The sequence below is a fragment of the Streptomyces sp. NPDC006368 genome, from assembly GCF_040612535.1.
Classification (GTDB): Bacteria; Actinomycetota; Actinomycetes; order Streptomycetales; family Streptomycetaceae; genus Streptomyces.
Window position 1 is genome coordinate 1 of the sequence record NZ_JBEXQK010000007.1, and the last position, 56,088, is coordinate 56,088.

A 56,088-nucleotide genomic window follows, 5' to 3' on the forward strand; every position below is an offset into this window, starting at 1 on the left:
CCAGCGGCGCAACGTCCCCACCCCCGACTACAAACTCTCCATGGACGCCTGGGACGGCTACCCCGCCTCCCGCCAACGCGTCCTCGACGGCGCACGGGCAGCGGGCGTGGAGAACCTCGTCGTCCTCACCGGCGACGTCCACGTGGCCTACGCCTTCGACCTGAAGGCCGACTTCGACGACCCCGCCTCCCGGACCGTCGGCACCGAGCTCGTCGCCACCTCCGTCAGCAGCGGCAAGGACGGCGCCGAGAAGCCCGCCAACTGGGACAACCTCACCCGCGCCAACCCGCATCTGAGGTTCTACAACGGCCGCCGCGGCTATCTGACCCTCACGCTCACCCCCGAGCGCGCCCGCGCCGACTTCCGCACCGTCTCCGCGGTGACCACCCCCGGCGCCCCGGTCATGACGGCCGCGTCGTTCGTGACCGAGGCGGGCGCCCCCGGACTCACGCCCGCGTGACGCCCCCGGGCACCTCCGACGGATAGCGGACGCCGACCCGGTCCCGGACCGCGTCGAGCGTCCGCATCACCGCCAGCGTGCCGTCCAGCGGGACCAGCGGGGACTCCGTCTCACCCGCCCGGAGGCAGCGCATGACCTCCGCCGCCTCGTGCTGGAGGCTGTCGCGGCGCCCGGGCACCGTGATCTCCTCCGGCTCGCGCCCCTCCCGGCGCAGCACGAACCCCTCCGGGTAGAAGAAGCCGCGCGGGAACTCGATCCGGCCCGCCGTGCCCGACACCGACGCCGTCAGCGGCGTGTCCGACACGATCGAGCACGACAGCAGCGCCGTTGCCCCCGAGTCCCAGCCGAGCAGCACACCCGTGTTCAGGTCGACGCCCTCCGGCGACAGCAGGGCGTCGGCCTGTACGCGGTCGGGCTCACCGAGCAGCAGCTGCGCGAACGACACCGGGTAGACGCCCAGGTCCAGCAGCGCGCCGCCGCCGGCGGCCGGGTCCCGCAGCCGGTGGCCGGCGTCGAACGGCCCGGCGATGCCGAAGTCCGCGTGCACGGACCGGATCTCGCCGATCGCCCCGTCCCGCACCAGGTCCACCATCCGCCGGATGACGGGGCTGCAGTACATCCACATGGCCTCCATCAGGAACAGCCCGCGCTCCCGGGCGATCCCCACGAGCTCCACGGCCTCCCGCGCGTTGAGCGTGAACGCCTTCTCGCACAGCACAGCCCGCCCCGCCTCCAGGCAGAGCCCGGCCGCCGCCCGGTGGGCCGCGTGCGGCGTCGCCACGTACACCACGTCGACGTCCTCGTCGGCGGCGAGGGACGCCCAGTCCCCGTACGCCCTCGGGATGCCGAACCGCTCGGCGAACGCCCGCGCCGACGCGGCGGAGCGCGACCCCACCGCCACCACCTCGGCGTCGGGCATCTGGAGCAGGTCGGTCGTGAACGACGCCGCGATCCCACCCGTCGCCAGCACGCCCCACCGCACGGTGTCACCCATCCCGGCCTCCCCTGGACTTTCCTTTGAGTTTTCAACAACCTTGTTCGAGCTGAGAGCATAGGGCGCGCACCCCCGCCCGGAACAGGAGATGAGATGCCGGAGAGCGGCCCCACCCACATACCCGCCGAAGCACACACCCCCGCCGCCCCCTCGGCGCCGTCCGCCGCCCCGCGCCGCGCGAGTCTGCTCGTCACCCTCGTCCTCGGCGGGCTCACCGCGCTCCCGCCGCTCTCCATGGACATGTACCTCCCGGCCCTCCCGGAGGTCACCCAGGCCCTCGGCGCGCCCGCCGCCACGGTCCAGCTCACCCTCACCGCCTGCCTCGCCGGCCTCGCGCTCGGCCAGCTCGTCGCGGGCCCGATGAGCGACAAGTGGGGCCGCCGCCGCCCGCTGCTCATCGGCATGATCGTGTACGTCGCCGCCACCGCCGTCTGCGCGCTGGCACCGGGCATCGAGCCGCTCATCGCCTTCCGGCTGCTCCAGGGCCTCGCGGGCGCGGCGGCCATCGTGATCGCCCGGGCGGTGGTGCGCGACCTGTACGACGGGGTCGAGATGGCCCGGTTCTTCTCCACGCTCATGCTGATCTCCGGCGCCGCGCCCATCGTCGCGCCGCTCATCGGTGGTCAGGTGCTGCGGATCACCGACTGGCGCGGCGTCTTCCACATCCTGACCGGCGTCGGCGTGCTCCTCACGTTCGTGGTGTGGAAGTGGCTCGGCGAGACGCTGCCCCCGGAGCGGCGGCACAGCGGCGGTGTCGGCGAGGCGCTGCGCACGATGCGCGGTCTGCTCGCCGACCGGGTCTTCACCGGCTACATGCTGGCCGGGTCGCTCGCCTTCGCCGCGCTGTTCGCGTACATCTCGGCCTCGCCGTTCGTGGTCCAGGAGATCTACGGGGCGTCGCCGCAGACCTTCAGCCTGCTGTTCGGGCTCAACTCGGTCGGCCTGGTCGCGGTGGGGCAGATCAACGGAAAGCTCCTGGTGGGCCGGGTCAGCATGGACAAGGTCCTGGGCTTCGGCCTGGCGGTCATCACGCTGGCCTCCGTCGCGCTGCTGCTGATGACGAGCGGGGTGTTCGGCCACGTGGGCCTGCTCCCGGTGTCGGCCGGGCTGTTCGCGCTGATGTCGGCGATGGGCCTGGCGATGCCCAACACCAACGCGCAGGCGCTGATGCGCACCCCGCACGCGGCGGGTTCGGCGTCCGCGCTGCTCGGCACGTCCTCGTTCCTGATCGGCGCGGTGGCCTCGCCGCTCGTCGGCGTCGCGGGGGAGGCGACCGCCGTCCCCATGGCGGTGGTGCAACTGGTGTGCGCGGTCGGCGCGGTGGGCTGCTTCCTGGGGCTGTGCCGCCCGTGGCGCAAGCAACCCGTGACGCCCTGACGGTCCCGGGAAGACAAGGCAGACAGGGCAGACAAGGCGGACAAGGGGAACAAGGACCTAGCCCCGCTTCGCGTACGCGATCAGGTGCAGGCGGTCACGCGGGTCCGTCCAGCGGAACAGCCCGACGCCCGCCGCCTCGGCCTCCGGCAGCCGCACCTGCGGCGCGAGCCTCTCGGGCACCCCGGTGGCCAGGTCCACCACGACCGGGTCACCGCCGCCGTCCAGGGCGTCGGCGGCGCCCCGCGCGCCGCTCGCGCCGTACGCCAGGCCGTCGTCGGTGACCGTGACGAGTGTGAGCCGGTGCGTGCCGTCGGGCTGTTCGAAGCAGCGGCCGGTCCGGGCGCCCAGGTCGAAGGCGAGGTTCCCCGCGATCAGGTACCGGCCGCCGGGGGAGACCACGGCGCGCGGGTACTCGCCCGGCTCGATCGCCGGCTTGCGGCACTCCACCCGCACCAGCGGCGTGCCCGTGCGCACGTCGTGCACCGCCCAGACGTCGTGCGTCGCGGCCCGCCCGGCCCCCTTCCTCTGCTGCCACCGGGCCACGACGTGCCCGGGCGTCAGCGAGGTCGGCACCCCGCCCGCCGGGTCGGCGCCGGACGGGGCGCGGTCGCGGCTCGCCCAGCCGCCGCGCACCCAGAAGCCCCGGGCGCCCCCGACGAGCAGGCCCTTCGGGGTCGCGCCGTGCACCTCGGTGAGCCTGCGGCAGTCGGCGCACCCCCGGGGGTACCCGAGCGCGGCGGGCGGGACGGTGGTCACCGCGCCGGTGTCCGGGGCGACGAGCGCGCTGGTGGCCCTGGAGTCGCTGATGACGACGGCCGGCCCGGTGGCGGTCACGGTCGGCGCGGCCGGCCACGGCACCTCCACCCGCCGCCGGGCGCCGTTGACGGCGTCGTACACGTCGAGGGAGACCAGGCTGCTCGCCGGGGCGGGCGGGTCGCCGGCGAGCGTGCCGTACGACCAGGTGACGAAGTACGGCCGGTCGTCCTTGGCCAGCGTCAGCAGGCGCGGCACGTCGTCGGGGTCGCCCAGCGGTCGCCACTCCCCGCCCGTCCAGCGGGGCGCGCCGGTCGCGGCGTCGACGGTCCGCAGGCGGTAGCGGATGCCGGTGGTGTCACCGGCGCGTTCGAGGTAGGCGATCTGCCCGGTGGCGTGGTCCACGGCGTACCCGGGGGAGATGCCGGTGAGCTCCCAGCCGCGCGCCGGGTCGTACGCGCCGGGGGCGCTGAGCCGGGTGCCCGGGCCGGTGCTCGCGGGGGCGCTCTTCGTGGGCTCGGGAGGCTTGGGCTCCGGGTCGCCGCCGCCCCCGCGGGTGACGAGCAGGATCAGCAGGGCCAGGACGGTCACGCCGGCCGCCAGGGCCATGCGCACGATCCTCTGTCGTCCCATGGTCCCCCCGTGAGCCCGGTCGGCCGCCGCGTCGCGGCCCGCGGATCGACGGCCGTCAGCCTAGCAACGCCGACCCCCTCCGAGGGCCGCCTACGATAGGTCGGTGAACGTCTCCCTCTCCCCCTCGGACTCCGTCTCGGAAGCCCTGCGCGACGCCCTCGCCGGGCTGCTCGACGGGCTGCCGCCGACGAAGGCCGCGCAGGCCGTCGACCGGCTCATCGCCAGCTACCGGGGGACCACCCCGACCGACGCGCCCGTGCTGCGCGACCGGTCGGACGTCGTCGCGTACGCCGCGTACCGGATGCCGGCGACGTTCGAGGCGGTACGGGCCGCGGTGGGCGCGCTGCGGGACGTGGCGCCGGAGTGGGTGCCGGGCACGCACACCGACATCGGCGGCGGGACGGGCGCGGCGAGCTGGGCGGTCGCGGAGGCGTGGGACTCGGCGGCGGCCACCACCGTCCTGGACTGGGCGGAACCGGCGCTGGCGCTGGGACGCGAGCTGGCGGCGGCGTCCGGCGTGCCCGGGCTGACGGGCGCGCGGTGGCAGCGCTCCCGGATCAGTACGGCGCTCCGCGTCGAGAGCAGCGATCTCGTCACCGTCTCGTACGTCCTGAAGGAGCTCACCGAGCAGGACCGCGCGGCCGTCGTCACCGAGGCCGCCCGCGCCGGGCAGGCCGTCGTCGTCGTCGAGCCCGGCACCCCCGACGGCTACGCCCGCGTCATCGCCGCCCGCGACCGGCTCATCGACGCGGGCCTGCGCGTCGCCGCGCCCTGCCCGCACAGCGGCACCTGCCCCATCGCCCCCGGCACCGACTGGTGCCACTTCGCGGCCCGCGTCAGCCGCTCCTCCCTCCACCGCCAGGTGAAGGGCGGCTCACTCGCGTACGAGGACGAGAAGTTCAGCTACGTCGTGGCCACCCGCTTCCCCGTCGCGCCCGCGCCCGCCCGGGTCGTCCGCAGGCCGCAGATCCGCAAGGGCCAGGTGCTGCTGGAGCTGTGCACCGAGGACGAGGGGCTGCGGCGCGACACGGTGACCAAGCGGCACGGCGCGCTGTACAAGGCGGCGCGGGACGCGGCGTGGGGCGACGAGTGGCCGCCCCGCCGATGAGGTGACCGCGCGGGCCCACCGGGTGATCTCCCGCCCCGGCGATTGCCCGCGCGACCGGGCGGAGTTGAGCTGGGCTCGTCCGTTTCCGGGCACCCCTCAGGAGGTCCCATGCTGCGCTCCGTCGCCACGGCCGTGCCCGCCGCCGGCGCTCTCACCCTCACCGGCGTCGCCCCGGCGGCCTCGGCCCCGGTGCCCAAGGGCGAGGCCACGGTGCTCGACTGGCCGGCCGTGAAGCAGTCGGACACCAAGCCGTTCGCCCCGCTGCTGCGGGAGGGCGCCGACTGGAGCGTCTTCTCGCACCCGCAACGGAACGACCGCGGCAAGCCCGGCAGGAAGATCGGCGACGCCACCGCGCGGTGCACCGCCGTCAACGTGACCCGCGCCGGGTACGTGACGCAGTGCGAGCGCGTGCTGCGGACCGACGACGGCACCATCACCCTCGTCGACACCATCGACCGCTATGGTTCCGGCCCGCACGGTGCCGACGCGGCGATCACCGGCGGCAGCGGCGCGTACGAGGACGCCGAGGGCAAGGCGGAGCTCGTGCTGTACGGCGACTACGCCACGTTCAAGCTCACCCTGGAGGACTGACCGGCCGCACGGCCGCACGACGGGCCGACCGCGTGAACCGGTCGGCCCCCGCGTGAACCCCGCGCGCTACGGCCGCAGCTCCTGCGTGCAGCACTTCACGCTGCCGCCGCCCTTGAGCAGCTCGCCCAGGTCCATGCCGATCGGTTCGAAGCCGCGCTCCCGCAGCGGCCGGTACAGCCCCACCGCGGCCTGGGGCAGCAGCACGTGTCTGCCGTCGCTCACCGCGTTCAGCCCGAGCGCCGCGGCGTCGTCCTCCTCGGCGATCAGCGCGTCGGGGAACAGCCGGGCCAGCACGGCGCGGCTGCCCGGGGAGAACGCGCCGGGGTAGTACATGATCTCGTCGGCCGCGTCGTCCAGGACGCACAGCGCCGTGTCGAGGTGGTAGTAGCGCGGGTCCACCAGCTCCAGGCCGATCACCGGGCGCCCGAAGAACTCCTGGGCCTCGTCGTGCGACAGGGGGCTGGAGCGGAAGCCGCGCCCGGCCAGGACGTACGTGGCGGTGACGGCGAAGTCGCCCTCGCCCTCGTTGATGTGGTCCGGTTCGTGGACGTCGGTGAAGCCGTGCGCCCGGAACCACTCCCGGTGCACCGCGGCCTCCGGCACGCGCTCGGCGTGGGCGAACCGGGCGAGGAGCACCCGGCCGTCGATGACGGTGGCGCCGTTGGCGGCGAACACCATGTCGGGCAGGTCGGTCCGGGGCTCCAGCAGCTCGACCGTGTGGCCGAGGGAGAGGTAACGGTCGCGCAGGTCTTCCCATTGGGTGAGGGCGAGCGGCAGGTCGACCGGTTTCGCCGGGTTCATCCACGGGTTGATGGAGTAGGTCACCCTGAAGTGCGCGGGTGGGCACATCAGGTAGCGGCGGGGTGATGCGTCACGAGGCAAGGAAGGCTCCTCACGGACGGCAGGGCGCACGGTGTGTGCGTGCAAGCCATGGTGCGCCGTGGGGAGCCTTCGCGCAGCGGACCGTACGGGTGAGTTCATTCCGGCGTCCGTCAGGCGCCGTGGTCCGTACGCCCCTCCTTCAACTTCCGCAGCAGCTCCCGCTTCTGTGCGGCGGGGTCGACGCCCCGCCCGGCCCGGCCGGCGCCGCTGCCGCGCAGGGCGGAGCGGGGGAGGTTCCTGCGGGTACCGCCGACGCCGAGCATGTTGCCTGCTCCACCACGGGCCATGGTCGAGCTCCCTTCTCCGGTTCCGGTTGACGGACTCCACATTGAACGAGACGTATCGTCTTGTCAAGAGACGATACGTCTCGCCTCGTACGCTGCTAGATTGGCGCCTATGGCAGAGACCACGTCCGGGGCCAAGGCGCCCGACTCCACACGGCGCAGCGAACGCTCCCGCCGCGCCATTTACGCCGCCGCCCTCGCCCTCGTCGGGGAGGCCGGCTACGCCAAGACCACCATCGAAGGCATCGCCGCCCGCGCCGGCGTCGGCAAGCAGACCATCTACCGCTGGTGGCCCTCCAAGGCCGCCGTCCTCCTGGAAGCCTTCGTGGACCTGGGGCGACAGGCCGGCGAAGCCCTCGGCGGCGACGCCGACAGCGGGATCCCGGACACCGGGGACCTGGAGGCCGATCTCAAATTCGTCCTGCGTGCCACGGTCGACGAGATGAACGACCCCACGTTCGAAGCCCCCTCCCGCGCGCTCGCCGCCGAGGGCATCGTCAACCCCGAGCTCGGCGCCCGCTTCGTCGAGCAGCTCCTGGAGCCGCAGCTCCAGCTGTACGTGCGGCGGCTGCGCGCCGCCCAGGACGCCGGCGAGGTCCGCCGGGAGATCGACCCGCGCATCGCGCTGGAGCTCTTCGTCGGCCCGATCGCCCACCGCTGGCTGCTGCGCACCCTGCCGCTCACGCACGAGTACGCGGACCGGCTCGTCGAGTACGCCCTTCACGGCCTCGCCCCGCGCGACACCCGCTGACCCGGGACGAGGGGGAGGCGCCGAGACCGGCGAATCCCCGGCATAACCGCCCATCCCGTACGCCGTTCCGACCCCGGTTGGGGACTCCGGTCACCCGAGGCGCAGGATGGTGGGACCATGGCAGGGACCGCAGGGCTTGCATGATGAGGTGTGAGGGGATAGATGGGCGACGGTATCGGCCGCTACCGCGGCACGGAGAGCAAACTCGCGCACTGGCTGCGACGGCGCCCGAAGAAGACCGCCGCCGACGGGCCGAGCCGCGAAGACCTGCTCCTGGCCACCGCCGCCGCGGGACTGCCCCTCGCCCCCGCCGCGTACCCCGTCGGCTACCGATGTTCCTGTGAGCGCGTCGGCTGCCCCACCCCGGCCCGCCACCCCGTCTCCTTCGCCTGGCAGACCCAGTCCACCACCGACCGCGCGCAGATCGAGCGGTGGGCCCAGGGAGAGCCGCAGGCCAACTTCATCACCGCGACCGGCATGGTCCACGACGTCCTCGACGTTCCGCTGGAGGCCGGTCGCGCCGCGTTGGAGCGGCTGATCGCCGAGGGCGTCGACGTCGGTCCGGTCGCCCAGTCCGGCGAGGACCGCATGCTGTTCTTCACCGCCACCCGCGGCACCCCCGAGGACGAGGACGAGTGGTGGCCGTGCGAGCTGGACTGCCACCCCGAGACGATGGACGAGCACCCGGGGCTGCGCTGGCACTGCCGCGGCTCCTACGTCCTCGTACCGCCCGCGCGGCTGCCCGGTGAGCTCGGCGTCGGCTGGGTACGCGGCCCCGAGCACCCGCTGCCCGACCCGCTGACGCTGCTGGAGGCGCTGACCGACGCCTGCGCCCGCCACGCCGAACAGCTGGACGACGAGCACGACCACCACTCGGTGGCGTGGCCGCTCAGCCGCTGACCACGGACCGCCGGCAGGGCACCCCCTACGACCCGGTCGCCGACGTCACGCCCTGAAGCCGGGCCAGCACCGTCACCTGGTCCGAGGTCGCCCCGGCCGGCTTCACCCGCGCGGACTGGCTGGCCACCCACTCCTTGGTGAGCGTGTTCCTCACCTCGCCGGTCATGAGCGCCTTCACATCCGGGCTGACCTTCGGCCGGTAGCCCTGCGCCGCGGTCTGCCGGTCGTAGAAGCGGATCGCGAAGAAGACGAACGCCCCGCCGTCCTCGGTCATCAGCCCGAGCGGCGCGTGGTCGCCGGTGTCCAGGGCCTGGTCGACGTACTGCGTCGACAGCCCCGGCCGCCGCGCCACGCTCTGGCGCTCCGCCCGCCACACCGAGGTGTGCGGACCCGCCGCGAAGTGCGCCGGCCGGCCGGTCCGCAGATACGAGGCGTACTCCTCGCTCAGGTCCTTGGGCGCGACGGCCAGCGCCGCCGAGTCCGGCGCCACGGGCTCCGCCCAGCCGGCCCCGTCCGTCTTGAACACGGGCACCGCGGACGGGGCGAGGATCGTCAGATACGCGACCTCCCACAGCTGCCGGGCGCTGTTGCGCACGAAGACGAGCAGCCAGCGGTCGTCACCCGGGCCCTGGTCGGTGTCCCGGTTGGAGTCGGTGTTCGCGAGGAACCAGCGCGGCCAGCCCGCCTTCTTCGGGATCGTGAAGGACGCGTCCGTCAGCTCCAGCGGCCGGTGGTTCGGATTGCCGCCCGGGCTGGTGACGCTGCGCGACTTCAGCCCCGCCTGGTTGATGTCTCCGAGCGCGCCGGTGACCCGGCCCGCGTCGAGGGCCGGATCGTACGCCTTGTCGGCGGCGTTGTACGCGGCGGTGAAGTCCTTCAGCGCCCGTGCGGCCTCAGCCTTCGTCGCCGCCGGCACGACCTCCAGCTCGCCGTGCACCGTCACGCACCCGCTCGCCGTCAGCATCGCCAGCACCATCACCGCCGCGAGCCCCGTCGCGGGCCTCGCCACCCGACCCAGCCTTCTCATCGGTTGCCTTCTGCTCCTCGACCCCCACTGACCGTCCGAACCCTACCGGGGCGAGGAACAGCGCGAGGACGGGGACCAGATACAGCGCCCACACCGTGACCTGGAGGACCGTCGGGTTCGGCTGGAAGTTGAAGACGCCCTTCAGCAGCGTCCCGTACCAGCTGTCCGGCGGGATCGTCGCGCCGATGTCGAACGCCTTGTCCGCCAGACCGCCCAGGAACCGCGCCTCCTGCGGATCGTGCACGCCGTACGCCGGCACCCCGGCCGCGACCTGGACCAGCATCCCGCCGTCCAGGTGAAGAACCGGGCCAGATCGATCCGCACCGCGCCCCGGTGGAACAGCCACCCCAGCACCACCGCCGTCCCGATGCCCAGCAGCACGCCGGCCAACGGCTGTGACGAGCCCGCCTCGTCGGCCGCCGCACGCACCGACGCCCACACGAACAGCGCCGTCTCCAGGCCCTCCCGTCCCACCGCCAGGAACGCGGTGGCGACCAGCGCCCCCGTACCCATGCGCAGCGCCGCGTCGAGCCTGCCGCGCAGCTCCGCCCTCAAGTGCCGCGCGGTGCGACGCATCCAGAAGACATCCACGTCACCAGGCCCACGGCCAGGATCGACAGCGAGCCGCCGAGCAGCTCCTGCGCCTCGAACGTCAGCTCCTGCGAGCCGAATTCGAGGACGCAGCCGAAGGCCGGCGCCAGGCCCACCGCGACGCCGATCCCGCACCACACCGGTTTCAGCGCGTCCCGCCGCCCCGTCTTCACCAGGTACGCGACGAGGACGCAGACGACGAGGCTCGCCTCCAGGCCCTCACGCAGGCCGATCAGGTAGTTGCCGAACAACGTCGGTCCCTTCTGCTCACCCGAGGAGCGCTCTGCCCCACCAGTCGTCCTTGTCACGGACACCCGGCGGGACGGCGAAGAGCGCCGAACCCACGTGCTGGATCTACTCGTTGAGCACGTCATGGCGTGCCGGCGCCGTCTGCACGGGGATGAACCCGGTGCGCGGGTCGCGCTGGTGGGCGAGGAAGAACAGCCCCGCGTCCAGCCGTCCCAGGCCGTCCGTCCCGTCCGTGAAGGAGTAGCCGCGGCGCAGCATGCGCGCCCCGCCGTTGGAGTCCGGGTGCGCGAGCCGCACATGCGCGTCCGGCTTCATGGCGGGCAGGAACGGTTCATCGTGCTCCCCGCCCCTGCCCACGGGCGCGCCCTCGCCCTTGTCGCGGCCGAAGATCTCCTCCTGCTCCCGCAGCGGGGTACGGTCCCAGGTCTCGACGTTCATCCGGATACGCCGCGCCACCAGGTACGACCCGCCCGCCAGCCACCCCCGGCCGTCCTTCCGCGCGTCCCACACGTGCCGGTCGAGGGCGGTGGTGTCGGTGCCGGGGATGTTCCGGGTGCCGTCCCTTGAAACCGAACAGGTTGCGCGGAGCGGTCACAGACGGCCCATGGGCGCCCCAGGGCGCAGTCAAGTGCTGGTCAAGCGGCGCACGTTGGCTCACTTATGTCCCCCTTCCTATGAAGTGTCCCCTCACGCCGTTCCCCTGGCCGACCGCGTGCTTGAATGCCGGGATGAACACCGCTCACGACGTCCTGGCCGTCTTCTGCGCCGCCGACGGCCGGCACGGGAACCTCCTCGGCGTCGTACGCGACGGCCGGCTCCGCGCGGACGAGGCGTCCCGCCAGGCGCTCGCCAAAGACCTCGGGTTCAGCGAGACCGTCTTCGTCGACGACCCCGAGCGCGGGGCCGTCGACATCTACACGCCCGGCGTGCGCCTGCCGTTCGCCGGTCACCCCCTCGTCGGGGTCGCCTGGCTGCTGGACCTGGAGGTCGTGAACCCTCCGGCGGGCGAGGTGTGGGTGCGCCAGGACGGCGAGTTCACCTGGATCACCGCCCGTCCGGAGTGGGTACCTCCGAGGACGCTGCGGCAGTACGCGTCGGCCGGGGAGGTCGAGGCGCTGGAGGTGCCACCGGCCGGTGACTGGGTGTACGCGTGGGCGTGGGAGGACGAGGCGGCGGGCCGGGTCCGGGCGCGGGCGTTCCCGGGGCGCGGCGACGGAGTGGTGGAGGACGAGGCGACCGGCGCCGCGGCCCTGCTGCTCTCCGCCCGGCTCGGCCGGGCGCTGAACATCACGCAGGGCCGGGGTTCGCAGCTGCTGACGGCCCCCGGCCCCGACGGCACCATCGAACTCGGCGGGCGCGTCAGGGAGATCAGGCGCTGAGCGGGAACTCCCCGCCGAGCTCGCGGAACACCGCGCTGTTGAAGTCGAAGGCCCGCTTGCACTCGTCGACGATCCGCTGCTTCTCCAGGTCGTCGGCGTTCACCCGGTCCAGCAGCTCGCGGTAATCCCGCTTGAACGCGGCCGGGTTGGGGATCTGCTCGAAGACGTAGAACCGCACGCCGTCACCCTTGCGCGCGAACCCCCAGGTCCGCTCCGCCTTGTCGCGGATGATCTGCCCGCCCGACAGGTCGCCCAGGTAGCGGGTGTAGTGGTGTGCCACGTACCCCGCCGGCCAGGTGCGGGCGCACTCCTCGATCCGGGCGGCGTACGCGACGGTCGCGGGCAGCGCGGTCAGCCCCGCGCGCCAGTCGCCGCCGCGCAGATGGGCGAGATCGCGCTCCAGCGCGGGGGCGCGGAAGAGCTCCGGCCGTATGAAGGGACCCGCCACCGGATCGTCCACGAGCCGCCCGGCGGCGTCCTCCAGCGCCCGGTACACGAACCACAGCTGCTCGGTGTACCGGGCGTAGGCGTCCACGCCCAGCCGGCCGCCGAGCAGGTCGCTCATGAAGCCGGAGGTCTCCGCCTCGGTGTGCTGCTGGTGCGAGGCGGTGCGGATGACCGTCGAGAAGGGAGTGACAGTGGCGCGTGCGTCCAAGGCGGGCCTCCCGGGCCGAGGGGACGGGCAGGGGCGGCCGAAGCCGCCACCACCGCGATCCTCCTGCTGAGGGTCGTCCGAGTCAACAGGTTCCCGACGGCCCGTCGGTAAAAGCGTACCCGCCTCCGGCGTCACGGCAACGTGAGAATCTCGGCCCCCGTGTCCGTCACGACCAGCGTGTGCTCGAACTGCGCGGTCCGCCTGCGGTCCTTCGTCACGACGGTCCAGCCGTCGTCCCACATGTCGTACTCGTGCGTGCCCAGCGTCAGCATCGGCTCGATCGTGAACGTCATCCCCGGCTGCATGACCGTGGTCGCGTGCGGCGAGTCGTAGTGCGGGATGATCAAACCGGAGTGGAACGAGGAGTTGATCCCGTGCCCGGTGAAGTCCCGCACCACGCCGTAGCCGAAGCGCTTGGCGTACGACTCGATGACCCGGCCGATGACGTTGATCTGGCGGCCGGGCTTGACCGCCTTGATGGCCCGGTTCAGCGACTCGCGGGTCCGCTCGACCAGCAGCCGCGAGTCCTCGTCGACGTCACCGCAGAGGTACGTCGCGTTGTTGTCGCCGTGCACACCGTTGATGTACGCCGTGACGTCCAGGTTCACGATGTCGCCGTCGCGCAGGACGGTCGAGTCCGGGATGCCGTGGCAGATGACCTCGTTGACGGACGCGCACAGCGACTTCGGGAAGCCCCGGTACCCGAGCGTCGACGGATAGGCCCCGTGGTCGCACATGTACTCGTGCGCGACCCGGTCCAGCTCGTCGGTGGTCACCCCGGGAGCGATGTGCCGGGCGGCCTCCTCCATCGCCTGCGCCGCGATGCGGCCCGCGATCCGCATCCGCTCGATGGTGTCGGAGTCCTGCACCTCCGGGCCGGTGTACGGCGCCGGCATGGGCTTTCCGACGTATTCGGGGCGGCGGATGGACCCCGGAACGGAACGAGGGGGAGAGAGCTCCCCCGGTACGAGAAGCGACTGGCCAGACATGCAGCGAGTCTAACCAGCACGCCGCGGGGCACGATGGCCACAGAGGAAGGAGCCGAGAATGGCCCTGTTCAAGAAGCGCACGGCCGGAAAACCGGGCGAGTGGTACTACTGCCTCCAGCACAAGAAGGTCGAGGAAGGCCCGGACTGCCCGGCGAAGAACCGGTTCGGCCCGTACCCGACCCGGGAGGAGGCCGCCCACGCGATGGAAACGGCCCGCGAGCGGAACCTCCAGTGGGACACCGACCCCAACTGGCACGACCGGGACGCCCCGGCGCCCCGCGACGACACCCCCTGACGGTCCGGCGCCGCCGTCGCGGGCGGCGGCCCGGGGGCCTGCGGGCGAGCCCGCGCGACGGGCCCCGGCGCGGAACCGGGCGCCGGGCGGGTGGTGCGGCTGCGCGCTGCCCCCGGTGGCCCTGCGGGACCGGGTGTCGGGGCGGGTGGTGCGGCGGCACGCCACGCGTAGCCCTGAGGTGCCCGCAGCGGGAGGGGCGGGCGCGCCGGGGCACGCCGCACCGGGGACCGGGCGCCGAAGGGGGCCCATCCGGCCGCGAGGGTCGTGACCCGGGGCCCGGCGTCACCCCGTGAGCCAGGCCCGGGGGCGCGGGGCCCGTGGGCACGGCGGCGCAAGCATCGCCGCCGCCGGTCAGGCCCACCGACGCCGCGCACGCCGGGCCGCCGCTCCGGAATGCCGCACGGTCGCCGCTCCGGAACGCCGCGCGCGTGCCCGGCCGGCCGCCCATCGCGCCCGGCCGCGCCTACCAGCGCGTCGGCGGCGGTGACGTCAGATGGTCCGCGAGCCGCGAGAGCCGGTCGCGGAAGCGGCGGCCCTCGCGCGGTGACAGCGACGGCAGGGTGTTCTCACCGGCCGCCGCGCTCACCAGGTGCTGCACCGTGTCGAGGTCCACCTCCTCCGCCTCCGCCACCGTCAGCGCCTCATGGGCCAGCCCGCGCATCTCCCGGTCACCGCCGTCCAGCGCCAGCACCGTCGCCCCCGCCCGCCGCGCTCCGTGCACCCGCTCCAGCAGGCCGCCGCCCGGCCGCTCCGGGGCAACCACCAGCAGGGTCGACCCGCGCCCGGCGGCCTCCAGCCGGCCCAGGCCCACCGCCAGGTGCGCCGGATCGGAGGCCCGCACCCGGTGCCGCACCAGCGTCGGCGCGAGCTCCGGCTGCCCCGACCACGCGGCCTCGTCGACCAGATGGGCCGCCAGGTGCCACGGCTCGTACTCCGCCGTACCGACCAGCAGCAGCCCGCCGCCGTGCGGCACCACCGACGACCGCAGCACACCGGCGAACCGGCGGGCCGCCGCGGGCCACTCCGTACCGGCCAGGACCTCACGCAGCAGGGCGACACGTACGGCATCCATGGCGCCGCATCCTGCCCCGCCGCACCGCCCCCGCGCGGGGGTTCGGCCTCACATCACCCGTACGGGGCGGGCCACGTAATGTCGGGGACCATGACTACTGATACGAACGCTCTCCCCGATGTCTCCGGGCTCGTCGTCGGCGTCCTCGGCGGCACCGGCGACCAGGGCCGGGGCCTCGCCCTCCGCCTCGCCCGCGCCGGGCAGAAGGTGATCATCGGGTCCCGGGCCGCCGAGCGCGCCGAGGCCGCCGCCGCCGAGCTCGGCCTGGGCGTCGAGGGCGCCGACAACGCAGAGTGCGCCCGCCGCAGCGACATCGTGATCATCGCGGTGCCGTGGGACGGCCACGCCCGGACGCTGGAGTCGCTCCGCGAGGAGCTGCGCGGCAAGCTGGTCATCGACTGCGTCAACCCCCTCGGGTTCGACAAGAAGGGCGCCTACGCCATCAGGCCGGAGGAGGGCAGCGCCGCCGAGCAGGCCGCCGCCCTGCTGCCGGACTCGCGCGTGACCGCCGCGTTCCACCACCTGTCCGCCGTGCTCCTCCAGGACGAGACGGTCGAGGAGATCGACACGGACGTGATGGTCCTGGGCGAGAGCCGCGCGGACACCGACCTCGTGCAGGCGCTCGCCGCCCGCATCCCCGGTATGCGGGGCGTCTTCGCGGGCCGGCTGCGCAACGCCCACCAGGTCGAGGCGCTGGTCGCCAACCTCATCTCGGTCAACCGCCGCTACAAGGCCCACGCCGGTCTGCGCGTCACCGACATCTGACCGGCGCCCGGTCCGGCGCCCGTCGGCCCGAGGCGGGCGTACGGCCGGCCGACGACCGGCGTCCGGCAGCGGACGGGCATGGGGGACACTGGACAGGCACGTCATGAGTACATACCCGGACAGGAGCCACCCCCATGCCCCGCCTCGCTCTGTACGCCCTCGTCGTCTGCGCCCTCGCCGTCGCCGCGGCCGTGGTGTCCTTCGTCCAGGGCACCTGGCTCGGCGTCATCTGGGTCCTGCTGGCCGGCGTCTCGTCCAACATGGCCTGGTACTACTGGCGCCGCGGGCCGCGCGTCACCAGCTGAGGATCTCCTCGCACACCGGGTCGCGCTCCTCCCAGAAGGTGAAGAGGTCCCGCCCGCAGTACCGCTCCAGCTCCTCGATGCCCAGCCCCCGCAGGACGAAGTCGACCAGCCCGAAGAAGGCGTCGTTCACCTCGGGGATGAAGAGGAACACGAACACCGCGAGCAGCCCGAAGGGCGCGTACGGCTCGACCTTCCGGCGGATCCGGTACGACAGCCACGGCTCGATCACGCCGTAACCGTCCAGACCCGGCACCGGCAGGAAGTTCAGGATCACGGCCGACACCTCCAGCAGCGCCACGAACGCGAGCGCGAAGCGGAACGCCATCGGCACGCCGTCGAGGGCGCCGAGCCAGAAGGGCGCGGTGAGGAGGGCCGCGAAGAGGACGTTCGTCAGCGGGCCCGCCGCCGACACCAGGCTGTGCTTCCAGCGCCCGCGGATCCGGTCCCGCTCGATGAACACCGCGCCGCCCGGCAGGCCGATACCGCCCATGATCACGAAGACGACCGGCAGCACGATGCTGAGCATCGCGTGCGTGTACTTCAGCGGGTTGAGGGTCAGATAGCCCTTAGCGCCGATGGAGATGTCACCGCCGTGCAGGGCGGTCCGGGCGTGCGCGTACTCGTGCAGACAGAGCGACACGATCCATGTGGACGTGACGAACAGGAAGACGGCCAGGCCCGGGTCGGCGGAGAAGCCGGTCCACACCGCCCAGCCGGTGACCGCCATGACGGCGGCGATACCGAGGAAGACGGGACTGACTCTCCGCTCGCTGTGGCGGGACGTGGCGGTGGCCATGGGCGGCGCTCCTGGGCTCGGGGACGGTAGAGACCGTACCGGACCGCCGCCCGGCCACCCGGGTCACGTCCTGCCGCGGAACCTGGCGACCGCGAGCGGCGCCGTCACCAGCGTGATCGCCGCCGCCCAGCCGAGCGTCGTCCACGCCGACTCGGCGACCGGGCCGCCGTTGACCAGGTTGCGCGCGGCGTCGGCCAGGTTCGACAGCGGGTTGTGGTCGGTGAACGTCCGCAGCCAGCCCGGCATCGACGCCGGCGGGGCGAAGATGGACGACCCGAACTGAAGGGGCATCAGCACGATCATCGCCACCCCCTGGACGGCCTGCGCCGTCTGCAACGTGAGACCGAGCAGGATGAAGATCCACATCAGGGACGCGCCGAAGACCACGGACAGGCCGACCGCCGCGAGCAGGTCGAGCACCGACGTCCTGATCTCCATACCGAGCAGGAAGCCCATGCCGAGCAGGATGGCGGAGGCCACCAGCATCCGGCCGATCTCCACGACGATCTTGGCGACGAGGACGGACGACCGGGCGATCGGCATCGTCCTGAACCGGTCCATGACCCCTTTCCTGACGTCGTCGTTGATGCCGGTGCCGACGGCCATGGCGATGTTCAGGCCCATCATCGCCATCAAACCGGGGACCACGTAGTTCACATACGCGTCCCGGTCGCCACCGAGCGCCCGGCCGACCGAGCCGCCGAAGACGAACACGAAGAGCAGGACGAAGACGATGGGCGTCAGCAGCACGTCGAACATCGACTGCGGATCCTGCTTGATCTGGAGTGCGTTGCGCCGCACCAGCGCGCCGATGTGGCGGGCGTTGGCCCGCGGCCCGATCCGGTCCTCGGCCGCGCTCCCGGTCGCCGCCGTCCCGGTCGCCGTCAGGGTCTTTGTCGTCGTACGCACCGCGTTCACGCGGCGACCTCCTCATGGGTCGTGCCGGGCACCGACGACTTCTCGCCGGTGATGGCCAGGAACACCTCGTCCAGGCTGGGCAGATGCGTGCCGATGTGCGCGATGCCGTAGCCCCGCGCGCCCAACAGGCCGATCACGGCCGTCAGTTGCTCGTCGCTGAGGATCGGTACGGACAGCAGTCCCTCGTCCGGGACGACGGTCGGGCCCGCGATACCGGCCAGGCCGTGCTCGGTCAGCGTCCGCGCCATCGCCGGGAGGTGCGCCGGGTCGGCGGGACGGACCCGGAGAGTGCGGCCCCCGACCCTGGCCTTGAGCTCGTCCACCTCGCCGGTGGCGATGACCTTGCCCCGGTCGATGACGGTGAGCTCGTGCGCCAGCCGCTCGGCCTCCTCCATGTACTGGGTGGTGAGCAGGACCGTCACGCCCTCGGCGACCATGCCCTGGACCTCGTCCCACACCTGGTTACGGGTGCGGGGGTCGAGGCCCGTCGTCGGTTCGTCCAGGTAGAGCACGGCGGGGCGGCCGGTCATGGAGGCGGCCAGGTCGAGGCGGCGCCGCATACCACCGGAGTACGTCATCGCGGAACGCCCGGCGGCCTCCGTCAGGGAGAACCGTTCCAGCAGCTCGTCGGCGCGTCGGCGGGCGTCCTTGCGGGACAGGTCGAGCAGCCGCCCGATCATGTACAGGTTCTCCCAGCCGGACAGCCTCTCGTCGACCGAGGCGTACTGGCCGGTGAGCCCGATGGCGCGGCGCAGCGCGCGGGGCCGGCGCACCACGTCGTACCCGGCCACGGTGGCGCGGCCCGCGTCGGGGACGACGAGGGTGGACAGGCAGCGGACGAGCGTGGTCTTGCCGGCGCCGTTGGGGCCGAGCACCCCGAGGACGGTGCCCTCGCGCACGTCGAGGTCCACCCCGTCCAGTGCCTTCGTGTCGCCGTAGTGCTTCACGAGGCCCCGCACCTCGACGGCGTTCGTATCGGATCGTCGTGTCATGCCGCCATGTCACCAGCGGCCACCGACACATCACCGACAGATCACCGACAAGCCGCCGACAGGCCGCTCACCGGCCGGGACCTCGCAGGTCAGGACGTGGATCCCGCGGGCACGGCGTAGTCGCCGAAGCCCACCCAGTCGAGGCAGACGCACGGCTCGTCACCGACCACCCAGGCGTCGTGCCCGGGCTCGACGGTGAAGAAGTCACCGGGCCCCGCCTCCGCGGTCTCGCCGTCGTCCATGACGATCTTCAGCCGGCCGCTGACGATGTAAGCGACGTGCGAGGCCTGGCAGCTGTCGGTGCCCGCGATGGGCTTGACGTGCTTGGTCCACTGCCAGCCCGGCTCGAAGACGGCCCGGCCGACCGGGCCCCTGTCGGTGTTCACCACATCGAGCCTTCCCTTGCCGTCCTCGAACGGCCGGGTCTCGTCTGCGGAGTCGAAGCTCTTGCGCACGATTGCGGGCATGTCCACCGCCTCCGGCGGGATATGGGATGGGCCCCCGAGACCACTTTCCAGGCTACGCCCGGCAGGCCTTCTCATGCCGACAGCCCGCCGATGGGGGAAGTCGGCGGGCTGTCGTCCGTACCGGGAGTGGCCTGGTGGCTCCGGGATCAGTGGAAGGTGTGCTCCTCGAGCGGGAACGTTCCGCCTGCCACGTCCTCGGCGAACGCCTTCGCCGCGTCGCCGAGGGTCTGCCGGAGGTTGGCGTACTGCTTGGTGAAGCGCGGCACCTTGCCGCCGGTCAGCCCCGCCATGTCGGTCCAGACGAGGACCTGGGCGTCCGTGTCGGGGCCGGCGCCGATGCCGATGGTCGGGATGTGCAGGGACCGGGTGACCTCGGCGGCCAGCTCGGCCGGCACCAGCTCCAGGACGACCGCGAAGGCGCCCGCGTCCTGCGCGGCCTTGGCGTCGCGCAGCAGCCGGTGCGCGTCCTCGTCGGCGCGTCCCTGCACCCGGTAGCCCATGGTGTTGACGGACTGCGGGGTCAGGCCGAGGTGGGACATGACGGGGATGCCGGCCTGGACCAGCATCTCGGTCTGCGGCAGGGAGCGCTCCCCGCCCTCCAGCTTGATCGCGCCGACGCCGGCCTCCTTCACCAGGCGGGTGGCCGACCGCAGGGCCTGCACGGTGCCCTCCTGGTACGAGCCGAAGGGCAGGTCGCCGACGACCAGGGCGCGCCTGGTGCCCCGTACGACCGCGGCGGACAGCAGCGTCATCTCGTCCATCGTGACGGGCACGGTGGTGTCGTAGCCGAGGTGACAGTTGCCCATGGAGTCGCCGACGAGGATGACCGGGATGCCGGCCTCGTCGAACACGGACGCGGTCATCGCGTCGTAAGCGGTCAGCATGGGCCACTTCTCGCCCCGCTCCTTGGCGGCGGCGATGTCATGCACGGTGATGCGGCGAGTGCCCTTGCCGCCGTACAGCGCCTTGCTGCTGTCGGCGGGCTGCTTGCGGGCAGCCTGAAGCGTCATGGGGAACGGCTCCTTCGTCATCTCGAGGCGCCCTGACGGCGTCCCCGGACCAGGTCCATGGTGGCACTACGTGCCGCGCGGGGGAAGTGGGCCCGTTCGTAGGGCGCGCCACACCGCGACGCGGACGCGGCCGGCGCCCGCGGGGCACTCCGGTGGCGTAAGCGACCGTGGCCGGGACGGTGAGGTGCGAAAACCACCATTACGGTCGGAACATGCCCGTACCGGAAGCCGTAATGCCCGAGGCCGCCGTGCCCGAAGCCGTCCACCGCCGCCGCTGGGTGATCCTCGGCGTCCTGATGTTCAGCCTGCTCATCGTGGTCCTGGACAACTCGATCCTGAACGTCGCCGTCAAGACGGTCGCCGCACCCGCCCCCATCGGCCTGGGCGCCACCCAGAGCGAGCTGGAGTGGGCGATCAACGCCTACACCCTCGTCTTCGCCGGGCTCCTGTTCACCTCCGGCCTGCTCGGGGACCGGCTCGGCCGCAAGAGGACCCTGCTGTTCGGGCTGGTCGTCTTCGGTGCCGGCTCCGCGCTCGCCGCGCTGTCGGACGGACCCGCCGAACTGATCGCCCACCGCGCCCTGATGGGCTTCGGCGGGGCCTTCGTGATGCCCGCCACGCTCGCCATCCTCATGAACGTCTTCGAGCGCGACGAGCAGCCCAAGGCCATCGGCATCTGGGCGGGCAGCGTCGGCCTCGGCATCGCCATCGGCCCGGTCACCGGCGGACTGCTGCTGGAGCACTTCTGGTGGGGCTCCATCTTCCTCGTCAACGTCCCCGTCGTGATCATCGCCCTGGTGGCGATGGTGCTGCTCGTGCCCGACTCCAGGGACCCGCACCCCGGGCGGCTCGACCCGCCCGGCGTGGTGCTGTCCATCGTCGGGCTGGTGCTGCTGGTGTACGGGATCATCCGGGGCGGCGAGCTCGCCGACTTCACCGACCCCACGTCGCTGCTGCCGCTGCTCGCCGGGCTCGCCGTGCTCGCCGGGTTCGTGGTCCACGAGAAGCGCACCGCCCATCCGGCCATCGACATGGGGCACTTCCGCAAACCGGCGTTCTCCGGCGCCATCGCCGCGATCTCGCTGGTGTTCTTCGCGCTGATGGGCGTGACCTTCATGTCGGCGTTCTACCTCCAGAGCGTGCGCGGCTACAGCGCGCTCCAGGCCGGCCTGCTGGTTCTGCCGCTGGCCGTCGCCCAGATGCTGTTCGCGCCCCGGGCGAGGCTCGTGGTGACGCGCTTCGGCGCCCGGGCGGTGTGCACGGCCGGGATGCTGCTGATCGCCGCGTGCCTCGCCTCGTTCGCCTTCTACGACGCGTCGACGCCGGTGTGGGTGCTGGCACTGGTGCTCTTCGTGCAGGGCGTCGGGATGGCGCACGTCATGCCACCGGTGACCGTCTCGGTCATGCAGTCGCTCCCCCGGGCGCGGGCCGGCTCGGGCTCGGCGATCAGCAACACGTTCCGGCAGGTCGGCGGGGCGCTGGGGGTGGCGGTCCTCGGTTCGGTGCTCTCCACCGCGTACCGGGGCGGGATCGAGGACCGGCTCGGCGCGGTGCCGGACGGTGCCGCGCGGCACGCGGCGGGGGAGTCCATCGAGGGCACCCTGGCCGCCGCCGAGCGGCTCGGCGCGCCGGGGCGGGAGCTGATCCCCGCCGCGTACGACGCCTTCCTCGGCGCCATGCACGTCACCGCCCTGGTGTCGACGGCCATCGCGCTGGCCGGCGCCGCCGTGGTGGCCGCCTTCCTGCCGGCGCGGCGCCCGCACGCGGCACGCGGCGGCGGGCCCGCGCCGCAGGCGCCGCACGGGGACGCGCGGGAGCCGGTACGACGGTGAGGCCCGGGTGAGCGGCCGGAAGTATGCGTGTTCTGTCACAGCTGCCGTCCCACCCGCAACCGGCGGAACCCTTCGTGCCGCCCGCGTCGTCCTCGTGGCAGTACGACCGTCCCCTGATCCCCTAGGGTCGGGGGCCGGGGGACGGTGAGCAGGACACGCAAGGCAGTGAGGACGACGGAATGGCGCAGGTGGACGTGGCGGAGACGGGGAACGGCGGCGCGGAGCGCGAGCGCGCCGGATCCCGGCTCCGATCGGTGGCCGACCGCTTGCGCCGCGATCCGGGGATCTGGCGCCGTGGGGTGCTGCTCGCGGTGTGCGCGGTGCTGCTCGCCCTGCTGATGATCTTCCACGCGGAGATCCCGAACAAGATCGGCAACCTCGGCAGCCTCACGGAGACGTTCCTGCCGTGGCTCGGCGTCTTCCTCCCGGTCCTCCTGGTCGCCGCGCTGCTGCGCCGCTCGGCCACCGCGCTGGTCGCCCTGCTGGTCCCCGCGGTCGTCTGGCTCAACTCCTTCGGCGGCCTGGTCACGGACAAGTCGGGCCCCGGCGGTGACCTCATGGTCGTCACGCACAACGTGAACGCCGACAACCCCGACCCCGAGGGCACCGCCCGCGACGTCGCCGGCTCCGGGGCGGACGTCCTGGCGCTGGAGGAGCTCAAGCCCGGCATGGTGCCGGTGTACGAGCAGGCACTGGCCGCCACGTACCCGTACCACTCCGTCCAGGGCACGGTCGGCCTGTGGAGCAAGTACCCCATGACCGACAGCCGCCCGGTGGACATCCGGCTGGGCTGGACGCGGGCGATGCGCGCCACGGTGTCCGCGCCCCTCGGGGACGTCGCCGTCTACGTCGCGCACCTGCCGTCCGTGCGGGTCAAGCTGAACGCGGGCTTCACCGCCAACCAGCGCGACAAGAGCGCCGACGCGCTCGGCGAGGCGATCGCGCGCGAGCCGCTGGACAAGGTCGTCCTGCTCGGTGACCTCAACGGCACGATGAACGACCGTTCGCTCAACGCGGTCACCTCCCAGATGCGCTCCACCCAGGGAGCCGCGGGTGACGGCATGGGCTTCAGCTGGCCGGCCGCGTTCCCGTTGGCGCGGATCGACCAGATCATGGTGCGGGGCGTGGAGCCCGTGGCGTCGTGGACGCTGCCGGAGACGGACAGCGACCACCTTCCGATCGCGGCGCGCGTCACCCCCTGAACCCGTGACGCGGGAGATCCGGCGGCAATCCTCCGTTCACCGCGGGGAACAATCCGCGTGCGACCCTTTGTTCCGTAAGGGAACTTAAGCGCGTCCACGTCTGGAAAGGCCCTGCCCCTCATGCCCCTGGCCCTGCTCGCCCTGTCCATAGCAGCCTTCGGCATCGGCACGACCGAATTCGTGATGATGGGCCTCCTGCCCAATGTCGCGGACGACCTCCACACCTCCGTCCCCACCGCCGGGTACCTCGTCTCCGCGTACGCGATCGGCGTCGTCATCGGCGCCCCGCTGCTCACCGCCGTCGGCTCCCGCATCCCCCGCAAGCGGATGCTCCTGCTGCTGATGGCGCTGTTCACCGTCGGCAACCTCGCCTCCGCCCTCGCGCCCGGCTTCGGCACGCTCGTCGCCGCCCGTGTGCTCGCCGGCCTGCCGCACGGCGCGTTCTTCGGCGTCGGCGCGGTCGTCGCCGCCCGGCTCGTGGCCGACGGCAGGCAGGCCCGCGCGGTCGCCACGATGTTCCTCGGCCTGACCGTCGCGAACATCGTGGGCGTCCCGGCCGCCACCCTGCTCGGCCAGCACCTCGGCTGGCGCGCCACCTTCCTGGTCGTCACGGCGATCGGCCTGGTCGCCATGGCCGCGCTCGCCCGCCTCGTCCCGTACGTACCCGTCGACGCGCAGCAGGGCCTCGGGCGCGAGCTGCGGGCCCTGGGCGACCGGCAGGTGCTGCTCGGGCTGCTCACCGCCGTCTTCGGCTTCGCGGGCGTCTTCGCCGTGTACTCCTACCTCGCCTCGATGACCACCGAGGTCATGGGCTTCGGCGAGTCGTCCGTCACCCTCGTCCTCGCCCTCTTCGGCATCGGCATGACCCTCGGCGCGCTCGTCGCGGGCCCGCTCACGGACCGGGCGCTGCGGCCGACGCTGTACGGGTCGCTCGGCGCCCTCGCGCTCGTGCTGGTCGCCTTCCGCTTCACCGTGCACGTCCAGTGGGCCGCCCTCGTGACGGTCGTCGTACTCGGCGCGGTCGGCTTCATGACCACCACCCCGCTCCAGATGCTGGTCATGAACAAGGCCAGGCACGCCCCCACCCTGGCCTCCGCCTCCAACCACTCGGCGTTCAACCTCGCCAACGCGGGCGGCGCCTGGCTCGGCGGCGCCGCCATCGCCGCCGGCTGGGGCTGGACCTCCCCGACGCTGGTCGGCGCGGTCCTCGCGGTGGTGGGGCTCGCGATCGCGGCGACGGCGGGGCTCCTGGACCGCACGGGCCGTACGACGAAGGGGACCTCCCGCGTCGTCGCGGGAAGCCCCCTGCCCGAAGAGCGCGTCAGCTCGTCGTCGTCTCGCGCCAGCGGTTCGTGATCGGCAGACGCCGGTCCTTGCCGAAGCCCTTGGCCGAGATCTTCGTACCCGGAGGGTACTGGCGCCGCTTGTACTCGGCCACGTCCACCAGCCGCAGCGTCCTCGTCACCAGCTCCTCGTCGAAGCCCGCCGCGACGATCGAATCCTTGCCCTGGTCCCGGTCCACGTACAGCTCCAGGATCCGGTCCAGGACGTCGTAGTCCGGCAGCGAGTCGGTGTCCACCTGGCCGGGGCGCAGCTCGGCGCTCGGCGGCTTGGTGAGGGACGCCTCCGGGATCGGCGGGGTCTGGCCGCGCTCCTGCGCCGCCCGGTTGCGCCACCGCGCCAGCCGGAAGACCGACGTCTTGTACACGTCCTTGATCGGCCCGTACGCGCCGACCGAGTCGCCGTACAGCGTCGAGTAGCCCACCGCCAGCTCCGACTTGTTGCCGGGGGCGAGCACGATGTGACCCTCCTGGTTGGAGATCGCCATCAGCATCGTGCCGCGCAGCCGCGACTGGAGGTTCTCCTCCGCCAGCCCGGTCAGGCCCAGCGACCCCATGTACGCGTCGAACATCGGCTCGATCGACACCGTACGGAAGTTCAGGCCCGTACGGCGCGCCAGCTCCGCCGCGTCGCCCTTGGAGTGGTCCGAGCTGTACTTCGACGGCATGGACACGCCGTACACGTTGTTCGCGCCCAGCGCGTCGCAGGCGATCGCGGCGACCAGCGCCGAGTCGATGCCGCCGGACAGACCGATCAGCACGGAGCGGAAACCGTTCTTCGCGGCGTACGCGCGCAGGCCCACCACCAGCGCCGTGTACACCTCCTCGTCGTCGTCCAGCCGCTCCGCGTACCCGCCGCTCAACTCCGGTTCGTACGCCGCAAGCGGCTCCTCCGAGAGGACGACCCGCTCGATGGCCAGACCGTCGTCCACCACGCCCGTGGGGGCGTCGGGGGAGGCGGCCGGCAGGTCCAGGTCGAGGATCACGGTGCCCTCGGAGAACTGCGGGGCCCGCGCGATGACCTCGCCGTTCGCGTCCACGACGATCGAGTCGCCGTCGAAGACCAGCTCGTCCTGGCCGCCGATCATCGCCAGGTAGGCGGTGGTGCAGCCCGCCTCCTGGGCGCGCTTGCGCACCAGATCCAGACGCAGGTCGTCCTTGTTCTGCTCGTACGGCGAGGCGTTGATCGACAGCAGCAGACCGGCGCCCGCGCTGCGGGTGGCCGGTACCCGGCCGCCCTCCTGCCACAGGTCCTCGCAGATGGCGAGCGCCACGTCCACGCCGTGGACCCGGACGACCGGCATGGTGTCGCCCGGCACGAAGTAACGGAATTCGTCGAAGACGCCGTAGTTGGGCAGGTGGTGCTTGGCGAACGACAGCACCACCTCGCCGCCGTGCAGCACGGCGGCGGCGTTCCGCGGCGCGCCCGCCGGCTGGCCGTACCGGGGCTGGGCCTTCTCCGAACGATCCAGATACCCGACGACGACCGGGAGGTCCCCGAAGCCCTCCTCGGCGAGCCGCGCGGCGAGCGCGCGCAGCGCGGCGCGGGACGCCTCGACGAACGACGACCGCAGGGCCAGGTCCTCGACGGGGTAACCGGTCAGCATCATCTCGGGGAACGCGACCAGATGCGCCCCCTGCTCGGCGGCGTGCCGGGTCCAGCGCACGACCGCCTCGGCGTTGGCGGTGAGATCGCCGACGGTCGAGTCGATCTGATTCAGGGCGAGGCGTAGTTGAGGCACGCGGCCAGTCTAATCGTCAAAGCGACGCGATGTCCTGGGTGGAGCGGGGCGGGGGTGGTGCGGTGCGGTGCCTTGCCGTCCTCCGGGGTGCGGCCACCGCCGGCGGTGGGGGCCCCGCCGTCCCGCTGCGGGGGCGACCCTGCACGGCCCCACCCCCGCGCCGTCCGCCGGGTGCGGGTGAGCGGTGGTACGGGGCCGCTTGGCGCCACCGGCGGCACAGTGCTGGGCGTCCCGGAGGTTACTCCGCGTAGACCCTTTCGGCCCAGCCTGCGACTTGGGCCTCCGAGAGGTGGCGGGCGAGGTCGGCCTCGCTGATCATGCCGACGAGGCGCTTGTTCTCGATCACCGGGAGCCGGCGGATCTGGTGGCCCTTCATTTCCTGCAGGACGTCGTTGACGTCGGCGTCGGCGTCGATCCAGCGCGGGGTGCCCTTGGCCATCTCGCCCGCCGTCACGCGTGACGGGTCGTGGCCGGCGGCCACGCAACCGACGACGATGTCGCGGTCGGTGAGGATGCCGCAGAGTCGTTCGTTCTCGTCCGCGATGGGCAGGGCGCCCACGTTCTTGTCGCGCATCAGTTGCGCCGCGCGGTCGAGGGTTTCGTGGCGGGGGATCCACTGGGCCCCCGGGTGCATGATGTCCTTGGCGGTGGTCATGGGGTGCGTACCTCCGTAAAACGGTCAAAACGCCCCGAGCGCTCCCCATTCTCGTCCCGTCCACGCCCTGACGCGACCGCTGCCGGCCGGGCCGGCAGCGGTCGGTGCGTCAGCCGCGCGGTTTCGCGCCGCGCTTCTCCAGCAGGTCGGTCATGAGGAGGATCTCCGACTCCTGCGCGTCGACCATGCCCTGCGCCAGCTGCCGTTCGACCCCGGGCGCGCACTTCTCGACGCAGCCCCGCGCCATGTGCACGCCGCCCTTGTGGTGGTCGGTCATCAGCTGGAGGTAGAGGATCTCCGCCTGCTTGCCGCTCGCCGCGCGCAGCCGGTCCAGCTCCGCCTTCGTCGCCATGCCGGGCATGAGCCCGCCGGCCGTGTGGTGGGACGGCATGCCCATCCACGCCATCGGCTCCTGGTCCATGGCGACCTGCGGCAGCCCCCACATGTCCAGCCAGCCCATCATCATGCCGCGCTGGTTGGCCTGGGTGTTGGCGATGTCGTACGCCAGCCTGCGCACCTCGTCGTCCGTCGTGCGGTCCCGCACGATGAACGACATCTCCACCGCCTGCTGGTGGTGTTCCGACATGTCGCGGGCGAACCCGGCGTCCGCCGAGTCCGCCGCCGGGGTACGGGGCCGCCCGTCGCCGGCCGAGGCGACCGTCGCCGCCCCGGCGAAGAGCAGCGCGAGTACCACCGCGGTGATGGCCGCCCCTTGCGTACGGGTCACTGCTCGCCCATTCCGTTGGTGCAGGGCGCGCCGGGCTCGGGAGTCTGCGGGCCCTTCACGTACTTGGTGAAGAACTGGTTCACCCGGGGGTCGTCGGCCCCGTCCACGGTGACCTGCTTGCCCCAGGCGGTGAGCATGATCGCGCCGGCCTGGTCCTTGACCGGGCTCATGAAGGAGTACGAGGTCTTCCCGACCTTCTCCTCCAGCTTCTTCACATCGGCCGCGGGCGCCTTGTCGTTGTACGTCACCCACACCGCGCCGTGCTCCAGCGAGTGGACGGCGTGCACGTCGAGGACCGGCTTCTTGTAGACGTCACGGTCGCAGTTCATCCACACCTGGTGGTGGTCGCCGCCCACCGGGGGCTTCATCGGGTACGAGGCCGGCGGAACGTGGTTGCGGCCCAGCTTCTTCGCGTCCCAGGACTTCTCGTCCTTGATGGGCGACTTCGCCGCGACCTCCTGCTGCTGCTTCTCCTCGTTCTCCTTGGTGAGCACGTACCCGCCGAAGCCGACGAGACCGGCGACCACCACGGTGCTCAGGGTGATGGTGATGATGCGGTTGCGGCGCTCGCGGGACTTCTCGGCGCGGCGCATCTCCTCTATTCGGGCCCTGCGGTCGGCTGTGGAGGCGTTGCGGTTGGCGGCCATGATGTCGATGTCCTTCGTCAGATAAGGGGGTGGGGGACCGGAACGCGGGCGACGGCCGCCTACGTCCGCAGCACCTGAAGGACATGGAGGTCCGGCGCCCGCGGCCGTGCCCCGGAGCGCTCCGGCCGGTCGGTGCCGTGCGCCTCGCCGAGCCGGGCGAGCCCGTCCGCCTGCTGCGGCGGGTCGAGCGGCGGAGCGGTGAGGACGACGGGGGTGAGGTGGGGGAACAGCGCGCAGTCGCCCCGGTCGTACGGGCAGTCGTACGAGGTGCCCGCGACGACGGTCATGCGACGGTCCTCGCGGTCGGGGTGGTGGCGGGTGCCCTCCGTGCCGCCGAGACAGACGAAGAGCGCGGCGAGGAGCGTCACCACGGCGCTCACCGGCACCATGGGACGCGCGTCGCGTATGAGCCCCAGGCCCCCCATGGCCGTGATGGTAATGGCCGCACCGCCCGCTGAGCCATCCGCTCCGGCCCTCAGTCCTCCCCGTCGCCGCCCGGTGCCCTCAGGGCCAGCAGCGCCACGTCGTCGGCGATCACACCCGTGTACGCGGACAGATCACGCCACACCGACCGCACCAGCTCCACCGGTGTCCCCCCGCCCGGCCGGATGCGCTCCGCCAGCGGATAGAACACCCCCGCCGCGTCCCGCGCCTCCGTCACCCCGTCCGTGTGCGCCAGCAGCACCTCCGCGGGCCGCAGCTTCACCGTCACCGCGGGCGGCGGCCGGTACTCCGCGAGCCCGAGCCCCAGCGGCGCGCCCGGCTCCAGCGCCACCTCCCGGGCCCCGTCCCCGTCCACGACCAGCGGCGCCGGGTGGCCGCAGCTGAGCACCCGCACCACCGACGCGCCCTCACCGGGCGGGAACTCCATCAGCACGGCCGTCGCGAACACCTCGCCCGCGTCCCCGTCGCTCCGGCTCGCCGCGTCCACCGTCAGCCGCCGGTCCAGCCGGGCCGCCACCCCGCCCAGCTCGGGCTCGTCCAGCACCGCCTCCCGGAACGCGCCCAGGAGCGCCGCCACCGTCCCGACCGCGGCCAGCCCGTGCCCCTGGACGTCGGCGACGACCGCCCGCACCCCGTAGGGGCCGTCGCGCACGTCGTACAGGTCGCCGCCGACCAGCGTGCCCCGCTCCGCCGCCCGGTACAGCGCCCCGCACCGCACCGGCCCCACCCGCTCCGGCAGCGGCGGCAGCACCGCGAGCTGCGCGGCCTGCGCGACCGTACGCACCGACACCAGCTGGGCGTCCCGGCGCGCCCGCAGCCCCGCCAGCAGCACGCTGACCGCGCCGATCAGCCCGAAGGCGAGCAGGTCGCCGTAGGAGACGTCGTCGGCGCGGACCGTTGGCACCAGGAGCAGCCCGAACATCGTGACCGCCACCAGCGCGGTGCCGAACATCCCGTAAACGAGCGACGTCAGCGGCGGCACCACGGCGAACGCGAAGCCCAGCTGCACGCTCTCCGGCGTGGTGAGCTGGACGACCACCAGCAACACCAGCAGCAGCCACGGCAGCAGGCGCACCCGGCCCGGCAGGCGGGCACCGGGCAGCTCCATCACGCCACGGTCCATACAGCCCAGTCTGCGAGGCCGCCGTTACCTGCGCCACAGAGCGGCAGGCACTATGGGTTCGCAACGTGCACGAAACCGTGTGGTGGCATGCTGGCCTGATCAGCGAGGATGGGTGTTGGAAATGGACAAGCAGCAGGAATTCGTGCTTCGCACGCTCGAGGAGCGCGACATTCGCTTCGTGCGCCTGTGGTTCACGGACGTGCTCGGCTTCCTGAAGTCGGTCGCGGTGGCACCCGCCGAGCTCGAACAGGCCTTCGACGAGGGCATCGGCTTCGACGGCTCGGCGATCGAGGGTTTCGCCCGGGTGTACGAATCCGACATGATCGCCAAGCCCGACCCGGCCACCTTCCAGATCCTGCCGTGGCGCGCCGAGGCACCGGGCACCGCCCGCATGTTCTGCGACATCCTGATGCCCGACGGCTCCCCGTCCTTCGCGGACCCCCGATTCGTCCTGAAGCGCATCCTGGCCAAGACGTCCGACCTCGGGTTCACCTTCTACACCCACCCCGAGATCGAGTTCTTCCTGCTGAAGGACAAGCCGGTCGACGGCACCCGCCCCACCCCCGCCGACAGCTCCGGCTACTTCGACCACACCCCGCAGAACGTCGGCATGGACTTCCGCCGCCAGGCCATCACCATGCTCGAATCCATGGGCATCTCGGTCGAGTTCAGCCACCACGAGGGCGCGCCCGGCCAGCAGGAGATCGACCTGCGCTACGCCGACGCCCTGTCGACCGCCGACAACATCATGACCTTCCGCCTGGTGATGAAGCAGGTCGCGCTGGAGCAGGGCGTGCAGGCCACCTTCATGCCGAAGCCGTTCTCCGAATACCCGGGCTCCGGCATGCACACCCACCTCTCCCTCTTCGAGGGGGACCGCAACGCCTTCTACGAGTCCGGCGCCGAGTACCAGCTGTCCAAGGTGGGACGTTCCTTCATCGCGGGCCTGCTGCGCCACGCGGCGGAGATCTCGGCCGTCACCAACCAGTGGGTCAACTCCTACAAGCGCATCTGGGGCGGCTCCACCCGCACCGCGGGCTCGGGCGGCGAGGCGCCCTCGTACATCTGCTGGGGCCACAACAACCGCTCGGCCCTGATCCGCGTCCCCATGTACAAGCCGGGCAAGACGGGCTCGTCCCGCGTCGAGGTCCGCTCCGTCGACGCGGGCGCCAACCCCTACCTCGCCTACGCCGTCCTCCTCGCCGCGGGCCTCAAGGGCATCGAGGAGGGCTACGAACTCCCGGCCGGCGCCGACGACGACGTCTGGGCCCTCTCGGACGCGGAACGCCGCGCGATGGGCATCGAGCCCCTGCCGCAGAATCTGGGCGAGGCGATCTCCCTGATGGAGCGCAGCGAACTGGTCGCGGAGACGCTCGGCGAGCACGTCTTCGACTTCTTCCTGCGCAACAAGAAGCAGGAGTGGGAGGAGTACCGCTCCGAGGTCACCGCCTTCGAGCTCCGGAAGAACCTTCCGGTGCTGTAAGCGCAGGTCAGCGCGGTTTCGCTGGTGCACGGCCGTCCGGGCCGGCGGTCGTGGACCGCCGGCCCGGAGCCGTGTCCGACGAACCCGCTTCGAAATGCAGGGATGACCCGTTCGGTGCCCGGTTCCGCCGGCCGGACGGAGCTCGAGTGGCGCGCCCGCCAGGGGGGTATCTCGTGTCGTCAGGGCCGGTGCGGCGGCGCTGTGGCGCACGCCAGTACCACGGCGGACCGGTTTCGCACCGTGGCCCGCCGACCGGGCCGGTCTCGGTCCTGTACCAGCCCGACTCCGGCGCAGTGCCTATCCCGACCTCCATCGCACCGCACTGGGGTGCCCGCGCGTATGGCTTTCGCTGCCGTGAAGCAACTGGCGCAGAGCCGTGGTCGCAGGGAGGTCGTGGGAACCGTATCGCTCGGCAGCGGCGAGGTCTTCAGCCAAGACGGCATCCAAATCCTCCATCGTCTTCTGTGTCATCTGCTGAGCATTGTCGGAGGCCACCAGGAGGTGGGTAAGACCGTGCAGCGCGTAAGCCTGCGCGAGAGTCGGATGAGCACTGATCATTTGATCACTGACTTGAATGGCCTCACTCCCCCTCCCGGCTTCCCTGAGTACGTTGATCAGCCCGGAGAAGTATCGGAAGTCGCGTGAGATCGAAAGAGCGATGCGCAAAGATTCGATTGCCGAGTCCGCGTCGCCAAGTCGCTCGTACACCATGGCGGCGTTGGCGTAGCCCACGGAGGCTTGGGGCTCCGCGCGGATCCCCTGAATCGCGTATTCGAGTGCCTTGTGGGTGTCGCCCTTCTTCATGGCCACTTTGCATCTTTCCGCACAATAAGCGGCCACGTTGACGGACGCCGTGCTCTGGTCCATGAACGTGGATGCTCTGTCAAGCTCCAGCTCCGCTGAAAGTGCGTTTCCGGAATCATTGTGGCAGCGTGCCAACAAGGTGTGGATCCAGATCCTGTCATCCGCCTCATCGGTGAGGTCGACGAGCTTCTCCGCCGTCTGTCGGGCCTCAAGGTGCAGACCTAGATTGACGAGCCCCTGCGCCGCCGTCAATCCCCGGTCGAGGGGGACTGGAGTAGCCCTTGGGAATGGCACGCGCACGCCCAAAGCAGCGGCAATGGCGCGAAACTCACCGATTGCTGTTCCCAGGTCGGGTCGCCCTGTGGGGGATTTGTCCAGCATCGCGCAGATGAGCTGAGCCAGGGCGGTTGGGGTGCCGGGCACCAGCCTGTCGAGACTGGTGGGCCGGCGATGAAGGTGCCGCATCATGTAGTCCGCTACTGAGCTCGGCCTCCCGTAGGTCGGTTCGCCACTCACCACCTCGTGCGCTATGCAGCCGATCGCGTATATGTCGCTGGCCGGCAGTGATCGCTCAGTGATCTGCTCCGGGGCCATGTACAGCGGGGTTCCGTTACCAGTGGATCCCGCCGAACTCGCGGAGGCCGGCGCAGAAGTGGTGTCCGCGTCCGTTCCGGGTGTGACGCTCTCCGTCACGATCCGCGCCAGCCCGAGGTCGGTGATCTTGGCTTGGTCCCGCTCATCGATCAGGACGTTTTCCGGCTTGAGGTCACCGTGGACGAACCCCGGAAGGACACCCCGTACGTAAGCCAGGCCCTCCCCGATGTTGATCAGGAGGCGCAGCGCATTCCTCAGGTCGAGGGCGCCGCGCCGGAGCGGATCGCGGAGTGAGGCGGGAAGGTATTCGAGTACGAGCAGCGGAGGTTCATGGGGGGCCTGGTGTGCTGACAGGGCTTGAGTTACGTGAGGGTGCTCCCCCAACTGCAGCCACAAATAGCATTCGTGCAGGAACCGCTCCGGAGCCCCGGAACGCGCGGCGATTTCGTATTTCATTCTCTTGACGGCCACGTCCCGCCCCCATGGGCCGCCGCCCTCGCCGGGCTCACACAAATACACGGAAGACATCCCGCCATGCAGGACCCTTTTCGGGCGGATCCCTGTGAGTCCCATCGGAGGATTGTTCTCGGGCATCTCCTCCGCCGAAAGGTGAGCAGGCGTGACAATGCTCATGGGTCAACTCCTCTGGGGGTGGACGTCCCCGGCGCGCCTCGGTCGGGAGCGGCACTGGTCATCAGGTGATCGAACTGCCACCCGTCGAGCAGCTTTCGCTCGTCCTCCAACTGCTGATGGAGCAGGCGCAAACTGAAGCGCAACTGGCGGGACATGGTCTGCAATTCAGACATGGGGACTTCGGGGTCCTTCGCCCGCTGCACGATGAGATCAGCGGTTTCGGCCCCGGCGAAGGCAGCTGTTGCCGCGTTGCTCAGGCGCTCATCTTGTTGCGCGATCCGTTCCCGCTCTGTTCGCACCAAGCGCCGTTGGGCCCAATGCTCACAGCCGGCGAGGAAGAGAGACAAGATGGCGGTAGCCGAGGTGATAATGATGCCGACATTTTCCATAAGTCCTCCACGGGGCGATGAAGGAACGTCCCTTCCATGCGATGTCGCCGACAGGGGCATCGTGTAAAAGGTGTGAGGTTCAGGAGAATCGGTCCGCAGGCCCCGGCGATGCCCAGGGTGGCCTCTACGGTTCGACTCTATCTCTGCTCGGCTTTCCATTCACTCGGTGGAGCCGGGCGGAGATCGGTACCGAATCGGGGCCGATCCCTATAGCGGTACGCAGCAGAAGGCCGCGGACCTCGGGTCCGCCAATAGGAGCTGCCGGGGCCGACGACGGTGGCCGGGCTCCGGGAGCCACCGAAATCGCGGTGCGGGCGACAGCCCCGGTCGGCTGGCGTGCGCGCACATGACTCTCCCCCGGATACGGCCGCCCTTCGTGGCGGACGAGCGGACCCAGCTGGTCGGGTGGCTCGACATGCAGCGCGCGATCGTCGCGTACAAGTGCGAGGGGCTCTCGGAGGAGGACGCGCACCGGGCCGTGCTGCCCGGGTCGCCCCTGATGACGATGGCCGGCATCGTCTCCCATCCGCGGTGGGTGGAGAACGCCTGGTCCGAGGTCCTCTTCCTCGGCCGGCCCGCCGCCGGCCCGCAGTTCGACCAGGACGACGACCTCGACACGAAGGTCGACGGCGTGCCGCTCGCGCGCTCCTGGAGGAGTACGAGCGGCAGTGCGCGGTCTCGAACGAGATCATCGCGGCGCATTCCCTCGACGAGGTCGGCCCGCACCCGGACTACGGGTCCGCGCGGGCGACCCTGCGGTGGATGCTCATCCGTCGAGGAGACCGCGCGGCACGCCGGGCACATGGACGCCGTCCGGGAGCTCCTCGACGGGCGGAAGGGCCACTACTGACCGGCCGCGCCGCCGCCGGTCAGCGTTCCGACAGCTCCGACGGCGCCTCCTGCACCACCCAGCCGTTGCCATCCGGGTCCTTGAAGAACAAGAACGAGTTCCACGTCCCGCCCTTGCCCTCCGTCCAGCCGTCCGGGCCCACGTGTCGCACCGGGCTGACCTCCACACCCCGCGACGTCAGCTCCTCGCGCGCCGCCTCGATGTCGGTCACGCACAGCTGGAGCCCCTGGAGCGAGCCCGGCGCCATGGACGTCTCGCCCGGCGCCGGAGGCATGCCGCTCTGCAGCGCCACCGAGCAGCGCGAGCCGGGCGGCGTCAGCTGGACGATGCGGATCCCCGGGGCCACCTCCGTGTCCAGGTCCACCGTGAAGCCGCACTTCACGCCGTAGAAATCCTTCGCCCGGTCCAGGTCGGTGACCGGGACGAGGACGACCTCCAGGGTCCAGTTCATGAGCTCTCCTCCATCGGTGGGTACGTCGATGAAACACCGACTCCCCGCGGGGCGCGGACTCACCGGCCGGACGGAGCCCAATCGGTCCAGTGGAGACGGCCGTCCAGCCCCATCGTCGCGAAGCCGTACGGCGTGGCCGCGGGCGCGCCGGAGAACAGCGAACCGCCCACCGTACCGCCCGGCGCCTGCGCCACCGCGCCCGTCCCCGACCGCAGCGCCAGCCGGTCACCGGCCGCGCCCACCGCGCCGTACCCGCCGTACCCCACCGCGCCGCCCGGCACATCCCGCACCGGCGAGGCGAGGGCCCCGCCCGCGAAGCGCGCCGATCGCGCGGCGCCCGAGTCCGGCTCGCGGAACCACAGCCGTACCCCGTCGGCGCCGTCCGGCGTGACGCTCAGCGCCACCGTCGTCGGCGGCAGGCCCGTCGCCGCCGGGCCGGTCACCGGGGAGCCGGGGGCCGCCTGCGTCCACGCCAGCACCGTCTTCGCCGTGCCCGCGAACACATAGCCGCGGCCGGTCGCGTCCGTCGCGGCCACCGGGTTGCCGTGCACGCCCTCGCCGCCGGCCCGCGTCCACCCGGTCCACTCGCCGCCCGGCCGCTGCGACGTCACGCTCAAGCCGTGGCCGGCGTCCCGCACGTACACCGACATCAGGCCCGCCCGGTCCACAAGAACCGCCGGAACACTGATGTCGGACGTCCCCGTCGCGTCGTCCCGCTCCGGTGTGGACAGCGAACGCCACCGCCCGAAGGCCCCGCCCGGCGCCGTCTGCACGCTGACCACCACCTCGCGGCGGTACGCCTCGGGCGTCTCGCCCAGCTCGGTACGCGTGCCGAGCACCGCGATCCGGCCGTCCGGGAGCCGCGCCGACGTGACCCCGCTGTCCAGGCCCGCGCCCTGCTGGAGGACCGGGCCCGTCCAGCCGGTGGCCGCCTTGCGCCACACCGCGAGGCGCCCGTCGAGCACCGCGAACGCGTACAGCTCACCGCCACGCCCGCCCTGCCGCACCCAGGACGTCGAGTCCGAGCGGGTGTAGCGGATGGACTGCGCCCAGCCGTGGCCCGCGGGCCGCGCGGCCACCTTGCGGTCACCGCAGCCCGCCGGGTCCTCGCAGTAGTCGGTGTGGTCCATCCACGCGTACGTGCGCAGGCTGCGCAGCTTCGCCTCGGTGGTCGCCGGGTCGAGGGAGTGCGGCAGACCGCCGGTCGCGTAGCCGAGGTAGTTCTGCACGCCGAACGCCGGGTGGCCGGGCGACTGTGCGTACCGGGCGAGCGCCGCCTGCGCGAACCGGGCGCCGTACATGTGGTCCTGGTGGTCGGACAGCTTGCCCGTCCGGTCGTTGCGACCGGGCGTCGGGTCCATCATCCGCACGAACGTCGGCTTGAAGCGGTGCAGCAGACCGGTGATCGTCCCGATCGTCTGCTCCTTCGTGGACGAGAAGCCCTCCCGCACCGGGGAACCGGCCGCCAACTGCGACTCCAGCGCGTCGATCCGGCCGTCCCACAGCCCGTGCAGACTGTGCGGCCGGTCCTCGGTGATGCTCCCCGCCTCACGCAGCTGCAGCCAGACGAGGGTGATCCGCGGCTTGGCGCGCAGCGTGTCCAGCTCCGCGCGGCCACCGCCGGCGGTGGGGATGGAGACGCGGTCCCACGGGCTCGTGCGGTTGCCGGTGGCCATCTCGGCGTACGCGGCCCGTATGCCGTTCTGACGGGCCTCGGCGTACGCCGCCTTGTCGGCGGGCGGTCGCGGGTCCTGACGGCGGGCGTTGCGGCCGTCGGACTCCCCGGCGGTGAGGTAGACGGAGGTCAGGCTGTGGCCGGAGGCCAGGGACCGGCTCGTGTCCGGGTTCATGAAGAACAGGTCGTCGTCCGGGTGCGCCATGATCTGCAGGACCGAACCGCCGTCGGTACGGACCGGCTTGACCGCCCGCGCCTCCGGCACCCCACGGCTCGGCACGTCCGACGCGTCGGACGAGCCCGCGGTGAGCGCCAGCGTTCCACCGGTGATGCCGAGCAGCACGGCGATCGGCGCGGCGAGGACCAGCCGGCGCCGGGAGAGGGCGGTGCGGACGGGGGTGGGGTGGTGACGGTCGGGGTGGCGGGGCATGGGCGGCGACTTCCTGGCTTCCGTGAACGGGGCGAACCGGGAGGGAAGAGGGGGTTCGTCGCAAGAGGGTTCACACCATGCGATGTGCGATGGCTCACCCCGGTGACCTGGGGCGCGACGTGTGGAGCGCGGCCGGGCGGCACTCGCCGCTCCCCGGGCCGCGGTCACCGCCGGTGGAGCCCCGGAGGCCGTCCGCGCGCCCTGGGGTGCTCACCGCCTCGTGGGGCGCGGGCCGATAGGGTCGGGTGAAGAACCTGAAGGCGAGTGAGCCGAAGGGGCGCGCGGGTGTCGTGAGGGAGAACACGCGGAGGGTCGCGAGGAACGGGCGACCCGAGCACGCTCGACCGTCGACGCGCGCCGAGGTGCCCCGGAGGCGAACCGAGCCCTCGAGAACAGGGAGGCGGAGCCCATGGCGCCCGGGCGCAGGAGCAGTACCTTCACGCGGCTGCTGCGGCACGGTTTCACCGACGCTTCCACCGCCGAGCGGCTGCTGGCGCTGCCGGTGCTGGGGCCGGTGCGGGACGATCCCGTGCTGCTCGACGCGCTGGGGGCGACGGCCGATCCGGATCTGGCGCTGCGCGGGCTGGTGCGGCTGGCCGAGTCGCAGGCGGACGGGCAGCTGCTGGGGACGCTGATCGGCGCGAAGCCGTTGCGTGACCGGCTGCTGAGCGTGCTGGGGGCGTCGGAGGCGCTGGGGGATCATCTGGCGCGGCATCCGCACGACTGGCGGGCGCTCGTCACGTACGAGGCGGCGGATCTGCATCCGGGGGTCGAGGAGTTCGAGCGGGGCCTCGCGGGGGCCGCCGATCCCGTGTCGCTGCGGGTGGCGTACCGGCGCTGCCTTCTGGCGATCGCCGCCCGGGACGTGTGCGGCACCATCGACGTGGTGGAGACGGCCGCCGAGCTCGCCGATCTGGCGACGGCCACCCTGCGCAGGGCGCTGGGGATCGCGGAGGCCGCCGCGCCCGGTGATGCCGCCGCGTGCCGGCTGGCCGTCATCGCGATGGGGAAGTGCGGGGGGCGCGAGCTGAACTACGTCTCCGACGTGGACGTGATCTTCGTCGGGGAGGCGGTGGAGGGCGGCGACGAGGCGAAGGCCCTTCAGGCGGCGACCCGGCTGGCGTCGCATGTGATGCGGATCTGTTCGGAGACCACCGTGGAGGGGTCCATCTGGCCGGTGGACGCCAATCTGCGGCCGGAGGGCAGGAACGGCCCGCTGGTGCGGACCCTGTCGAGCCATCTCGCGTACTACCAGCGCTGGGCCAAGACCTGGGAGTTCCAGGCCCTGCTGAAGGCCCGCGCCGTCGCCGGTGACGCCGAGCTGGGGGCCGCGTACATCGATGCGGTGTCACCGCTGGTGTGGCAGGCCGCCGAGCGGGAGAACTTCGTCACCGATGTGCAGAAGATGCGCCGCCGCGTGGTGGACAACATTCCCGTGGCGCAGGTGGACCGTGAGCTGAAGCTGGGGCCGGGCGGGTTGAGGGACGTGGAGTTCGCCGTGCAGCTGTTGCAGCTGGTGCACGGGCGCGGTGACGCCGCCCTGCGCAGCGGGACGACGCTGGACGCGCTCAGGGCGCTGGCGGAGGGCGGCTATGTGGGGCGGGTGGACGCCGCCCAGTTCGACGAGGCGTATCGGTTCCTGCGGGTCATGGAGCACCGGATCCAGCTGTACCGGTTGAGGCGGACGCATCTGGTGCCGGAGGGGGAGGAGGATCTGCGGCGGCTGGGGCGGTCGCTGGGGATGCGGATCGACCCGGTCGCCGAGCTGAACCGGGAGTGGAAGCGGCACGCCGCGGTGGTGCGGCGGCTGCACGAGAAGCTGTTCTACCGGCCGCTGCTGGACGCCGTCGCGCAGCTCACGCCCGGTGAGACCCGGCTCAGCGCCAAGGCGGCCGGTCAGCGGCTGGAGGCGCTCGGGTACGCGGATCCGGTGGCCGCTCTGCGGCATCTGGAGGCGCTGTCGTCGGGGGTGACCCGTAAGGCGGCGATCCAGCGGACGCTGCTGCCCGTGCTGCTGGGCTGGTTCGCGGATTCGGCGGACCCGGACGCGGGGCTGCTGGGGTTCCGCAAGGTGTCCGACGCGCTCGGGAAGACGCCCTGGTATCTGCGGCTCCTGCGGGACGAGGGCGCGGCGGCGGAGAACCTGGCGCGGGTGCTGTCGGCGGGGCGGCTGGCGCCGGATCTGCTGCTGCGGGCCCCGGAGGCGGTGGCCATCCTGGGCGCGCCGGAGGGGCTGAAGCCACGCCGCCGTGACCATCTGGAGCCGGAGATCCTCGCGGCGGTGGGCCGCGCGGACAGCGCCGAGCAGGCGGTGGCCGTGGCCCGTGGCGTGCGGCGCAGGGAGCTGTTCCGTACGGCCGCCGCGGACATCATCTCGTCGTACGGCACGGAGGACCGCCCCGCGGAGGTGGACAGCGGGGCGCTCGTCGACCGGGTGGGCGACGCGGTGACCGATCTGAACGCGGCGACCATCGCGGGCGCCCTGCGTGCCGCCGTGCGCGAACAGTGGGGCGACACGCTGCCGACCCGGTTCGCCGTCATCGGCATGGGCCGCTTCGGCGGGCACGAGCAGGGGTACGGCTCCGACGCCGATGTGCTGTTCGTGCACGAGCCGCGCGAGGGTGTGGACGAGCAGGAGGCGGCGCGGGCCGCGAACGCGGTGGTGGCGGAGATGCGGCGGCTGCTTCAGCTGCCGACCGCCGATCCGCCGCTGCTGATCGACGCGGACCTGCGCCCGGAGGGCAAGAGCGGACCGCTGGTGCGGACCCTCAGGTCGTACGAGGCGTACTACCGCCGCTGGTCGCTGGGCTGGGAGAGCCAGGCGCTGTTGCGCGCCGAGCCGATGGCCGGGGATCCGGATCTGGGGCGCCGTTTCATCGAGCTGGCCGACCCGCTGCGGTATCCGGCGAAGGGGCTCGACGAGGCCGCGGTGCGCGAGATCCGCCGGCTCAAGGCGCGGATGGAGAACGAGCGGATGCCGCGCGGCGCGGACCCCACCCTCCACACCAAGCTGGGGCGCGGTGGCCTGTCGGACGTGGAGTGGACCGTGCAGCTGATGCAGATGCGGCACGGGCACGAGGTGGCGGAGCTGCGGACCACCCGTACGCGCCGGGCTCTGTCGGCCGCCCGGGACGCGGGCCTGCTGACGGAGCAGGACGCCCGCACGCTGGACGAGGCGTGGGTGCTGGCCACCCGCGTCCGCAACGCCGTGATGCTGGTGCGGGGCCGGGCCGGGGACACCTTCCCGTCCGACGGACGGGAGCTGGCGGCGGTCGGCCGGTACCTGGGGTACGGCCCGGGGCACGTCGGCGAGATGGTCGACGACTACCGCCGTACGACCCGCCGGGCCCGCGCGGTGGTGGAGGAGCTGTTCTACGGGGCCTGAGGCACGCCGGTGACGTGGCGCGGCAGCCGGTGCGGGACACGGCCGTACCAGGCGTAGGCGAGGGTGTAGCCGAAGGCGAGGCAGATCATGCCGCCCACCGCGTCCAGCCAGAAGTGGTTGGCGGTGGCGACGATGACGACGAGCGTGGTGGTGGGGTAGAGGAAGCCGAGGATCTTCGCCCAGGGCGCCTTCGCGAGGGCGTGGATCGTCAGTCCGCACCACAGGGACCAGCCGATGTGCATGGACGGCATGGCTGCGTACTGGTTCGACATGTGCTTGAGGTCGCCCGAGGCCATGGAGCCCCAGGTGTGGTGGACCAGCACGGTGTCGATGAAGTTCTCGCTCGTCATCAGGCGCGGCGGCGCCAGCGGGTACAGGTAGTAGCCGAGCAGGGCGATCCCGGTGGTGGAGAAGAGCACCAGGCGGGTGGCGGCGTACCGCCCGGGATGCCGGCGGTACAGCCACACCAGCACACCGATGGTCACCAGGAAGTGCAGGGTGGCGTAGTAGTAGTTCATGCCCACGATCAGCCACGTGACGGAGTCCACGGCGTGGTTGACCGTCTTCTCGACCGCTATGCCGAGGGTCTGTTCGGCCCGCCAGATCCAGTCGGCGTTGCGCAGGGCCTCGGCCTTCTGCTCCGGTACGGCGTTGCGGATCAGCGAGTACGTCCAGTAACTCACCGCGATCAGCAGGATCTCGAACCAGATGCGGGGATGGCGCGGGGTGCGCAGCCGCTCCCAGGAGCTCCGGGACGCGGGCGCGGGGTCCGGACGCCGCTCCTCGATGGGTGATGGGGGGGCCGCCGTACGGCCTTCCATTGTTCTCACGTTTGTGTCACCCATGGGCCAAGAGTGTGCCAGATATGTCCACTGCGTCGATCATCCGCCAGTCGGGTCCTCGCTGCCATCGCTCCGCCTTCCGGAGGCGCCCTGCCCCTGGGGTCCGGAGGCGGTGGAACCGCGAACGACCAGCTCGGGCATGAAGACGAACTCGCTGTGCGGGGCGGGGGTGCCGCCGATCTCCTCGAGGAGTGCGCGGACCGCCGCCTGTCCCATCGCCTGCACGGGCTGGCGGATGGTGGTCAGGGGCGGGTCCGTGAAGGCTATGAGGGGCGAGTCGTCGAAGCCGACGACGGAGATGTCCCGGGGGACGCCCAGGCCCCGCTGGCGGGCGGCCCGGATGGCGCCGAGCGCCATCATGTCGCTGGCGCAGACGACGGCGGTGCAGCCGCGCTCGATCAGGGCGGTGGCGGCGGCCTGGCCGCCCTCCAGGGTGTAGAGCGAGTGCTGGATGAGCTCCTCGGACTCCTCGGGGGTGAGCCCGAGCCGGTCGCTCATGCCCCGCTGGAAGCCCTCGATCTTGCGGACGACGGGCACGAACCGCTTCGGCCCGACCGCCAGGCCGATCCGGGTGTGGCCGAGGGAGACGAGGTGGGTGACGGCGAGCTGCATCGCGGCCCGGTCGTCGGGGGAGACGAAGGGGGCCTGCACCTTCGGCGAGAAACCGTTGATCAGGACGTACGGGACGCCCTTGCCGCGCAGCTGGTCGTAGCGCGTCATGTCGGCGGTGGTGTCGGCGTGCAGCCCGGAGACGAAGATGATGCCGGAGACGCCGCGCTCGACGAGCAGCTCGGTCAGCTCGTCCTCGGTGGAACCGCCGGGGGTCTGGGTGGCGAGGACCGGGGTGTAGCCCTGGCGGGTCAGGGCCTGGCCGATGACCTGGGCGAGGGCCGGGAAGATCGGGTTGTCCAGCTCGGGCGTTATGAGCCCGACGAGTCCGGCGCTGCGCTGCCGCAGCCGGACCGGGCGCTCGTAGCCGAGGACGTCGAGGGCGGCCAGCACGGACTGGCGGGTGGCCGCGGCCACACCCGGCTTGCCGTTGAGCACGCGGCTGACTGTGGCTTCGCTGACCCCCGCCTGGGCTGCGATGTCGGCTAGCCGCGCGGTCATAGGATGCGACTGTACCGGCCGCACGTCAGCTTGCCCACCAGACGCAGGAATCGGGGGCGAGGAGCACGGTGTGCCCGCCGTCGCCGGGGCCGCTCCCGTCCGCGAATCCCCGGGTGGGGGAGGGGACTTTGCCGCCGGGGGCGGCAACGCCGCCCGCCGGGACGGGATGACGGCCGTCGCCGTCGCCCCCGCCCACGGGACCCGTACTGGACAGCAGCATCCGGCCCGGGGCGCGGATGGCGACCGGGTCGGGCGTGAGGTTCACCGTGCAGACGAACGTCGCGTCGTCCGCGTGGCGACGGAAGGAGAGGACGCCGCCGGGGGACGGGAGCCACTCGACCGACTCGCCCGCGCCGAGCGCCGGGTGGGCGCGGCGCAGGGCCAGGGCGGCGCGGTAGAGCTCCAGCGCGGAGGACGGGTCGCCGGTCTGGGCCTCGACGCTCAGGGCGCCCCACGTCGCGGGCTGCGGCAGCCAGCTGCCGCCGCTGCCGAACCCGTACGAGGGGCCCTCGACGGTCCACGGGATCGGGACGCGGCAGCCGTCGCGCAGCCCGTCCTGGCCGTCGCCGCGCAGGAACGCCGGATCCTGGCGGACCTCGTCCGGCAGCTCCGTGACCTCGGGCAGGCCGAGCTCCTCGCCCTGGTAGACGTACGCCGAGCCGGGCAGCGCCAGCATCAGCAGCGCCGCCGCCCGGGCGCGCCGCAGGCCCGCCTCGCCGTCGCCGTACCGGGTGGAGTGGCGTACGACGTCGTGGTTGGAGAGCACCCAGGTGGTCGGCGCGCCCACCGACGTGGTGGCCCGCAGTGAGTCGTCGATGACGCGGCGCAGGCAGTCCGCGTCCCACGAGCAGTTCAGGAACTGGAAGTTGAACGCCTGATGCAGTTCGTCGGGGCGTACGTACAGGGCCAGGCGCTCCGCCGAGGGCGCCCATGCCTCGGCGACCCCGACGCGCTCACCGTCGTAGCGGTCGAGCAGGCGCCGCCACGAGCGGTGGATCTCGTGGACGCCGTCCTGGTCGAAGAACGGCAGCTGCTGCGAGCCGATCAGCCGAACCTGCTCGCGGTGGCCGATGTCGGGCAGGCCGGCGGCCTTGACCATGCCGTGCGCGACGTCGATCCGGAACCCGTCGACGCCCAGGTCCAGCCAGAACCGCATGACGGAGTCGAACTCGGCCCTGACCTCGTCGTGGTCCCAGTTCAGGTCGGGCTGCTCGGGCGCGAAGAGGTGCAGGTACCAGGTGCCGTCCGCCACCCGGGTCCAGGCCGGGCCGCCGAAGACGGACTCCCAGTCGTTCGGCGGCAGCTCGCCGCCGGGGCCCTTGCCCGGGCGGAAGAGGTAGCGATCGCGGTAGGCCGGGTCGCCGGAGAGGGCGGCGCGGAACCACGGGTGCTGGTCGGAGGTGTGGTTCGGGACGATGTCGACGATGACCCGCAGCCCCAGCTCATGGGCCGTGCGCACCAGGTCGTCGGCGTCCGCGAGGTCCCCGAAGACGGGGTCGACGGCGCGGTAGTCGGCCACGTCGTACCCGCCGTCCGCCTGCGGTGAGGCGTAGAAGGGGGTGAGCCACACGGCGTCCGCGCCCAGCCGGACCAGGTGCGGCAGCCGCTCCCGCGCCCCGCGCAGATCGCCGATGCCGTCCCCGTCGCTGTCGGCGAAGGAACGGACGTACACCTGGTAGATGACGGCGTCCCGCCACCACCCGGGCCTGGAAGAGCTTGCACGGGGCGCATCCGCCGGCGCCGGGACGGGTGAGGTGAGCTCGTGGACCATGTGCGGGGTCCCTCTCGGGTGGGCCGGGACGGGGGCTACGTACAACCAACGAGGTGGGAGCGGGCATGAAACGGGGCTGCAACCTTGCTGCAACCCGTTACGAAAAGGCTTGCAGAGCTCTCCAGGGGTGCGCAACCCCATCGGTACGGGCGTGTCAAGCGATGCGTCGGCAACTGTAGGGACACGTCGATGTAACGATCAGCCGCCCTTGCAGAAATTTGCCGCAAGGTCTTTCGGCTCGTTTTCATCCCTGTTACGTTCCTGGCAACCCGGCGCGCCGCGAGGGAGCGGTCTGCGGGAGGCACGGAATCCGGTGACATCCGATCCGCCTTCGTCACCCCGGGATCAGTTGAAGGAGTTCACATGCGGCGTGGCATAGCGGCCACCGCGCTGGTCGCGGCCCTGGCCCTGACGACGGCGGCGTGCGGTGGGGACAGCGGCACCGACGGCGGCACGAAGAGCTCGGGCGAGCTCTCGGGCACCGTCACCTTCTGGGACACCTCGAACGAGGCCGAGAAGGCGACCTACCAGGCACTGGCCGAGGGCTTCACCAAGCTGCACCCCAAGGTGAAGGTCAAGTACGTCAACGTGCCGTTCGGCGAGGCCAACGCCAAGTTCAAGAACGCGGCGGGCGGCAACTCCGGAGCGCCCGACGTGATGCGCACCGAGGTCGCCTGGGTCGCCGACTTCGCCAGCCTGGGCTACCTCGCCCCCCTCGACGGCACCCCCGCCATCGAGAACCAGGTCGACTGGCTGCCGCAGGCCGCCGCGAGCACCCGGTTCAACGACAAGACCTACGCCGTGCCGCAGGTCATCGACACCATGGCGCTCTTCTACAACAAGAAGATGCTCAAGGACGCCGGCGTCGAGGTCCCGAAGAACATCGAGGAGCTCAAGGCCGCCTCGAAGAAGATCAGCCAGAAGTCGCCCGGCAGGACCGGCCTCTACCTGCGCGGCGACGACCCGTACTGGTTCCTGTCCTTCCTCTACGGCGAGGGCGGCGACATGGTCGACGCCAAGGCCAAGACCGTGACCATCGACGACGAGCCCGGCGTCAAGGCGTACCGGACCATCAAGGACCTGGTCGACTCGAAGGCGGCGATCACCGACGCCTCCGACGGCTGGAACAACATGCAGAACGCGTTCAAGTCCGGCAAGGTCGCGATGATGCTCAACGGCCCGTGGGCCATCGCCGACTCCCGCGCCGGCGCCGAGTTCAAGGACCCGAAGAACCTGGGCATCGCGCCGGTCCCGGCCGGCAGCGCCGCGCAGGGCTCCCCGCAGGGCGGCTGGAACCTCTCCGTCTACGCGGGCTCCAAGAACCTGGACGCCTCCTACGCGTTCGCCAAGTACATGAGCTCGGCCAAGGTCCAGCAGGAGACCACCGAGAAGCTCAGCCTGCTGCCGACCCGCCTGTCGGTCTACACCAAGCCGTCCGTCGCCGGCAACGAGATGGTCAAGTTCTTCAAGCCCGCGGTCGACAAGGCCGTCGAGCGCCCCTGGATCCCGCAGGGCAACGCCCTCTTCGAGCCGATCCGCCTCCACATGGCCAACGTCCTCGGCGGCAAGACCACGCCGGAGAAGGCCGCCCAGGAGACCGGCGACGCCTACCGCAAGATGCTCAAGGACTACAAGTAAGCAGTGGGAAGGGCTGACCGACCAATGGCTGTCGAGACCAGCCAGTCGGAGGCCGGGGCCGCGGGCGCGCACAGCGCCCGCGGTCGCGGCCGCCGCACTGAGAAGAACCCGGGCTCCCCGGCCCCGGGCCGGCTGCGCAGGGCGCTGAGCACCCACTGGTACGCCTGGAGCATGATCGCTCCCGTGGTGGCCGTGATCGGTGTGATCATCGGCTACCCGCTGGTGCGCGGTGTCCACCTGTCGCTCACGGACGCCAACGAGGCCAACGTCGAGCGCACGATCGGCGTCAACCACATCCCGGCCACCCACCAGTTCGTCGGGCTCGACAACTACCGGGCCGTCTTCACCGACGAGGTCTTCTGGGACCGCCTCGGCTGGACCCTGGTCTGGACCGTCACCTGTGTCGCCCTCTCCTTCGGCCTCGGTCTGATCCTGGCCAACATGCTCAACCGAAAGATCAAGGGCCGCACCTTCTACCGCATGGCCCTGATCCTGCCGTGGGCGGTCCCCGCCTTCGTCTCCGTCTTCACCTGGAAGCTGCTCTTCAACGAGCGCAACGGCCTGTTCAACAAGCTGCTCGCGGGCGGCGGCATCGACGGCGTCTCCTGGCTGAACGACCCAACCTGGGCCAAGGTCTCCGTCATCGCCGTCAACGTCTGGCTCGGCGTGCCGTTCATGCTCGTCGCCCTGCTCGGCGGCCTCCAGTCCATCCCCGGCGAGCTGTACGAGGCCGCCGAGATGGACGGCGCGAGCGCCTGGCAGCGCTTCCGCCACATCACCCTGCCCGGGCTGCGCCCCGTCTCCGCCACGGTGGTCCTGCTCAGCGCGATCTGGACCTTCAACATGTTCCCGGTGATCTTCCTGCTCACCCGGGGCGGGCCCGGTGACGCCACCGAGATCCTCGTGACGTACGCCTACCGGCTCTCCTTCGTCAACAGCCCGCGCGACTACGCGGGTTCCGCGGCCTGGGGCGTGGTGATCCTGCTGCTCCTGTCGCTCTTCGCGGTGGTCTACCGCCGCGCGCTCAAGAAGCAGGGAGACATGTGGTGACCGACATGACCACTTCGACCACTCCGGCCGCCACGGCCCCGCCGCCCCGCAGGGTACGGTCGCGCGGCGAGCGCTCGCCGCTGGCCTCCGTCGGGCTGCACCTGACGCTGCTGATCGCCGCCGTCGTCGCGGTCTTCCCGCCGCTGTGGCTGGTGATCACCTCGTTCAAGCCGAAGACCGACGCCTTCGACACCTCACTCGTCAAGAACTTCACCGTCGGCAACTACACCCACGTCATCTCCGACACCCAGTTCCTGGCCTGGCTCGGGAACTCGCTGATCGTCGTCGGGCTGACCACCGTCATCGGCGTCTTCATCTCCGCCACGACCGGCTACGCCGTCAGCCGCTTCCGCTTCCCCGGCCTGCGGCCCCTGATGTGGATGCTGCTGATCACCCAGATGTTCCCGGTCGCCGTGCTGATCGTGCCGCTCTACAACCTGCTGGCCGGCCTCGGCCTGCTCAACCAGCCGGTCGGCCTGGTCGTCACCTACCTCACCATCGCGGTGCCCTTCTGCGCCTGGATGATGAAGGGCTACTTCGACGGCATCCCCGCCGAGATCGACGAGGCCGGCCGCGTCGACGGCCTTTCCCCCTTCGGCACCTTCTGGCGTCTGATCATGCCGCTCGCCAAGCCGGGGCTCGCCGTCACCGCGTTCTACACCTTCATCACCGGGTGGGCCGAGGTCGCCTACGCCTCCGCGTTCATGACCGGCGAGGAGAACCTCACCCTCCCCGGCGGCCTGCAGACCTTCGTCAACCAGTACACCGCCGACTGGGGCTCGCTGACCGCCGCCGCCGTGCTCATCGCGGCACCCGCCGCCATCGTCTTCGGCCTCGTCCAGCGCCACCTGGTCTCCGGACTGACCGCCGGCGCCACGAAGTCGTAACGCGTCGGGGAGCGGTGAAGCACCGCACGTCGTAGCGCGCCACCAGTCGCAGGGGGACACCCCCCCCATCACGTATCCCGGTCCGCGGCGCCGGTCCGGACCTGTCACCGGGCCGGCGGCCGCTCCACTCCTTTTGACTCCAGGGAAGACATGACCCAGCACCTCGCTGCCCCCGCCGCCCCGACCACCGGCACGCACACGGGCTGGTGGAGAGACGCGGTGATCTACCAGGTGTACCCGCGCAGTTTCGCCGACGGCAACGGCGACGGCATGGGCGACCTGGAGGGCATCCGCAGCCGGCTGCCGTACCTGAGGAACCTCGGCGTCGACGCCGTCTGGCTCAGCCCCTTCTACGCCTCCCCCCAGGCGGACGCCGGGTACGACGTCGCCGACTACCGCGCCATCGACCCCATGTTCGGCAGCCTGCTGGACGCCGACGCCCTGATCCGCGAGGCCCACGAGCTGGGCCTGCGCGTCATCGTCGACCTGGTGCCCAACCACTCGTCGGACCAGCACGAGTGGTTCCAGCGCGCCCTGCGGGAAGGTCCCGGGTCGCCGCTGCGCGAGCGCTACCACTTCCGCGAGGGCAAGGGCGCGAACGGCGAACTGCCCCCCAACGACTGGGAGTCCATCTTCGGCGGCCCCGCCTGGACCCGCGTCGCGGACGGCGAGTGGTACCTGCACCTCTTCGCGCCCGAGCAGCCCGACTTCAACTGGGAGCACCCCGCCGTACGCGACGAGTTCCGCTCCATCCTGCGCTTCTGGCTCGACATGGGCGTCGACGGCTTCCGCGTCGACGTCGCCCACGGGCTCGTCAAGGCGGCCGGCCTGCCCGACATCGGCGCCCACGACCAGCTCAAGCTGCTCGGAAACGATGTCATGCCGTTCTTCGACCAGGACGGCGTCCACGAGATCTACCGCAGCTGGCGCGAGGTCCTGGCGGAATACTCCCCCTCGCCTTCCGTCGGGGGTGCCCCCAGCGAGCGCATCCTCGTCGCCGAGGCGTGGACGCCGACCGTCGAGCGCACCGCGAACTACGTGCGCCCCGACGAGATGCACCAGGCGTTCAACTTCCAGTACCTCGGCACCCACTGGGACGCCGCCGAGCTGCGCAAGGTCATCGACGCCTCGCTCGACGCGATGCGCCCCGTCGGCGCCCCCACCACCTGGGTGCTCTCCAACCACGACGTCACCCGGCACGCGACCCGGTTCGCCAACCCGCCCGGGCTCGGCACCCAGCTCCGCACGGCCGGTGACCGGGAGCTCGGGCTGCGCCGGGCGCGGGCGGCCACGCTGCTGATGCTGGCGCTGCCCGGCTCGGCGTACGTCTACCAGGGCGAGGAGCTCGGCCTGCCCGACGTCACCGACCTGCCCGACGAGGTCCGCCAGGACCCGTCGTTCTTCCGGGCCACCGGCCAGGACGGCTTCCGCGACGGCTGCCGGGTGCCCATCCCGTGGACCGTCGAGGGCCCCTCGTACGGGTTCGGCAGCGGCGGCAGCTGGCTGCCGCAGCCCGCGACGTGGGGCGCCCTGAGCGTCGAGGCCCAGAGCGGCGACCCGTCCTCCACGCTGGAGCTGTACCGCAGCGCGCTGGCCGTGCGCCGCGAACAGCCGGGACTGGGCGCGGGTGACGCGGTGGAGTGGCTGGAGGGGCCCGAGGGCCTCCTGGCCTTCCGCCGGGAGGGGTTCGTGTGCACGGCCAACACCACCGGCGAGCCGATACGGATCGACGTGCCGGGCCGGATGCTGCTCGCCAGCGAACGGGTGCGCACGAGCGTCGACGGCACGGCCGAACTGCCCGCCGACACCACCGTCTGGTGGGCGGTGTGACGGTCCTGGTGCCGTCGGGCGAGCCGCGGGGCGAAGCAGGAGGGGGCGCCCCGCGGCTCGCCGACATCGCGGCGCAGGCCGGCGTCAGCGAGGCCACGGTCAGCCGGGTCCTCAACGGCAAGGCGGGCGTCGCCGGCGCGACGCGGACCCGGGTGCTCGCCGCCCTCGACGTCCTGGGCTACGAGCGGCCCGTACGGCTCAAGCGGCGCAGCGCCGGCCTCGTGGGCCTCGTCATCCCCGAGTTGACCAACCCCATCTTCCCGGCGTTCGCCCAGGTCATCGAGCAGGTGCTGGCCGGACACGGCTACACGCCCGTGCTGTGCACCCAGATGCCGGGCGGCGCCACCGAGGACGAGCTGGTCGAGCAGTTGGAGGAGCGCGGCGTCACCGGCATCGTGTTCCTGTCCGGGCTCCACGCCGATTCCGCCGCCGATCCGGCCCGGTACGTCAAACTGGCCGCCCGCGGGGTGCCGTTCGTCCTCATCAACGGTTTCAACGAGTACATCGACGCCCACTTCGTCTCGCCCGACGACCGCTCGGCCGCCCGCATGGCCGTACGGCACCTGGCGCAGCTGGGCCACCGGCGCATCGGGCTCGCGATCGGGCCGACGCGGTACGTTCCGTCGCGCCGCAAGGCCGAGGGGTTCGTGTCCGCGCTGCACGCGGCGCTGGGCGTGCCCCGCGCGGAGGCGGAACTGCTCGTGCGGCCGACGCTGTTCGGTGTCGAGGGCGGGCACGCGGCGGCCGGCGAGCTGCTCGACGAGGGGTGCACGGGGATCGTGTGCGGCAGCGACCTGATGGCGCTCGGCGCGATACGGGCGGTGCGCGGGCGCGGGCTCGACGTGCCGGGGGACGTCTCGGTGGTCGGCTTCGACGACTCGCCGCTCATCGCGTTCACGGACCCGCCGCTCACCACGGTGCGCCAGCCGGTGCAGGCGATGGCGACGGCGGCCGTCGACGCGCTGCTGGAGGAGATCGACGGGAACCCCGTGCAGCGCACGGAGTTCGTCTTCCAGCCCGAGCTCGTCGTCCGCGGGTCCACGGCGCGGCGCAGGGCGCGCGAAGGGTGAGAAGGCCCGGGGCCTGCCCTGTTCGGGGCGGCGGGGTCTTCTCGGGCCCCGGGCCTCCCGGCTCGTACCGATGACGGGTGACCGACGACCGGAACCGGTCCGATCGGCCGGGCGCGTGGAGCCCCGGGGTACGGGGACCCTCGGCCGACCGGACCGGAGTGCTCGTTGAACGTAACACCACTGCAATGCCTTGCGAAAGGTCTTGCAGTAGCTGAAAGCCTGGATTTCCGGGGTGTGACCGGACTGTGTCCGAGGGGTTGACCGCGGGCCGGGGGGCTCGTACGGTCTCGACCGAAAAGCATTGCTGCTTTCTTGCAGCAAGAGACTTCATCGGGCCTTGCGGGCATGGCGCGTTGCCGTACGAGGCTGCACCGTCGCATCCGCACCTCCCTTCCCCAGGAGGAAACATGGCCAGAAAGCCCGTGGCCGCCGCGCTCGCCCTCGTGGCGGGAGCCGTGGTCGCCGTCACGGCGCCCCCCACCCCCGCCCAGGCGGCACCGCCCGGGACCAAGGACGTCACCGCCGTGCTGTTCGAGTGGAACTTCGCCTCGGTGGCGAAGGCGTGCACCGACAGCCTCGGTCCGTCCGGGTACGGCTACGTCCAGGTCTCGCCGCCACAGGAGCACATCCAGGGCAGCCAGTGGTGGACCTCCTACCAGCCCGTCAGCTACCGGATCGCCGGCCGCCTCGGCGACCGCGCCGCCTTCCAGTCCATGGTGAACACGTGCCACAGCGCGGGCGTCAAGGTCGTCGTCGACACCGTCATCAACCACATGGCAGCCGGCAACGGCACCGGTACCGGCGGCTCGTCGTACACCAAGTACGGCTACCCGGGCCTGTACTCCTCGCCCGACATGAACGACTGCACCGCGCAGATCACCACCTACCAGGACCGCGCCAACGTCCAGAACTGCGAACTCGTCGGCCTCGCCGACCTGGACACCGGTGAGGAGTACGTCCGTACCAGGATCGCCGGCTATATGAACGACCTGCTGGCCCTGGGCGTCGACGGCTTCCGCATCGACGCCGCCAAGCACATGCCGGCGAACGACCTGGCCGCCATCAAGGCCAAGCTCACCAACCCGGGCGTGTACTGGAAGCAGGAGGCGATATACGGCGCCGGTGAGGCCGTCTCGCCCAGCGAGTACCTCGGCAACGGCGACGTCCAGGAGTTCCGCTACGCCCGCGACCTGAAGCGGGTGTTCCTCGGCGAGAACCTCGCGTACCTGAAGAACTTCGGCGAGGCCTGGGGCCACATGGAGTCCGGCAGGTCCGGCGTCTTCGTCGACAACCACGACACCGAGCGCGGCGGCGACACGCTGAACCACAAGAACGGCTCCGCCTACACCCTCGCCAACGTCTTCATGCTGGCCTGGCCGTACGGCTCCCCGGACGTGCATTCCGGCTACGAGTGGACCGACAAGGACGCCGGCCCGCCCGGCGGCGGCAACGTGAGCGCCTGCTACACCGACGGCTGGAAGTGCCAGCACGCCTGGCGCGAGATCGCCTCCATGGTCGCCTTCCGGAACGTGGCCCGCGGTCAGGGTGTCACGAACTGGTGGGACAACGGCGGCGACCAGATCGCCTTCGGACGCGGCACCAAGGCGTACGTCGCCATCAACCACGAGACGTCCGCCCTCACCCGTACGTTCCAGACGTCCCTGCCCGCCGGCGACTACTGCGACGTCCAGAACAACCGGCCCGTCACGGTCAACGGCTCCGGCCAGTTCACGGCCACGCTCGGCGCGGGCACCGCCGTCGCCCTCCACGCCGGCGCCCGGACCTGCCCCGGCGGCCCGACGAGCCCGGGCACGCCCGTCACGAGCGGCGCGTCCTTCGCCGTCAACGCCACCACCGTGCCGGGCGAGAACATCTACGTCACCGGCGACCAGGCCGCCCTCGGCACCTGGAACCCCGGCAGCGCGCTCAAGCTGGACCCGGCGGGCTACCCCGTCTGGAAGCTGGACGTGGCCCTGCCCGCCGGCACGTCCTTCGCGTACAAGTACCTCCGCAAGGACCCCGCCGGAAACGTCACCTGGGAGAGCGGCGCCAACCGCACGGCCACCGTCCCGGCCTCCGGGAAGGTCTCCCTGAACGACACCTGGCGCGCCTGACGTCCCTTCTCACCGCCCCGCGCTCCCTCCCCGGGGCGCGGGGCCTCTTCTCCGTCACCCTCCCCGAGGAGATCCCGCCTTGATACGCCCCCGATCCGCGCGCAGAACCGTCGCCGCCCTCGCGGCGGTGACGGTCGCGGCGCTCGTCCCCGCCCTCCCGGCGGCGGCCACGCCACGGCCCCCCGCACCGCCCTCGGACGCGAGGCTGGCCGCCGAGCCCGCCCGCCACGACCTGACCCGCGAGCAGTTCTACTTCGTCCTGCCCGACCGGTTCGCCAACGGTGACCGGAGGAACGACCGCGGCGGTCTGACCGGCTCCCGGCTCAGCACGGGCCACGACCCCACCGACAAGGGCTTCTACCAGGGCGGCGACCTCAAGGGGCTGACCGACAGGCTCGACTACATCAAGGGCCTGGGCACCACCGCCATCTGGATGGCGCCGATCTTCAAGAACCAGCCCGTGCAGGGCGAGGGCAAGGACAGCTCGGCCGGCTACCACGGCTACTGGATCACCGACTTCACCCAGGTCGACCCCCACTTCGGCACCAACGACGACCTCGAAAGACTCATCGACAAGGCCCACGCCAAAGGGATGAAGGTCTTCTTCGACGTCATCACCAACCACACCGCCGACGTCGTCGACTACAAGGAGAAGTCCTACGGCTACCTCTCCAAGGGCGCCTTCCCGTACCTGACCGAGGACGGCGTGCCGTTCGACGACGGCGACTACGCCGACGGCACCAAACCCTTCCCGAGGACCGACCTCGACTCCTTCCCGCGCACACCGGTCGTGCCCGACGCCAAGAAGGACCTCAAGGTCCCCTCCTGGCTCAACGACCCCGCGATGTACCACAACCGGGGCGACTCGGCCTTCGCCGGTGAATCCTCCACCCAGGGCGACTTCGCGGGGCTGGACGACCTGTGGACCGAGCGCCCCGAGGTCGTCGAGGGCATGGAGAGGATCTACCAGCGCTGGGTGCGCGACTTCGGCATCGACGGCTTCCGCATCGACACGGTCAAGCACGTCAACACCGAGTTCTGGACGCAGTGGGCCACCGCCCTCGACGCGTACGCCGCCAAGCGCGGCCGGGACGACTTCTTCATGTTCGGCGAGGTCTACTCCGCCGACACCGCGATCACCTCGCAGTACGTGCGCGAGGGCCGGCTCGACGCCACGCTCGACTTCCCCTTCCAGGACGCCGCGCGCGGATACGCCTCCCAGGGCGGCCCGGCCACCAAGCTGGCCAAGGTCTTCGCGGACGACTACCGGTACACGACCGACAAGGCCAACGCCTACGAGTCGGTGTCCTTCCTCGGCAACCACGACATGGGCCGCTTCGGCACCTTCCTCAAGCAGGACAACGCCAAGGCCGGCGACGCCGAGCTCCTGGACCGCTACCGGCTCGCCAACGAGCTGATGTTCCTCGGCCGCGGCAACCCGGTGATCTACTACGGCGACGAGCAGGGCTTCACCGGCGCCGGCGGCGACAAGGACGCCCGCCAGACCCTCTTCGCCTCCCGGACCGCCGACTACCTCGACGACGACCAGCTCGGCACCGACCGTACGCACGCGTCCGACGCGTACGACACCCGTCACCCGCTCTACCGGCGGATCGCCGCACTGGCCAAGCTCCGCAAGGCCCACCCGGCGCTCGCCGACGGCATCCAGACCGAGCGGTACGCCGACGGCGGCGCGGGCGTCTACGCCTTCTCCCGCACGGACGCGAGGACGAGGACCGAGTACCTGGTCGCCGCCAACAACGCCACCTCCCCGAAGACGGTGGAGCTCCCCGTCGGTTCCCCGGACACGGACTTCTCCACCCTGTACGGCGGCAGGGGCACGCTGACGAGCGACGGCGACCGGCTCACCGTCACCGTCCCGGCCCTGTCCACCGTGGTCCTCAAGGCCGCCGAGCCCGTCCCCGCCCCGGCCACCGCCCCGTCCGTGGAGGTGAAGGCCCCGGCCCCCGGAGCGACCGGCACCGTCACCGTCTCCGCCGACGTCGACGGCGGCCGGCTCAACCGGGTCGTCTTCGCCGCCCAGCAGGGCACCGGGAAGTGGCAGGTCCTCGGCTCCGCCGACCACGCCCCCTACCAGGTCCACCACACGATCACCGCCCCCGCCGGAACGGCCCTGCGCTACAAGGCCGTCGTCGTCGACAGCGCGGGCCGCACCGCGAGCGACCTCGCCACCACCACCGCCGGGCAGCCGGTGAAGCCGGGCAGGCCCAGCGCCGTCGACCGTGACTACGCCGTCGTCCACTACCAGCGGCCCGACGGCGACTACGACGGCTGGCGGCTGAAGACGGGGACCACCACCGCCGCCTTCACCGGCCGTGACGCGTACGGCGCCTTCGCCTGGGTCAAGGTCGAGGACGGTGCGACCTCCGTCCCGTACACCGTCGAGAACTCAGGCACCGCCGACGGCCCGCAGCGCACCCTCGACCTCTCCGCCACCGGCGAGGTCTGGATCGAGCAGGGCGACGGCGGCCAGCGGAACAAGGCACCCGACGGCGCCTACCCGCCGCAGGACCAGGGCAAGGCCGTCATCCACTACCACCGCCCCGACGGCGACTACGACGGCTGGGGCCTGCACACCTGGACCGGCGCCGCCACCCCCACCGACTGGTCCAAGCCCCTCCAGCCGGCGAGGAAGGACGCCTTCGGCCTCACCTTCGAGGTGCCGCTCGCCGCCGGGGCCACCTCGCTCAGCTACATCGTCCACAAGGGCGACGAGAAGGACATCCCCGCCGACCGGTCCCTGGACTTCGGGACGTACGGCAAGGAGGTCTGGCTCCTCACCGGGGACACCGGTTACCTGCTGCCCACCTCGGGCGCCGCGCCCGCCCTCGACCTCACCAAGGCCGAGGCCCAGTGGATCGACGCCGACACCGTCGTCTGGAAGGTCAAGGCCGCACCCGGCACCAGCCAGCAGCTCGTGTACGACTGGGACGGCGGGATCACCGCCACGAACGGCGCCCTGTCCGGTGAGGGCCGCTGGCTGCGTCTGAGCCCCGCATCCCTCACCGACGCGCAGAAGGCGAGGTACCCGCACCTCAAGGACTACCCGGCCTTCACCCTCGACCCGCGCGACCGCGACCGCGTACGCGACGCCCTGCGCGGCCGG

49 protein-coding genes and 2 pseudogenes (1 of these 51 only partly in view) are annotated in these 56,088 nt (G+C 71.9%); 23 read left to right on the forward strand and 28 right to left on the reverse strand.

The genetic code is table 11. From position 1 onward, the window contains the following. Positions 1-460, forward strand: a 460-nt coding sequence (locus tag ABZZ38_RS08105) for an alkaline phosphatase D family protein (RefSeq protein WP_356736954.1), incomplete at its 5' end; no start/stop codon positions are given. Here ABZZ38_RS08105 and ABZZ38_RS08110 read toward each other — a convergent pair. Continuing rightward, entirely contained in the window at positions 447-1,454 is a 1,008-nt protein-coding gene (locus tag ABZZ38_RS08110) for a Gfo/Idh/MocA family oxidoreductase (protein ID WP_356736956.1), read from the reverse strand. The two genes, ABZZ38_RS08105 and ABZZ38_RS08110, sit on opposite strands and share 14 nt — an antisense overlap. 93 nt (positions 1,455-1,547) lie before the next feature. Here ABZZ38_RS08110 and ABZZ38_RS08115 point away from each other — a divergent pair, with 93 nt between their 5' ends. Next, the gene (locus ABZZ38_RS08115) at positions 1,548-2,831 is read left to right on the forward strand and encodes a Bcr/CflA family multidrug efflux MFS transporter (RefSeq protein ID WP_356736958.1); all 1,284 of its coding nucleotides are present in this window, start codon (positions 1,548-1,550) and stop codon (positions 2,829-2,831) included. A 57-nt stretch (positions 2,832-2,888) separates the two neighbouring features. On the opposite strand, the gene ABZZ38_RS08120 is transcribed toward ABZZ38_RS08115, so the two are convergent. Then, positions 2,889-4,217 (reverse strand): hypothetical protein, encoded by a 1,329-nt coding sequence (locus ABZZ38_RS08120; protein ID WP_356736960.1) that lies wholly within the window; start codon positions 4,215-4,217, stop codon positions 2,889-2,891. A 103-nt stretch (positions 4,218-4,320) separates the two neighbouring features. On the opposite strand from ABZZ38_RS08120, the gene ABZZ38_RS08125 reads away from it, so the two are divergent. Both ABZZ38_RS08125 and ABZZ38_RS08130 read left to right on the forward strand, forming a co-directional pair. Then, positions 4,321-5,325, forward strand: coding sequence for a small ribosomal subunit Rsm22 family protein (locus tag ABZZ38_RS08125; RefSeq protein WP_356736962.1), 1,005 nt, complete (start codon positions 4,321-4,323; stop codon positions 5,323-5,325). Between the two features lie 108 nt (positions 5,326-5,433). Further along, a complete protein-coding gene (locus ABZZ38_RS08130) occupies positions 5,434-5,916 on the forward strand; it encodes a hypothetical protein (protein WP_356736964.1) in 483 nt (160 codons plus the stop codon). 66 nt (positions 5,917-5,982) lie between these two features. On the opposite strand, the gene ddaH is transcribed toward ABZZ38_RS08130, so the two are convergent. Next, a complete protein-coding gene (gene ddaH / locus ABZZ38_RS08135) occupies positions 5,983-6,897 on the reverse strand; it encodes a dimethylargininase (protein WP_356736966.1) in 915 nt (304 codons plus the stop codon). Between the two features lie 11 nt (positions 6,898-6,908). Further along, entirely contained in the window at positions 6,909-7,085 is a 177-nt protein-coding gene (locus ABZZ38_RS08140) for a DUF6243 family protein (protein ID WP_356736968.1), read from the reverse strand. Positions 7,086-7,194: 109 nt separating this feature from the next. On the opposite strand from ABZZ38_RS08140, the gene ABZZ38_RS08145 reads away from it, so the two are divergent. Together ABZZ38_RS08145 and ABZZ38_RS08150 are read left to right on the forward strand one after the other, a co-directional pair. Further along, on the forward strand, positions 7,195-7,833 hold the full coding sequence (locus tag ABZZ38_RS08145; protein WP_356736970.1) for a TetR/AcrR family transcriptional regulator: 639 nt from the start codon (positions 7,195-7,197) through the stop codon (positions 7,831-7,833). Positions 7,834-7,995: 162 nt separating this feature from the next. Beyond that, positions 7,996-8,733, forward strand: coding sequence for a bifunctional DNA primase/polymerase (locus ABZZ38_RS08150; RefSeq protein WP_356736972.1), 738 nt, complete (start codon positions 7,996-7,998; stop codon positions 8,731-8,733). 25 nt (positions 8,734-8,758) lie between these two features. On the opposite strand, the gene ABZZ38_RS08155 is transcribed toward ABZZ38_RS08150, so the two are convergent. The 3 genes and pseudogenes from ABZZ38_RS08155 to ABZZ38_RS08165 all read right to left on the reverse strand — a co-directional run. After that, positions 8,759-9,697: a hypothetical protein gene (locus tag ABZZ38_RS08155; RefSeq protein WP_356736974.1), complete on the reverse strand. Its 939-nt coding sequence runs from the start codon at positions 9,695-9,697 to the stop codon at positions 8,759-8,761. After that, positions 9,627-10,602: pseudogene (gene efeU, locus ABZZ38_RS08160) on the reverse strand (iron uptake transporter permease EfeU). Before efeU ends, ABZZ38_RS08155 begins: the two are co-directional and overlap by 71 nt. A gap of 16 nt (positions 10,603-10,618) precedes the next feature. Beyond that, a pseudogene (locus ABZZ38_RS08165) lies at positions 10,619-11,186 on the reverse strand (Dyp-type peroxidase); the annotation flags it as partial. 142 nt (positions 11,187-11,328) lie between these two features. On the opposite strand from ABZZ38_RS08165, the gene ABZZ38_RS08170 reads away from it, so the two are divergent. Then, the gene (locus ABZZ38_RS08170) at positions 11,329-11,979 is read left to right on the forward strand and encodes a PhzF family phenazine biosynthesis protein (protein WP_356736976.1); all 651 of its coding nucleotides are present in this window, start codon (positions 11,329-11,331) and stop codon (positions 11,977-11,979) included. Here the strand turns inward: ABZZ38_RS08170 and ABZZ38_RS08175 are convergent. Both ABZZ38_RS08175 and map read right to left on the reverse strand, forming a co-directional pair. Continuing rightward, the gene (locus tag ABZZ38_RS08175) at positions 11,969-12,634 is read right to left on the reverse strand and encodes a biliverdin-producing heme oxygenase (RefSeq protein ID WP_356736978.1); all 666 of its coding nucleotides are present in this window, start codon (positions 12,632-12,634) and stop codon (positions 11,969-11,971) included. The genes ABZZ38_RS08170 and ABZZ38_RS08175 overlap by 11 nt on opposite strands. A 131-nt stretch (positions 12,635-12,765) precedes the next feature. After that, on the reverse strand, positions 12,766-13,623 hold the full coding sequence (gene map / locus ABZZ38_RS08180) for a type I methionyl aminopeptidase (RefSeq protein ID WP_356736980.1): 858 nt from the start codon (positions 13,621-13,623) through the stop codon (positions 12,766-12,768). Positions 13,624-13,681: 58 nt separating this feature from the next. On the opposite strand from map, the gene ABZZ38_RS08185 reads away from it, so the two are divergent. Next, entirely contained in the window at positions 13,682-13,918 is a 237-nt protein-coding gene (locus ABZZ38_RS08185) for a hypothetical protein (protein WP_356736982.1), read from the forward strand. A gap of 463 nt (positions 13,919-14,381) precedes the next feature. Here the strand turns inward: ABZZ38_RS08185 and ABZZ38_RS08190 are convergent, their stop codons facing one another. Then, a complete protein-coding gene (locus tag ABZZ38_RS08190; RefSeq protein WP_356736984.1) occupies positions 14,382-14,990 on the reverse strand; it encodes a hypothetical protein in 609 nt (202 codons plus the stop codon). Between the two features lie 90 nt (positions 14,991-15,080). Between ABZZ38_RS08190 and npdG the strand changes: the two genes are divergently transcribed. Together npdG and ABZZ38_RS08200 are read left to right on the forward strand one after the other, a co-directional pair. After that, the gene (gene npdG, locus ABZZ38_RS08195) at positions 15,081-15,755 is read left to right on the forward strand and encodes an NADPH-dependent F420 reductase (RefSeq protein ID WP_356736986.1); all 675 of its coding nucleotides are present in this window, start codon (positions 15,081-15,083) and stop codon (positions 15,753-15,755) included. Between the two features lie 134 nt (positions 15,756-15,889). Next, complete coding sequence (locus ABZZ38_RS08200; protein ID WP_356736988.1) at positions 15,890-16,060, forward strand: hypothetical protein; 171 nt, start codon at positions 15,890-15,892, stop codon at positions 16,058-16,060. Here ABZZ38_RS08200 and ABZZ38_RS08205 read toward each other — a convergent pair. The 5 genes from ABZZ38_RS08205 to panB all read right to left on the reverse strand — a co-directional run bounded on the left by ABZZ38_RS08205 (position 16,050) and on the right by panB (position 20,243). Beyond that, the gene (locus tag ABZZ38_RS08205) at positions 16,050-16,856 is read right to left on the reverse strand and encodes a site-2 protease family protein (protein ID WP_356736990.1); all 807 of its coding nucleotides are present in this window, start codon (positions 16,854-16,856) and stop codon (positions 16,050-16,052) included. The genes ABZZ38_RS08200 and ABZZ38_RS08205 overlap by 11 nt on opposite strands. A gap of 63 nt (positions 16,857-16,919) precedes the next feature. Further along, positions 16,920-17,765 (reverse strand): ABC transporter permease, encoded by an 846-nt coding sequence (locus ABZZ38_RS08210; protein ID WP_356737276.1) that lies wholly within the window; start codon positions 17,763-17,765, stop codon positions 16,920-16,922. Between the two features lie 5 nt (positions 17,766-17,770). Then, positions 17,771-18,766, reverse strand: a complete 996-nt coding sequence (locus tag ABZZ38_RS08215; RefSeq protein WP_356736992.1) for an ATP-binding cassette domain-containing protein — start codon at positions 18,764-18,766, stop codon at positions 17,771-17,773. A gap of 89 nt (positions 18,767-18,855) precedes the next feature. Further along, positions 18,856-19,233 (reverse strand): cupin domain-containing protein, encoded by a 378-nt coding sequence (locus ABZZ38_RS08220; protein WP_356736994.1) that lies wholly within the window; start codon positions 19,231-19,233, stop codon positions 18,856-18,858. Between the two features lie 146 nt (positions 19,234-19,379). After that, a complete protein-coding gene (panB, locus tag ABZZ38_RS08225; protein ID WP_356736996.1) occupies positions 19,380-20,243 on the reverse strand; it encodes a 3-methyl-2-oxobutanoate hydroxymethyltransferase in 864 nt (287 codons plus the stop codon). Positions 20,244-20,455: 212 nt separating this feature from the next. On the opposite strand from panB, the gene ABZZ38_RS08230 reads away from it, so the two are divergent. From ABZZ38_RS08230 to ABZZ38_RS08240, 3 genes are all read left to right on the forward strand, one after another. After that, the gene (locus tag ABZZ38_RS08230) at positions 20,456-22,075 is read left to right on the forward strand and encodes an MFS transporter (protein WP_356736998.1); all 1,620 of its coding nucleotides are present in this window, start codon (positions 20,456-20,458) and stop codon (positions 22,073-22,075) included. Between the two features lie 179 nt (positions 22,076-22,254). Next, positions 22,255-23,277, forward strand: coding sequence for an endonuclease/exonuclease/phosphatase family protein (locus tag ABZZ38_RS08235; RefSeq protein ID WP_356737000.1), 1,023 nt, complete (start codon positions 22,255-22,257; stop codon positions 23,275-23,277). A 120-nt stretch (positions 23,278-23,397) separates the two neighbouring features. Beyond that, the gene (locus tag ABZZ38_RS08240) at positions 23,398-24,633 is read left to right on the forward strand and encodes an MFS transporter (protein ID WP_356737002.1); all 1,236 of its coding nucleotides are present in this window, start codon (positions 23,398-23,400) and stop codon (positions 24,631-24,633) included. Here the strand turns inward: ABZZ38_RS08240 and ABZZ38_RS08245 are convergent. From ABZZ38_RS08245 to ABZZ38_RS08270, 6 genes are all read right to left on the reverse strand, one after another. Then, positions 24,599-26,359: an NAD+ synthase gene (locus ABZZ38_RS08245; protein ID WP_356737004.1), complete on the reverse strand. Its 1,761-nt coding sequence runs from the start codon at positions 26,357-26,359 to the stop codon at positions 24,599-24,601. The two genes, ABZZ38_RS08240 and ABZZ38_RS08245, sit on opposite strands and share 35 nt — an antisense overlap. A 238-nt stretch (positions 26,360-26,597) precedes the next feature. Continuing rightward, complete coding sequence (locus ABZZ38_RS08250) at positions 26,598-27,014, reverse strand: CBS domain-containing protein (RefSeq protein WP_356737006.1); 417 nt, start codon at positions 27,012-27,014, stop codon at positions 26,598-26,600. Between the two features lie 109 nt (positions 27,015-27,123). Continuing rightward, on the reverse strand, positions 27,124-27,741 hold the full coding sequence (locus tag ABZZ38_RS08255; RefSeq protein ID WP_356737008.1) for a DUF305 domain-containing protein: 618 nt from the start codon (positions 27,739-27,741) through the stop codon (positions 27,124-27,126). Further along, entirely contained in the window at positions 27,738-28,388 is a 651-nt protein-coding gene (locus tag ABZZ38_RS08260; protein ID WP_356737010.1) for a DUF3105 domain-containing protein, read from the reverse strand. The genes ABZZ38_RS08255 and ABZZ38_RS08260 overlap by 4 nt, the downstream gene beginning before the upstream one ends. A gap of 59 nt (positions 28,389-28,447) precedes the next feature. After that, positions 28,448-28,813: a hypothetical protein gene (locus ABZZ38_RS08265; RefSeq protein ID WP_356737012.1), complete on the reverse strand. Its 366-nt coding sequence runs from the start codon at positions 28,811-28,813 to the stop codon at positions 28,448-28,450. A 50-nt stretch (positions 28,814-28,863) separates the two neighbouring features. Next, positions 28,864-29,955: a PP2C family protein-serine/threonine phosphatase gene (locus tag ABZZ38_RS08270; RefSeq protein ID WP_356737014.1), complete on the reverse strand. Its 1,092-nt coding sequence runs from the start codon at positions 29,953-29,955 to the stop codon at positions 28,864-28,866. 121 nt (positions 29,956-30,076) lie between these two features. Between ABZZ38_RS08270 and ABZZ38_RS08275 the strand changes: the two genes are divergently transcribed. Beyond that, positions 30,077-31,438: a glutamine synthetase family protein gene (locus ABZZ38_RS08275; protein WP_356737016.1), complete on the forward strand. Its 1,362-nt coding sequence runs from the start codon at positions 30,077-30,079 to the stop codon at positions 31,436-31,438. 297 nt (positions 31,439-31,735) lie between these two features. On the opposite strand, the gene ABZZ38_RS08280 is transcribed toward ABZZ38_RS08275, so the two are convergent. Both ABZZ38_RS08280 and ABZZ38_RS08285 read right to left on the reverse strand, forming a co-directional pair. Beyond that, a complete protein-coding gene (locus ABZZ38_RS08280; protein ID WP_356737018.1) occupies positions 31,736-33,469 on the reverse strand; it encodes a protein kinase in 1,734 nt (577 codons plus the stop codon). Continuing rightward, on the reverse strand, positions 33,466-33,858 hold the full coding sequence (locus tag ABZZ38_RS08285) for a hypothetical protein (protein WP_356737020.1): 393 nt from the start codon (positions 33,856-33,858) through the stop codon (positions 33,466-33,468). Before ABZZ38_RS08285 ends, ABZZ38_RS08280 begins: the two co-directional genes overlap by 4 nt. A gap of 346 nt (positions 33,859-34,204) precedes the next feature. Here ABZZ38_RS08285 and ABZZ38_RS08290 point away from each other — a divergent pair, with 346 nt between their 5' ends. Then, a complete protein-coding gene (locus ABZZ38_RS08290; RefSeq protein WP_356737022.1) occupies positions 34,205-34,708 on the forward strand; it encodes a DUF664 domain-containing protein in 504 nt (167 codons plus the stop codon). Positions 34,709-34,727: 19 nt separating this feature from the next. Here ABZZ38_RS08290 and ABZZ38_RS08295 read toward each other — a convergent pair whose 3' ends face one another. Both ABZZ38_RS08295 and ABZZ38_RS08300 read right to left on the reverse strand, forming a co-directional pair. Further along, positions 34,728-35,159: a VOC family protein gene (locus ABZZ38_RS08295; protein WP_356737024.1), complete on the reverse strand. Its 432-nt coding sequence runs from the start codon at positions 35,157-35,159 to the stop codon at positions 34,728-34,730. Between the two features lie 59 nt (positions 35,160-35,218). Next, complete coding sequence (locus tag ABZZ38_RS08300) at positions 35,219-37,264, reverse strand: PIG-L family deacetylase (RefSeq protein WP_356737026.1); 2,046 nt, start codon at positions 37,262-37,264, stop codon at positions 35,219-35,221. Between the two features lie 409 nt (positions 37,265-37,673). Here ABZZ38_RS08300 and ABZZ38_RS08305 point away from each other — a divergent pair, with 409 nt between their 5' ends. After that, a complete protein-coding gene (locus ABZZ38_RS08305) occupies positions 37,674-40,649 on the forward strand; it encodes a bifunctional [glutamine synthetase] adenylyltransferase/[glutamine synthetase]-adenylyl-L-tyrosine phosphorylase (RefSeq protein ID WP_356737028.1) in 2,976 nt (991 codons plus the stop codon). Here ABZZ38_RS08305 and ABZZ38_RS08310 read toward each other — a convergent pair. From ABZZ38_RS08310 to ABZZ38_RS08320, 3 genes are read right to left on the reverse strand one after another with little or no spacing between them, the layout of a single operon-like run. After that, positions 40,637-41,494, reverse strand: a complete 858-nt coding sequence (locus ABZZ38_RS08310) for a phosphatase PAP2 family protein (protein ID WP_356737030.1) — start codon at positions 41,492-41,494, stop codon at positions 40,637-40,639. The genes ABZZ38_RS08305 and ABZZ38_RS08310 overlap by 13 nt on opposite strands. A gap of 36 nt (positions 41,495-41,530) precedes the next feature. Next, positions 41,531-42,601, reverse strand: coding sequence for a LacI family DNA-binding transcriptional regulator (locus ABZZ38_RS08315; RefSeq protein ID WP_356737032.1), 1,071 nt, complete (start codon positions 42,599-42,601; stop codon positions 41,531-41,533). Positions 42,602-42,626: 25 nt separating this feature from the next. Further along, complete coding sequence (locus ABZZ38_RS08320) at positions 42,627-44,372, reverse strand: glycoside hydrolase family 13 protein (RefSeq protein WP_356737034.1); 1,746 nt, start codon at positions 44,370-44,372, stop codon at positions 42,627-42,629. Between the two features lie 363 nt (positions 44,373-44,735). Between ABZZ38_RS08320 and ABZZ38_RS08325 the strand changes: the two genes are divergently transcribed. The 7 genes from ABZZ38_RS08325 to pulA form a co-directional block, all read left to right on the forward strand. Beyond that, complete coding sequence (locus ABZZ38_RS08325; protein WP_356737036.1) at positions 44,736-46,010, forward strand: extracellular solute-binding protein; 1,275 nt, start codon at positions 44,736-44,738, stop codon at positions 46,008-46,010. 24 nt (positions 46,011-46,034) lie between these two features. Next, positions 46,035-47,060 (forward strand): sugar ABC transporter permease, encoded by a 1,026-nt coding sequence (locus tag ABZZ38_RS08330; protein ID WP_356737038.1) that lies wholly within the window; start codon positions 46,035-46,037, stop codon positions 47,058-47,060. Between the two features lie 5 nt (positions 47,061-47,065). Continuing rightward, positions 47,066-47,947, forward strand: coding sequence for a carbohydrate ABC transporter permease (locus ABZZ38_RS08335; RefSeq protein WP_356737040.1), 882 nt, complete (start codon positions 47,066-47,068; stop codon positions 47,945-47,947). A gap of 150 nt (positions 47,948-48,097) precedes the next feature. After that, positions 48,098-49,777 carry an alpha-amylase family glycosyl hydrolase gene (locus tag ABZZ38_RS08340; RefSeq protein ID WP_356737042.1) on the forward strand — a complete coding sequence of 560 codons (1,680 nt, stop codon included), beginning with the start codon at positions 48,098-48,100 and terminating at the stop codon, positions 49,775-49,777. Next, a complete protein-coding gene (locus tag ABZZ38_RS08345) occupies positions 49,762-50,847 on the forward strand; it encodes a LacI family DNA-binding transcriptional regulator (RefSeq protein ID WP_356737278.1) in 1,086 nt (361 codons plus the stop codon). The genes ABZZ38_RS08340 and ABZZ38_RS08345 overlap by 16 nt, the downstream gene beginning before the upstream one ends. A gap of 407 nt (positions 50,848-51,254) precedes the next feature. Continuing rightward, positions 51,255-52,961, forward strand: a complete 1,707-nt coding sequence (locus ABZZ38_RS08350) for a carbohydrate-binding module family 20 domain-containing protein (protein WP_356737044.1) — start codon at positions 51,255-51,257, stop codon at positions 52,959-52,961. A gap of 79 nt (positions 52,962-53,040) precedes the next feature. Further along, positions 53,041-56,088, forward strand: partial view of a pullulanase-type alpha-1,6-glucosidase gene (gene pulA, locus ABZZ38_RS08355; protein WP_356737046.1) — the 5' portion only. The gene runs 2,295 nt beyond the window's last position; only the first 3,048 of its 5,343 coding nucleotides appear in the window; its start codon is at positions 53,041-53,043; the stop codon falls past the right edge of the window.

Excerpts from the sequence above, each read along its gene's own strand:
- ABZZ38_RS08280 (WP_356737018.1), bottom strand. The coding sequence starts at position 33,469 with ATGAGCATTGTCACGCCTGCTCACCTTTCGGCGGAGGAGATGCCCGAG.
- ABZZ38_RS08145 (WP_356736970.1), top strand. The coding sequence starts at position 7,195 with ATGGCAGAGACCACGTCCGGGGCCAAGGCGCCCGACTCCACACGGCGC.
- ABZZ38_RS08325 (WP_356737036.1), top strand. The coding sequence starts at position 44,736 with ATGCGGCGTGGCATAGCGGCCACCGCGCTGGTCGCGGCCCTGGCCCTG.
- ABZZ38_RS08200 (WP_356736988.1), top strand. The coding sequence starts at position 15,890 with ATGCCCCGCCTCGCTCTGTACGCCCTCGTCGTCTGCGCCCTCGCCGTC.
- ABZZ38_RS08240 (WP_356737002.1), top strand. The coding sequence starts at position 23,398 with ATGCCCCTGGCCCTGCTCGCCCTGTCCATAGCAGCCTTCGGCATCGGC.
- ABZZ38_RS08230 (WP_356736998.1), top strand. The coding sequence starts at position 20,456 with ATGCCCGTACCGGAAGCCGTAATGCCCGAGGCCGCCGTGCCCGAAGCC.
- ABZZ38_RS08300 (WP_356737026.1), bottom strand. The coding sequence starts at position 37,264 with ATGCCCCGCCACCCCGACCGTCACCACCCCACCCCCGTCCGCACCGCC.
- ABZZ38_RS08290 (WP_356737022.1), top strand. The coding sequence starts at position 34,205 with ATGACTCTCCCCCGGATACGGCCGCCCTTCGTGGCGGACGAGCGGACC.
- ABZZ38_RS08215 (WP_356736992.1), bottom strand. The coding sequence starts at position 18,766 with ATGACACGACGATCCGATACGAACGCCGTCGAGGTGCGGGGCCTCGTG.
- ABZZ38_RS08150 (WP_356736972.1), top strand. The coding sequence starts at position 7,996 with ATGGGCGACGGTATCGGCCGCTACCGCGGCACGGAGAGCAAACTCGCG.
- ABZZ38_RS08265 (WP_356737012.1), bottom strand. The coding sequence starts at position 28,813 with ATGGGGGGCCTGGGGCTCATACGCGACGCGCGTCCCATGGTGCCGGTG.
- ABZZ38_RS08220 (WP_356736994.1), bottom strand. The coding sequence starts at position 19,233 with ATGCCCGCAATCGTGCGCAAGAGCTTCGACTCCGCAGACGAGACCCGG.
- ABZZ38_RS08185 (WP_356736982.1), top strand. The coding sequence starts at position 13,682 with ATGGCCCTGTTCAAGAAGCGCACGGCCGGAAAACCGGGCGAGTGGTAC.
- ABZZ38_RS08305 (WP_356737028.1), top strand. The coding sequence starts at position 37,674 with ATGGCGCCCGGGCGCAGGAGCAGTACCTTCACGCGGCTGCTGCGGCAC.
- ddaH (WP_356736966.1), bottom strand. The coding sequence starts at position 6,897 with ATGAACTCACCCGTACGGTCCGCTGCGCGAAGGCTCCCCACGGCGCAC.
- ABZZ38_RS08260 (WP_356737010.1), bottom strand. The coding sequence starts at position 28,388 with ATGGCCGCCAACCGCAACGCCTCCACAGCCGACCGCAGGGCCCGAATA.
- ABZZ38_RS08350 (WP_356737044.1), top strand. The coding sequence starts at position 51,255 with ATGGCCAGAAAGCCCGTGGCCGCCGCGCTCGCCCTCGTGGCGGGAGCC.
- ABZZ38_RS08270 (WP_356737014.1), bottom strand. The coding sequence starts at position 29,955 with ATGGACCGTGGCGTGATGGAGCTGCCCGGTGCCCGCCTGCCGGGCCGG.
- ABZZ38_RS08285 (WP_356737020.1), bottom strand. The coding sequence starts at position 33,858 with ATGGAAAATGTCGGCATCATTATCACCTCGGCTACCGCCATCTTGTCT.
- ABZZ38_RS08115 (WP_356736958.1), top strand. The coding sequence starts at position 1,548 with ATGCCGGAGAGCGGCCCCACCCACATACCCGCCGAAGCACACACCCCC.
- ABZZ38_RS08340 (WP_356737042.1), top strand. The coding sequence starts at position 48,098 with ATGACCCAGCACCTCGCTGCCCCCGCCGCCCCGACCACCGGCACGCAC.
- panB (WP_356736996.1), bottom strand. The coding sequence starts at position 20,243 with ATGACGCTTCAGGCTGCCCGCAAGCAGCCCGCCGACAGCAGCAAGGCG.
- ABZZ38_RS08205 (WP_356736990.1), bottom strand. The coding sequence starts at position 16,856 with ATGGCCACCGCCACGTCCCGCCACAGCGAGCGGAGAGTCAGTCCCGTC.
- ABZZ38_RS08315 (WP_356737032.1), bottom strand. The coding sequence starts at position 42,601 with ATGACCGCGCGGCTAGCCGACATCGCAGCCCAGGCGGGGGTCAGCGAA.
- ABZZ38_RS08155 (WP_356736974.1), bottom strand. The coding sequence starts at position 9,697 with ATGCTGACGGCGAGCGGGTGCGTGACGGTGCACGGCGAGCTGGAGGTC.
- ABZZ38_RS08120 (WP_356736960.1), bottom strand. The coding sequence starts at position 4,217 with ATGGGACGACAGAGGATCGTGCGCATGGCCCTGGCGGCCGGCGTGACC.
- ABZZ38_RS08335 (WP_356737040.1), top strand. The coding sequence starts at position 47,066 with ATGACCACTTCGACCACTCCGGCCGCCACGGCCCCGCCGCCCCGCAGG.
- ABZZ38_RS08250 (WP_356737006.1), bottom strand. The coding sequence starts at position 27,014 with ATGACCACCGCCAAGGACATCATGCACCCGGGGGCCCAGTGGATCCCC.
- ABZZ38_RS08295 (WP_356737024.1), bottom strand. The coding sequence starts at position 35,159 with ATGAACTGGACCCTGGAGGTCGTCCTCGTCCCGGTCACCGACCTGGAC.
- map (WP_356736980.1), bottom strand. The coding sequence starts at position 13,623 with ATGTCTGGCCAGTCGCTTCTCGTACCGGGGGAGCTCTCTCCCCCTCGT.
- ABZZ38_RS08310 (WP_356737030.1), bottom strand. The coding sequence starts at position 41,494 with ATGGGTGACACAAACGTGAGAACAATGGAAGGCCGTACGGCGGCCCCC.
- npdG (WP_356736986.1), top strand. The coding sequence starts at position 15,081 with ATGACTACTGATACGAACGCTCTCCCCGATGTCTCCGGGCTCGTCGTC.
- ABZZ38_RS08140 (WP_356736968.1), bottom strand. The coding sequence starts at position 7,085 with ATGGCCCGTGGTGGAGCAGGCAACATGCTCGGCGTCGGCGGTACCCGC.
- ABZZ38_RS08130 (WP_356736964.1), top strand. The coding sequence starts at position 5,434 with ATGCTGCGCTCCGTCGCCACGGCCGTGCCCGCCGCCGGCGCTCTCACC.
- ABZZ38_RS08235 (WP_356737000.1), top strand. The coding sequence starts at position 22,255 with ATGGCGCAGGTGGACGTGGCGGAGACGGGGAACGGCGGCGCGGAGCGC.
- ABZZ38_RS08190 (WP_356736984.1), bottom strand. The coding sequence starts at position 14,990 with ATGGATGCCGTACGTGTCGCCCTGCTGCGTGAGGTCCTGGCCGGTACG.
- ABZZ38_RS08275 (WP_356737016.1), top strand. The coding sequence starts at position 30,077 with ATGGACAAGCAGCAGGAATTCGTGCTTCGCACGCTCGAGGAGCGCGAC.
- ABZZ38_RS08330 (WP_356737038.1), top strand. The coding sequence starts at position 46,035 with ATGGCTGTCGAGACCAGCCAGTCGGAGGCCGGGGCCGCGGGCGCGCAC.
- ABZZ38_RS08320 (WP_356737034.1), bottom strand. The coding sequence starts at position 44,372 with ATGGTCCACGAGCTCACCTCACCCGTCCCGGCGCCGGCGGATGCGCCC.
- ABZZ38_RS08170 (WP_356736976.1), top strand. The coding sequence starts at position 11,329 with ATGAACACCGCTCACGACGTCCTGGCCGTCTTCTGCGCCGCCGACGGC.
- ABZZ38_RS08110 (WP_356736956.1), bottom strand. The coding sequence starts at position 1,454 with ATGGGTGACACCGTGCGGTGGGGCGTGCTGGCGACGGGTGGGATCGCG.